Annotated in this window: 35 protein-coding genes, 2 tRNA genes and 2 pseudogenes; 22 read left to right on the top strand and 17 right to left on the bottom strand. The window is 71.6% G+C overall.

From position 1 onward, the window contains the following. Window positions 1–141 precede the first annotated feature (141 nt). The 10 genes from B0E53_RS39120 to B0E53_RS06955 form a co-directional block, all read right to left on the bottom strand. Window positions 142–765: a hypothetical protein gene (locus B0E53_RS39120; RefSeq protein WP_246835278.1), complete on the bottom strand. Its 624-nt coding sequence runs from the start codon at window positions 763–765 to the stop codon at window positions 142–144. Window positions 766–783: 18 nt separating this feature from the next. Continuing rightward, entirely contained in the window at window positions 784–1,227 is a 444-nt protein-coding gene (locus tag B0E53_RS06995) for a DUF5990 family protein (RefSeq protein WP_107075239.1), read from the bottom strand. Between the two features lie 128 nt (window positions 1,228–1,355). Beyond that, window positions 1,356–2,297, bottom strand: coding sequence for an inositol-3-phosphate synthase (locus tag B0E53_RS06990; RefSeq protein ID WP_107075238.1), 942 nt, complete (start codon window positions 2,295–2,297; stop codon window positions 1,356–1,358). A 108-nt stretch (window positions 2,298–2,405) separates the two neighbouring features. After that, window positions 2,406–3,092, bottom strand: a complete 687-nt coding sequence (locus B0E53_RS39115; protein WP_281492839.1) for an O-antigen ligase family protein — start codon at window positions 3,090–3,092, stop codon at window positions 2,406–2,408. A gap of 160 nt (window positions 3,093–3,252) precedes the next feature. Continuing rightward, entirely contained in the window at window positions 3,253–5,010 is a 1,758-nt protein-coding gene (locus B0E53_RS06980) for an oligosaccharide flippase family protein (protein ID WP_107075236.1), read from the bottom strand. 564 nt (window positions 5,011–5,574) lie between these two features. Further along, window positions 5,575–7,380, bottom strand: a complete 1,806-nt coding sequence (locus B0E53_RS06975) for a bifunctional UDP-sugar hydrolase/5'-nucleotidase (RefSeq protein ID WP_168215247.1) — start codon at window positions 7,378–7,380, stop codon at window positions 5,575–5,577. Window positions 7,381–7,818: 438 nt separating this feature from the next. Beyond that, the gene (locus B0E53_RS06970) at window positions 7,819–8,922 is read right to left on the bottom strand and encodes an adenosine deaminase (protein ID WP_107075234.1); all 1,104 of its coding nucleotides are present in this window, start codon (window positions 8,920–8,922) and stop codon (window positions 7,819–7,821) included. Between the two features lie 197 nt (window positions 8,923–9,119). Next, entirely contained in the window at window positions 9,120–10,718 is a 1,599-nt protein-coding gene (locus B0E53_RS06965; protein WP_107075233.1) for a helix-turn-helix domain-containing protein, read from the bottom strand. 509 nt (window positions 10,719–11,227) lie between these two features. Then, complete coding sequence (locus B0E53_RS06960; RefSeq protein ID WP_107075232.1) at window positions 11,228–13,948, bottom strand: molybdopterin cofactor-binding domain-containing protein; 2,721 nt, start codon at window positions 13,946–13,948, stop codon at window positions 11,228–11,230. Next, a complete protein-coding gene (locus B0E53_RS06955) occupies window positions 13,945–14,775 on the bottom strand; it encodes an FAD binding domain-containing protein (RefSeq protein WP_107075231.1) in 831 nt (276 codons plus the stop codon). The genes B0E53_RS06960 and B0E53_RS06955 overlap by 4 nt, the downstream gene beginning before the upstream one ends. Before the next feature lie 525 nt (window positions 14,776–15,300). On the opposite strand from B0E53_RS06955, the gene B0E53_RS06950 reads away from it, so the two are divergent. Together B0E53_RS06950 and B0E53_RS06945 are read left to right on the top strand one after the other, a co-directional pair. Beyond that, window positions 15,301–15,888 carry a nucleotidyltransferase family protein gene (locus B0E53_RS06950; RefSeq protein ID WP_168215246.1) on the top strand — a complete coding sequence of 196 codons (588 nt, stop codon included), beginning with the start codon at window positions 15,301–15,303 and terminating at the stop codon, window positions 15,886–15,888. Beyond that, entirely contained in the window at window positions 15,881–16,987 is a 1,107-nt protein-coding gene (locus tag B0E53_RS06945; protein WP_107075230.1) for an XdhC/CoxI family protein, read from the top strand. The genes B0E53_RS06950 and B0E53_RS06945 overlap by 8 nt, the downstream gene beginning before the upstream one ends. Window positions 16,988–17,077: 90 nt before the next feature. On the opposite strand, the gene tnpA is transcribed toward B0E53_RS06945, so the two are convergent. Next, window positions 17,078–17,494, bottom strand: coding sequence for an IS200/IS605 family transposase (gene tnpA, locus B0E53_RS06940; protein WP_107075229.1), 417 nt, complete (start codon window positions 17,492–17,494; stop codon window positions 17,078–17,080). Between the two features lie 38 nt (window positions 17,495–17,532). On the opposite strand from tnpA, the gene B0E53_RS06935 reads away from it, so the two are divergent. The 15 genes from B0E53_RS06935 (at window position 17,533) to B0E53_RS06865 (ending at window position 31,503) form a co-directional block, all read left to right on the top strand. Continuing rightward, window positions 17,533–18,519 (top strand): RNA-guided endonuclease TnpB family protein, encoded by a 987-nt coding sequence (locus B0E53_RS06935; RefSeq protein ID WP_210405963.1) that lies wholly within the window; start codon window positions 17,533–17,535, stop codon window positions 18,517–18,519. Window positions 18,520–18,674: 155 nt separating this feature from the next. Next, on the top strand, window positions 18,675–19,181 hold the full coding sequence (gene uraD, locus B0E53_RS06930) for a 2-oxo-4-hydroxy-4-carboxy-5-ureidoimidazoline decarboxylase (protein ID WP_246835277.1): 507 nt from the start codon (window positions 18,675–18,677) through the stop codon (window positions 19,179–19,181). Beyond that, entirely contained in the window at window positions 19,168–19,527 is a 360-nt protein-coding gene (gene uraH, locus B0E53_RS06925; protein WP_088984068.1) for a hydroxyisourate hydrolase, read from the top strand. Before uraD ends, uraH begins: the two co-directional genes overlap by 14 nt. Before the next feature lie 4 nt (window positions 19,528–19,531). Then, complete coding sequence (gene pucL / locus B0E53_RS06920; protein WP_107075228.1) at window positions 19,532–20,386, top strand: factor-independent urate hydroxylase; 855 nt, start codon at window positions 19,532–19,534, stop codon at window positions 20,384–20,386. 23 nt (window positions 20,387–20,409) lie between these two features. After that, window positions 20,410–21,795 carry an 8-oxoguanine deaminase gene (locus tag B0E53_RS06915; protein WP_107075227.1) on the top strand — a complete coding sequence of 462 codons (1,386 nt, stop codon included), beginning with the start codon at window positions 20,410–20,412 and terminating at the stop codon, window positions 21,793–21,795. Beyond that, complete coding sequence (aceB, locus tag B0E53_RS06910; protein ID WP_107075226.1) at window positions 21,792–23,384, top strand: malate synthase A; 1,593 nt, start codon at window positions 21,792–21,794, stop codon at window positions 23,382–23,384. The genes B0E53_RS06915 and aceB overlap by 4 nt, the downstream gene beginning before the upstream one ends. After that, complete coding sequence (locus B0E53_RS06905) at window positions 23,384–24,568, top strand: aldolase/citrate lyase family protein (RefSeq protein WP_107075225.1); 1,185 nt, start codon at window positions 23,384–23,386, stop codon at window positions 24,566–24,568. The genes aceB and B0E53_RS06905 overlap by 1 nt, the downstream gene beginning before the upstream one ends. Window positions 24,569–24,611: 43 nt before the next feature. Then, window positions 24,612–25,928: an allantoinase AllB gene (allB, locus tag B0E53_RS06900; RefSeq protein ID WP_107075224.1), complete on the top strand. Its 1,317-nt coding sequence runs from the start codon at window positions 24,612–24,614 to the stop codon at window positions 25,926–25,928. After that, window positions 25,925–27,031 (top strand): allantoicase, encoded by a 1,107-nt coding sequence (gene alc, locus B0E53_RS06895; protein WP_107075223.1) that lies wholly within the window; start codon window positions 25,925–25,927, stop codon window positions 27,029–27,031. The genes allB and alc overlap by 4 nt, the downstream gene beginning before the upstream one ends. Then, window positions 27,031–27,333 carry an urease subunit gamma gene (locus B0E53_RS06890; protein ID WP_088984062.1) on the top strand — a complete coding sequence of 101 codons (303 nt, stop codon included), beginning with the start codon at window positions 27,031–27,033 and terminating at the stop codon, window positions 27,331–27,333. The genes alc and B0E53_RS06890 overlap by 1 nt, the downstream gene beginning before the upstream one ends. 11 nt (window positions 27,334–27,344) lie before the next feature. Further along, window positions 27,345–27,662 carry an urease subunit beta gene (locus B0E53_RS06885; RefSeq protein WP_348639649.1) on the top strand — a complete coding sequence of 106 codons (318 nt, stop codon included), beginning with the start codon at window positions 27,345–27,347 and terminating at the stop codon, window positions 27,660–27,662. Beyond that, window positions 27,659–29,362, top strand: a complete 1,704-nt coding sequence (locus B0E53_RS06880) for an urease subunit alpha (protein WP_107075222.1) — start codon at window positions 27,659–27,661, stop codon at window positions 29,360–29,362. Before B0E53_RS06885 ends, B0E53_RS06880 begins: the two co-directional genes overlap by 4 nt. A 2-nt stretch (window positions 29,363–29,364) precedes the next feature. After that, window positions 29,365–30,048, top strand: a complete 684-nt coding sequence (locus B0E53_RS06875) for an urease accessory UreF family protein (RefSeq protein WP_107075221.1) — start codon at window positions 29,365–29,367, stop codon at window positions 30,046–30,048. After that, window positions 30,038–30,766 (top strand): urease accessory protein UreG, encoded by a 729-nt coding sequence (gene ureG / locus B0E53_RS06870; protein ID WP_088984058.1) that lies wholly within the window; start codon window positions 30,038–30,040, stop codon window positions 30,764–30,766. Before B0E53_RS06875 ends, ureG begins: the two co-directional genes overlap by 11 nt. Then, window positions 30,766–31,503, top strand: a complete 738-nt coding sequence (locus B0E53_RS06865) for an urease accessory protein UreD (protein ID WP_107075219.1) — start codon at window positions 30,766–30,768, stop codon at window positions 31,501–31,503. Before ureG ends, B0E53_RS06865 begins: the two co-directional genes overlap by 1 nt. Before the next feature lie 89 nt (window positions 31,504–31,592). Here B0E53_RS06865 and B0E53_RS06860 read toward each other — a convergent pair. Together B0E53_RS06860 and B0E53_RS36935 are read right to left on the bottom strand one after the other, a co-directional pair. Then, window positions 31,593–31,721 (bottom strand): annotated as a pseudogene (locus B0E53_RS06860) (IS5/IS1182 family transposase); the annotation flags it as partial. Between the two features lie 203 nt (window positions 31,722–31,924). Then, the gene (locus B0E53_RS36935) at window positions 31,925–32,194 is read right to left on the bottom strand and encodes a hypothetical protein (protein WP_146167606.1); all 270 of its coding nucleotides are present in this window, start codon (window positions 32,192–32,194) and stop codon (window positions 31,925–31,927) included. Between the two features lie 825 nt (window positions 32,195–33,019). Between B0E53_RS36935 and B0E53_RS06850 the strand changes: the two genes are divergently transcribed. Further along, window positions 33,020–33,310, top strand: a complete 291-nt coding sequence (locus B0E53_RS06850; protein WP_107075217.1) for a hypothetical protein — start codon at window positions 33,020–33,022, stop codon at window positions 33,308–33,310. An 81-nt stretch (window positions 33,311–33,391) separates the two neighbouring features. Here the strand turns inward: B0E53_RS06850 and B0E53_RS06845 are convergent. The 4 genes and pseudogenes from B0E53_RS06845 to B0E53_RS06830 all read right to left on the bottom strand — a co-directional run bounded on the left by B0E53_RS06845 (window position 33,392) and on the right by B0E53_RS06830 (window position 36,339). Beyond that, window positions 33,392–33,465 (bottom strand) — tRNA-Ile (locus B0E53_RS06845). Between the two features lie 244 nt (window positions 33,466–33,709). Then, window positions 33,710–33,982, bottom strand: a pseudogene (locus B0E53_RS06840) (FAD-dependent oxidoreductase); the annotation flags it as partial. Then, window positions 33,972–36,092, bottom strand: coding sequence for an MMPL family transporter (locus B0E53_RS06835; RefSeq protein WP_107075240.1), 2,121 nt, complete (start codon window positions 36,090–36,092; stop codon window positions 33,972–33,974). The gene B0E53_RS06835 and the pseudogene B0E53_RS06840, both read right to left, overlap by 11 nt. Before the next feature lie 174 nt (window positions 36,093–36,266). Beyond that, a tRNA-Asn gene (locus B0E53_RS06830) sits at window positions 36,267–36,339 on the bottom strand. Between the two features lie 286 nt (window positions 36,340–36,625). Here B0E53_RS06830 and B0E53_RS06825 point away from each other — a divergent pair. The 4 genes from B0E53_RS06825 to B0E53_RS06810 all read left to right on the top strand — a co-directional run. Then, window positions 36,626–37,009: a hypothetical protein gene (locus tag B0E53_RS06825; protein WP_107075216.1), complete on the top strand. Its 384-nt coding sequence runs from the start codon at window positions 36,626–36,628 to the stop codon at window positions 37,007–37,009. A gap of 263 nt (window positions 37,010–37,272) precedes the next feature. Beyond that, on the top strand, window positions 37,273–40,608 hold the full coding sequence (locus B0E53_RS06820) for a ThuA domain-containing protein (RefSeq protein WP_107075215.1): 3,336 nt from the start codon (window positions 37,273–37,275) through the stop codon (window positions 40,606–40,608). A gap of 86 nt (window positions 40,609–40,694) precedes the next feature. After that, the gene (locus B0E53_RS06815) at window positions 40,695–41,765 is read left to right on the top strand and encodes a sugar phosphate isomerase/epimerase family protein (RefSeq protein WP_168215245.1); all 1,071 of its coding nucleotides are present in this window, start codon (window positions 40,695–40,697) and stop codon (window positions 41,763–41,765) included. A 108-nt stretch (window positions 41,766–41,873) separates the two neighbouring features. Then, a partial coding sequence (locus B0E53_RS06810) for a MarR family transcriptional regulator (RefSeq protein ID WP_146167605.1) occupies window positions 41,874–42,129 on the top strand: 256 nt, incomplete at its 3' end.

Raw genomic sequence — 42,129 nt, 5'->3', positions numbered from 1 at the left:
GGGCCGGCCGTCGAGGGGGGTTCGACGGCCGGCCCGACGCGTATCAGGCGGGCGGGACGCAAATCGGCACGGCCTTCGGTCGCGGAGCAGCTCGGTCGCCGCGCCGAGCCGGCGGTGTATGCCCGCCGGACGGTCGGGTCCTCAGCGGCCCGGGGCGCCACCGCGGCGGCGCAGCCAGGCGGCCACGCCGCTGACCACGGTCGCCCCGATGGCGGTGCCGATGGCGACCAACGCCGCCCCCACCGCCCAGAGCCCGCTGTCGTCCGTCGACGCGGCCCGCGCCGCCCAGACCGCGGTGAAGGCCACCGTCATCACCGGCGCCACCAGCCACGGGCTCCAGAACCAGCCCCCCACGCCCGCGATCACGATCAGGGTGAGCACGGCGGCGGCCACCTGCCAGACCGCGTACGGGCCACTGGTCGCACCGGTCTCCGGGTCGACCGTGTAGCCCGACTCCCAGCCCAGCCACGCCCACCAGGCACCGACCGTCGCGGCCGCCAGAAGCAGGCCGCCGAGCAGGGTACGCGTCGTCTTCGTCACGGCCCGATCCTGCCCGGTCACGACGCCACGCGAATGAGCATCCGTACTCGGGTCGGAGGCGTCGCTGGTCGCTACGGCGGCAGGATCCGCACCCCGGGCCAGCGTCTGCCCGGATCGTGGCGGGCGAGGCGCGCGGGACAGCTCGACGGTCACCCGCCGCGGGTTGCGCCGCCACACCCCGTCGAGCAGGTCGTCCAGCCCGAGCGGGGCACAGACGTGCAGCATTCCGGCAGACCGGCGCGGTCATTCCAGGGTCCAGCCGATGTCGGGTGGCCGGACCCGGGCACAGACCGGCCCTCCCTCGGCGTCCGTCAACCGGAGCCGGCCGACCAGCACACCGGCCTTCTCGTGTCCGGCGCGCAGCAGCTCTGCCGGGATGTCCCCGAACAGGAGCTTGGCCCGACGGAACAACTCGAAACGGTCGTCCGTCACGGAACCCCAGCTGAGATAGAGGAACCGCGCCCCCGGGCGGCCGTGCACCCACGGTCCACCGACGTCGAGCAGGCCGTCCACCTCGCGGCTGGCGACCTCGAACTGCCAGGCCGCTTCCCGCGCGTCGGCTGGCATCCGGTCGACCACCTCGGCCTTGCGCTGCATCCCCACGTGCACGTTGCGGAGCCGCAGCAGGTCCGCCTCAGCGCCGGTACGCCGCCCCGGCAGGTCGGTGCCCTCGATCCGGATCAGCATTCCCCGACTCTAGGCTCCCGGTCCGCGACAGCGGCCCGCACGGCGGCGCCTGCGCCCATCCCGTACCCGGCGAGTCTGAGCCCGACGAACGACGCCTCGGATGTCCGGCAGCATGGGCTCATCGGTCATCAGATCGCCGTTCCGGGTGGAGACTTCAGGAACGACGCCGCCTCGGCGAGGTAGCCCCCACGGCCGGACCGGAGAGCGGTGGCGGCCATCCGGATCAGGTCGATGTTGACGCCGGCTGCCCCACTCGGGTCGTGCACCTTCAGCCGTACGTCCAGGCTCACCGCGGTCTCGCCCCAACCCTGCGCTTCGATGTTGAGGTGGGCGATCTTCTGGGACCGCAGGTGCGGAAGGTAGCCGAGGGGTGCCATCTGCACCTTGTCGGACCCGACAGCGTTCAATTTGGACTGCGCCTTGGTGTTGGAGTTCTCGACCAGGTTACGGAAGTCCTCCGTACCCCCGAGATTGACCTGGTAGGAACTGACCAGGGTGAGCCCGCGCTCCTCGATCAACCGCAGCAGTGCGTGGTGCACCACGGAGGTGCCGAACTGGCTGGCCAGGTCATCGCCGACCAGCGGCAGGCCGGCCTCCTCGAACCGCTTGAGCCACAACGGTTCCCTGGCGACCGCGTCCGACGTGGTGTTGACGAACGCCACCCCGGCCCGCAGAGCCGCCTCGGCGTACGCGTGAGCGGTTTCCAGCCTGCCGCTCGGCGCGGAATAGAGGAGCACCTCGGCGCCCTCCAGCGCGTGCGCCACCCGCTCGATTTCCGTCGAGTCCACGAGACCGGACTGCACCGTCACGCCCGCAGGCGGCAACTCCACGTCGAGCCGGGGGAAGTTGTTGGGCGGCACGAAGATCGCCTCGTGCAGGTCCTTGCCCACCTTGCCGTCGGAGAGGGCGAAGGCCGCGACGACGTCGATGTCGCCGACCCCCAGCCCTGCTATCTCCGGCCGGTGAATGCCCACCAGGCTGCCGGTGCTGCGATAGAAGGCAATCCCCTGCACCAGCGCCGAGGTGTTGTTGCCGACGCCGACGACCGCGACCTTCACGTTGTTGATCACGGCACGAAGGGTACCGGCGCGCGCCGGAGACCCCCGGTAGCCGGCCGATGCGCCAGGCCCGGCCGCGACCCCGCGAAGCCGACGGGCAGCCCGGCCAGTGGTGGGCAATCAGCGAGGGCCGGCCGTGCCGACCGGCGTCAGGCCGGCTCGAATCATCGGCCCAGCACCGTCCACCTGCCGGTGCGCTCCCGACCGCTGGGACCCGGCCGCAAGCGCCACGGCACTGAACACCCACACCATGACGTTGCCGTTGATGTCCGCGCTCGACAGTGCGTTCACCGTCGCGTACACCACGAGGGCGCCCATTCCGGCCGCCGTGGGGTCACCGCGCCGCACCCACACTGCCCGGGTCACCGCGACGGCCAGCAGCAGCAGTCCTGCCAGCGCCACCAGCCCGCCTTCCACCGCCACCTCAAGCGGCAGGTTGTGGGGGTAGACGATGTCCTCCCGGCCCGGCGCGTACGCCAGCAGGTAGCCCGGAACCACCGACCCGAAGTCACCCCAGCCCAGCCCGATCGGGTGCGCCGTGAACGTGTCGAAGGCCAACTGCGACAAGGTCACCCGGGCCTGCGACGACGCATCGAGGGGGCCACCGGACAGCACCTCGAACCGGGCCGCGGACTGCTGGGGCACCATCGACGACGCGACAGCGGCAGCGGCGGCGGTGACCGCCGCGACGCCGGGCACAACGGTCATCCACCGGCCGCCTCGGCTGCGCAGCACGGCCAGCACCCCCGCGGCGACAACAGCGGAGACGACCGGGCCTCGTGAACCGGTCAACGTCAGGGGCACCACCAGGGCGACCGCGCCGCCGGCGGCGGCGACCCGAAGTCGTAGCCGCCGGTGCGCCACGGCCAGGCAGAGCAGGGCCACGGCCCCGAAGCCGATGACCCGGGCGGTGGAGATCGTGACGTTGCCCCGTAGCACCACCGCATGCTGGATCTCGTAGGCGGGCTCAGGCACGGCCACCGCGAGCACGGCAACCAGGACGCCGAGGAACGCCAGCACCCACAGAGCGGCGGCACGGCGGGCGGGCCGGTCGACCACCGTCAGGGCGCCGACCACCAGCAGCGGCGTGACGGTGAGCATCGTCGTGACCTTCGCCGTCGAGTAGGCGTCGAAGGACGTGAGCAGCAGCGCGGGTGTGAACGACAGCAGCAGCACCACGAACGGCCCCGATCCGGCGAGAGGCCGGAACCCTCGCGCCGACCACCCCGCCAGGGTGACGACAGCCGCCGCGGCGAGCGTCGCGTACAGCAGCAGGTGCGGGTGGGTGGCCGCCGTGCCGGCTACCGGCGCGAGCGCGTCGGCGACGAGGCGGGAACCGTCGAGGAGGACCGCCGCCGGCAGCGCGACGATCGGGGCGACCGCGGCCACATCCCGGGCGGTGACCTTCGCGGCGGGCGCTGGTGTGGTGCTCACCGGTAGGCCGCCGTGGCCGTCGCCACCGCCGGTTCCGTACGCGACGTGTCGGGTAGCCCGGCCAGCGCGGCCGGGTCAACGCGACATGCGCGGCGTACGCGGCGGCCATCACCGCCGAGAACCACAGCAGGCAGGCCCGGTAGCCGATCACGCCTGCCGCGGCGGCCCCGAACACCGCCGCAGTCGCCGCCAACCGGGCCACGTCCCAGGCGAGTTGCGTCCCATTGCGTCCGGCGGCGTTGAGGCTCTGACTGACCGGAGCCACGGCGAACTGGCCGAGGAGGAACGGCGAGAGGAGCAGCAACGCCAGTCCCACCCCGTGCCACTGCTCCCCGAGGACGACAGGTATCAGCCACCATCCGGCGGCGACGACAGCGGCGACGGACACGCAACCCGCGACGGTCAGGCCACGCAGGGCGCGCATGAAGGTGGGCAACGCCATCGCCGCATCGGTGCGTACCCGGTGGGTGATTTCCCCGAGGAGCAGCGGCATCAGCGCCTGCCCGAGCAGCGCCGACGGGAGCGCCCCGATCCGCAGGGCCAACGCCACGTCGGCGGCGGCGACGTCACCGAGCGCGACACCGGACGCCGCGACCGGCAGGTTGACGGCTACGGCGGACACGATCCCGGCCGGCGCCCCGGCGAGCATGAACGCGCGGTGCCGGTAGAGGACGTCCCGCATCGACGGACCGGCGATCCCGGTGGTGGGGGTGGTGGTGAGCAGTAGCAGCGTGCCCGCGCCGTAGCCGACGGCGGCGGCGGCGAGGAGCCCCGCCGGGGTGGGCACCACCACGCTGGCCGCTACCTGGCCGGCGACCTGCACGGCTGCGGTGAGGAGCTTGCTACCGGACACCCGCATGTAGCGGCGTTCCCGTACTCGCGCGTAGGTGTAGGTGCCGGCGCCGGCGATGGCGTAGGTGGCGGCCGCCAGCGCCGCCGACTCGGCGAGCGCACGGCCGTCGAACTGCCCCCACAGGGTGTGGCAGGTCAACGCGATGATCCCGGTCGCGGCGGCGGCGATGAGGTTGGAGCGCATCGCCGCGCGGATGAGCTGCGACGCGTCCGCCTCGGAGGCGGTGGTGGCGGCCACCTCGAGTCGTAGCGGGCTGGCTCCGCCGACCATCGCGGCGACTGCGAACAGCGTCGCGAACCGACCGAAGTCGGCGGGGGCGAACAGCGCCGTGACGACGAGGACCCCGCCGAGGTTGACGGTCTGCGCGCCGACGAGGACCGCGATGTTCGCGGTCCTGCGGCTCCTGACCGCGGCTGCCAGCCGCCCTGCGGTCGTCATCCTCGTCCCGCCCTCCTACCGGCCACCCAGGCCGGTACCTGGGGGAACGACCCGGTTGGGGTGACGGTGACGAGGAGCCGACGACGCCATCTCGGGTGTTGATGGTCAGCCCGAGGCGTTCTACCTGGTCACCGGGCCTTTCCGGTTGCGGTGGGACGGTGGGGTGTCCGGAGAGGTGGGGCACGCCGTGGGGCGGGATGCCGAGGTTCCGCGCGTGGGCCTCGCCGGGGCCAAGCCACCTGCACGGCGGCGGCGAGGCCGCAGCGGAGGTGGCGGCGACCGCGTCGAGTCGGCGAAGCCGTCGCCGGGTCGGTGCGCTGGGCGTTCGATCATCGGTGTGGCGGCGTCGACCGGGCCACAACCGCAGATCCTGACACGGTGGCCCGCACCGGTACGTCGAAGGGCCGGCCGCGTAACGGCGGCTGCTCAGGCCATGGTCGAGGCGACACCGTATCGACCAACCGGGGGATGTGGTCGCGGACCAGCTGAGCGCCGACCACAATCGGTCGTCGCCCGGAAGCCGTTCGCGGATTCCGGGCGACGACCTGTTGTTCATGCTCGCGCTTATTCGACGGTTAGGCGGATCCGCCGGCGCCGGGCCGAGAGGAACGCGACGATGCCTACGATCAGCAAAATCACGCCTGCGACGACGATGGTGGCCGTGTTCGCGCCGGTTAGCGGCAGACCAGGGCCGTCGTCGCCCGCCCCACCCCCGTTGCCGGTGCCGTCATTCGACCCGCCGCCCGCGACCGGGGCACCCGGCTGGCCGACGGTGTACGCCCGTTCCACGGTGTCGGCGGTGACCGGGGACTTCGCTTGGAAGTAGTCGACCAGCACGGTGAGGTCGTTGTCGCCGGTGGCGAATGAGTCGCTGCCGTCGCCGAGTGCGGTGAAGTTGTCACCGCCGGAGGCCAGGAACGAGTTCACGGTCACCCGGTAGGTGCCGTTCAGGTCGATGACCTTGCCGTCAAGGAAGATTCGGTCGGCGATGACGCGGTTCCCGGCGGGTCCGTTCGGGTCGTAAACGTAGCTGAAGCCCTTCGAGACACCCAGGTGGAGGAAAGGCCGCGATGCGCCCGCAGGTTGCCACTGCTGCTCCAGCGCTGCCTTGATCTGTTTGCCGGTGTACGACCTCGTGATGAGGTCGTTGGCGAAGGGCTGGACCGCGGCGGCGTCGGCGAACGTCACACTGCCGTCCGGACGCTTGACGAGGTCGGCGCGTAGGCCGCCCGGGTTCATGAAGGCGATCTGCGCCCCACCCCGGTTGTTGGCCTTCGTCGCCTCCAACTGGACGTCCGCGATGAAGTTTCCGAGAACCGACTCGTTGCCGCGGTCCTCCGCACCGTCCGCAGCGACGGCACGCTTGATGTCGGCAGTGATCTCGCCGATCTTGACCTTGCCCTGGATGTCGGCCTCGGCCTTGGCGTCGGCGACGAGCTTCGCGACCGCAGGGTCCTCCGGGTACCCCTTGATCGGCAGGACGGCGCCCTCGGCGGCGGTCACCTTGCCGCCGGCGATGGTGAGCTTGACCTGGTCCAGCGCGTCCCCGTACCGACCGGTCTGCATGACCAGCCGCTTGTGTCCCAGATCCGGGACGTCGTAGGCGCAGTTGTACGAGACGTGGGTGTGCGCGGAGATGATCACGTTGATGTTGGCGCTGGCACCTGTCACGATCTTGCCGAATGGGGTGGCCGGATTCGCCACACTGGTGCAGGCCGTGGTGTCGGTGCCGCTGGTTTCGGAGCCTTCGTGCACGAGCAGCACGACGGCGTCGACCTTGTCGTCCGCCTTCAGCTTCGCCGCGACGCGGTTCGCCTCCGTGGTCGGGTCCTTGAACTGCAGTCCACGGATACCGGCGGGTGAGACCAGCGACGGCGTCTCGACGGTGACCGCCCCGACGACGCCGATCCGGACGTCGCCGACCGTCAGTACGGCCGACTCCTCCAGGCGGCCTGGAGCAGGCTCGCTGCCCCGGTAGACGTTCGCCGCGAGATACGGGAAGCCGCCGCGCGGAATGACCCGGTCGTTGAGGTCGTCGAAGCCGCGGTCGAGTTCGTGGTTGCCTATCGACGATGCGTCGAGCCCGATCATCTTGAGGAAGTCGAGCGTGGGCTCGTCCTTCTGCACGGACGAGATGAACGGGGAAGCACCGATGTTGTCCCCGGCCGAGAAGACCACCGTCTTGTCGTTGGCCGCCTTCAGTTGCTTGATCATGCCAGCCATCTGCGCGGCGCCGCCAACTCCTGCGGAGGGTGCCTCAAGACGGCCGTGGAAGTCGTTGAAGCCGAGGATCTGCACCTCGGTCGCGGCAGCCTGCGCGGGGCTGGGAGCGACGCCCAGCACGACCAGTGTCGTGGCGACCGTGGCCACGACAGTGCGGACAAGTTTGGAATGCAACTGATACTCCTAACCATGAGCACGCCGACACGGCGTACACGCACGAGAGTGCTGATCCTCGCGCTCCTGATGAATAACTCGGTATGAATGCTGAGTAAACGATTCGCGATGACAGCGCGACTGGACTCTTCTTGCCGACGCGTGAGCGGGATCCTGACCGACGCCTTGAGCGTTGAGGGCTTGCCAGACCCACGCCGCAGCGGAGTCCACCTGCCCGCCGCGGGGATACTGGCACGAACAACAGCGCCGCGACGATCGGTGTCGTGAACCGTCCTGACCGCTACCGCTTGCTTAACACATCACCTCCCCGGGTCTTCCGATGTGGTCTTCGTGACTAGATGCGACGACGGGTGCGTGGGCGATCGACGGCGACGAGGTTCGCGCCCGCCCGTTACCGGATCGTGTGAGTGCCTACTGTGACGGCTCGTCGGTTGCCGTCAGCGCGAGATACGCCGGCTTGATCACTTCGTCGATGATTCGCAGCCGCTCGTCGAACGGGATGAAGGCGCTCTTCATCGCGTTGATGGTGAACCACTGGAGTTCCTTCCAGCCGTACCCGAAGGCGTCCACCAGCAGCGCCATCTCCCGTGACATCGAGGTGCCGCTCATCAGCCGGTTGTCGGTGTTGACCGTCACCCGGAACCGCAGGTCGCGCAGGAGACCGATCGGGTGCTCGGCGATCGACGGGGCGGCCCCGGTCTGCACGTTGGACGACGGGCACAACTCCAGCGGGATCCGCTTGTCCCGCACGTACGCGGCCAGCCGGCCGAGCTGCGGACGGTCGTCGGCGAGGGTGATGTCGTCGACGATCCGCACCCCGTGCCCGAGGCGGTCCGCGCCGCACCACTGGATCGCCTGCCAGATCGACGGCAGCCCGAACGCCTCACCGGCGTGGATGGTGAAGTGGAAGTTCTCCCGCTGGAGGTACTCGAAGGCGTCCAGGTGCCGGGTGGGCGGGAACCCGGCCTCGGCGCCGGCGATGTCGAAGCCGACCACGCCGGTGTCCCGGTGCCGGACGGCCAGTTCGGCGATCTCCTGCGACCGGGCGGCGTGCCGCATCGCGGTCAGCAGGGTGCCGACCCGGATCGGGTTGCCCGCCTCGGCGGCCAGGGCGCTGCCCTCCCGGAACCCGGTGACCACCGCGTCGACCACCTCGTCCAGGGTCAGGTTCTGCTCCAGGTGCTGCTCGGGGGCGAACCGCACCTCGGCGTAGACCACCCCGTCGGCGGCCAGGTCGAGCGCGCACTCCCGGGCCACCCGACGCAGCGCGGGCCCGGTCTGCATGACCGCCACGGTGTGCGCGAAGGTCTCCAGGTAACGCTCCAACGACCCCGAGTTGGCCGCTGCCACGAACCATCGCCCCAACGCGGCTGGATCCGTGACTGGTAGGACGTGACCGACCTCCGCCGCCAACTCCACAACCGTCTCCGGCCGCAACCCGCCATCGAGGTGGTCGTGCAGCAGGGCCTTCGGGGCATGGACGATCGTGTCGTAGCTGGGCACCGGGTCTCCCATCGGCGAGCAGAAAGGGTCTTCCATGGGCGAGCAGATTTCTCTTCGATTCGGTCGGGCGGCGCGGGACGGCACACGAGCCGTCTCCGGCCGCCCGTCGAGCGGCACAACAATCGGATCAACACGGGAAAACGCGAACAATGATCGCCGGGTACGAGAATCGACGGCGCGTGGACGGGGTGTTCGTGCGAAGCGACAGGTCAGTCGGGGGCGGGTTGATGGATTCGGAGCGCGAGGTACAGGTCGACCCGGTCGTCGAACCTGCCCAGGTCCCTGCCGGTGAGCTCCTCAATGCGTTTCATGCGGTAACGCAGGGTGTTGACGTGCAGATGCAGCTGTCGCGCGCACTGGCTCCACGATCCACCGGACTCGAGGAAGACGCTCAGCGTGCGCACGAGGTTGGCCCGGTACCGTCGGTCGTACTCGAGGACTGGTCCCAGCACGCGTTCGTGGAACGAGTTGCGTGTCGCCGTGGGGACACCGGCGATGAGAAGGGCATGCGTCGTGATCTCGCCGGCGCAGCGTACGCCGGTTGGTCCCGTGCTGGCGACGGCGACGGCGTGCAGTGCCTCTTGGACGGCACCGGTCAGTGCCGCGCTACCGGTTGCCACGTTGCTCACCCCGACGGCCAGCTGTCCCCGGCCGATGCCGGGCCGGAGCGTCTCGACGCCGCGGCGCAGCCGCGCGACCACTTCGTCGGCCCGCGGGTCGGTCCCGACGGGACCGTCGCCGTCAAGCCGGAGTATTGCCAGTGCCGTGTCGGTCGACCGGGCGATGACGGTGGTCAGGCCGGTGGTGGCGGCGAAACCTGTCGTGCTCACGAGGTCGGCGAGGAGCGTGACCACGAGGTCGGCGGGGGTGAGCAGCCCGGTGAGCCGGGCCGCGACGGCGAGGAACGCCGAGCCGGGCTCCAGCCCGCCGGCCCGTAGGCGGCTCGGTAGGTCGGCCGCGTCCGCGGCCAGCGCACGTTCGATCTGGTCGGCGAGCCGTCGCTCGACGCGCGCCGCCTCGTCGACCTGGACGCGCTCCAGCGCCGCGAGCCCGACGAGTTCGGCGGTCACGTCGGGCGGCACCGGCTCGTCCGACCGCCCGGTGCAGGCGAGAATCCAGGAGGCCAAGCGGTGTTCGGGACGGCCCCGCACTGTGTGCAGCGAGTAAGTCACGTCGTCGATCCGGACTTCCGTCGGCACCCTGCTGCTGCCCAGGAACGTGGCAGCGAAGCGGTTGGCCAGGGACTGGTCGAGGGGGTCGGTTCCGCACACAAGGCGTCCGGCGGGAGAGACGAGCCAGCACCGCGCCCCGAGATCGGCGGCGACGGAGGACAGCAGGTCCGCAAGTCGTGCACCGCCGGCCATCGCGGCGACGAGACCGCGTTGCCGGCCCAGAACCGTTGCCAGCCCGGTTGCCCGCTGCGCCCAGAACGACGTGGCGACGACATCGCTGATCTCGCGAAAGGAGACTTCCACAGGGACCTCAAACAGCGGCATCTCGTACTGCTGGCACGCGATGAGCAAATCCTCCGGCACGCATCCGAAGGCTGCGGCACCGGCGCCGATAGCGGTTGCTCCCATCGCGGCACAGGCCGCGACGAAAGCTGCGGAGTCCGCCGGCGACCGTCGCCACATGAGTCCGGTCAGGACGAGCTCGCCGCCCGACATGTAGCGCTTGGGGTCGAGTAGATCGGTCACGCAGACCCGGGTGACCGGTTCGTCGAGCTGCGCGTGGCCGGTCAGCAGCCGCAGGTGCAGTCCGGGCCGATGGAGGATCTCGCGCAGTGAAGTCGGAGCGTTTACCCGCACCCTGCATTCTCCTTCCTCGTGTGCCGCTGGTCGGTGGCTACGCGGCGATCCGGTAACTCCGCCTCGTCACGGTCTGGACGAACCGGGTGCCCGACAGGCAGGTGCCGGCGAGCAAGCGGCGCAACCGGGGGACGGCGACCTCGAGCGTGGTCATCCGAGGTGTCGAAGGCGCAGCCGCTGCGACGTGTCTCCCAACGGGCGAACACGCAGCCGAGCTCCCGAGCCAGGACCCGAAAGGCGACCAACGACGCCGGCTCGCGAACGAGAAGCGCTGCCAACGGGTGGCGTCGTCGCTCCCACGCCGCGACACCGTGAAGCCGGCCATCCTCCCCACGCGCACCTCCTGTCACCTCGACGTGGCCTGTTCGTACTGACCACGGTCAGCTGGCCGGTCGCGTTCACGTCGAGTAGGTGCCAAAGAGTGTCTCGGCAGGACTGCCGTAACCACGCCGACCGCTGATACCGGATCGGTGTCGGTTCGCGCAGTGTCGGTGACGACGACCGTCCCACTACGCCCGGTCGCTCCCGTCGGTGGTCGACCCGACGTGGCGTATCCGCGCCCAGACCCGGTCTCGGCTCAGGGGCAGCGCGGTCAGTCGCACCCCGGTCGCGTCACGTACGGCGTTGCCGAGCGCGGCCGCGACGGGGTTGAACGGGCTTTCGCTCATGGACTTGGCGTCGTGTGGGCCGAGGGGATCGGCCGTGTCCGCGAAGAGGACCTCGGTGCGGGGCGTGTCGGCGAACGTCGGGATCCGGTAGTCCCGGACCACGCTGGTGGTGACCCTGCCGTTGCCGTCGATCAGCAGGTTCTCGGTCAGCGTGGTGCCGACGGCCTGTGCCACGCCGCCCTCCACCTGACCGCGGCACTGCACCGGGTTCAGCACCGTTCCGGCGTCGGCGGCGTGGACGCTCCGGAGAATCCGGATCTCGCCGGTGACGACGTCGACCGCGACGCGGAACCACTGCACGTTGAACGCGACCGACCGCTCCGCGCCGTCGGCATGTCCGCTGGCCTCCAGGCGGTCGCCCACCCTGTCCGCAGCCTCCTGAAGGGCGCGCAGCGAGATCTCCCGGTCGCCGGCCCGGACCGCGCCGAGGACCAGTTCGCACTCGTCGGGCCCGACGTCGAGGCAGGTGGCGGCGAGGGTCAGCAGGCGCTGCCGTAACCGGGTCGCCGCGCGGAACACGGCGAGCCCGCCGACGACGGTGCCGGTCGATGCGAACGCGCCGGTGTCGTGTTCCACCAGATCCGTGTCGGACTGCCGGATGCCGATGTGGTCCAGCTCCGTCGCGAGGACGTCGGCGGCGATCTGCCGATGAACCGTCGTCGATCCGTTTCCGAACTCCGCGATGCCGGTGTCCAGCTGGAATCGACCATTCGTGGTCAGCCTGATCGCGGCGCGGCCGTGGTGGCCACCGGGCGGCCCGGTGGCGATCATGCCGATGGCGAGACCTTGCCCGAGGCGCCACCCGGACGGGAGGTCGGATCCCGTGGTGTCCCCGTCGACGGCACCGTGCACGAGGTCGAGGCACTGGTCCAGGCCGTAGCTACGGATGCTCAGGTCCTCGGCGTGCCCGATGGGGGTGACCAACGGGTCTTCGGGGCCGACGACGTTGCGCCGGCGGACCGTGACCGGGTCGAGCCCGAGGCCGTGGGCTATCTCGTCGATCGCCGACTCGACGGCGAACATCACCTGACCCAGGCCGTATCCGCGGAACGCGCCGGCCGGCACCGTGTTGGTGTAGACGGTGCGGCCGGCGACTCGCTTGTTCGCGCAGCGGTAGATCGCCATCGACTCGGCGCAGCCGTGGGCGAGGACCGCCGGGCCGTGGTTGCCGTAGGCGCCGGTGTCGGTGACGACGTTCAGACACATGGCGGTGAGCGTGCCGTCCCGCTTCGCTCCGAGCCGCACCCGAACTGTGAAGGGGTGTCGGGTCGTGGTCGCGACGAACTGCTCCTCGCGGGTGAGTTCCCACCGGGCCGGCCGGCCTGTGGCCAGCACGGCGAGAAGGACGATGTCCTCGACCAGCATCTCCTGCTTACCGCCGAAGCCGCCGCCCACTCGGCCGGCCACCACGCGGAGGCGTTCCAGTGGGATGTCGAAGACGTGGGCGAGACGTCGACGGGTCAGGAAGGGCGTCTGAGTGCTGGCGCGGATGGTGACGCGCCCGTCCGGCGCGATCCACCCGAGCGCGCCATGGGTTTCCAGCGCCATGTGCTGCACGCGCTGGGTCTGGTAGGTCTCTTCGTAGACGAAGTCCGCCTCGGCGAGCCCTCGGACGACGTCGCCGACCTCGCCGCCGACCTCACCGGCCACATTGTCCGGGCGGTCGTCATGCAGGATGGGTGCGCCGGACGCGGTCGCCGCCCGCACGTCGGTGACCGCCGGCAGCGGCTCGTACGTGACCCGGACCCGCCGCACGCCTTCCTCCGCGGCCGCCTCGGTCTCGGCGACTACGACGGCGACTCGTTGGCCGACGAACCGCACCACATCGTCGAGCACGCGGGTGTCGGCCGGGTCGTCGTCGAAGTGCTCGTGCAGCGCAGTCGAGAACCGCCGGTCGGGCGCGTCGCGGTGCGTCAGCACGGCCAGCACCCCGGGAACTGCCAACGCCTGCGTGACGTCGATCCGCGTGATCCGGGCGTGCGGGAGCGGGGACCGCACCACCTTCAGATGTGTCACCCCCGGAAGGTCGACGTCGAACGTGAACCGGGCGGCGCCCGTGACGACGTCTCGGCCAGCCGGAGCTCCGACGTTGCTGCCCACTGCGTTCCCCGCCGCCGGATGCTCGACGTGCGAGTTGCCGGCCAACGCGTCCTCGATCGACCGGTAGCCGGTGCACCGGCACAGGTTGCCCTTGAACGCGCGCGGCCGATCGTCGGCCAGACCCTCCGCATGGTCGAGGGCCGCTGCCGTCATGACGAACCCGGCCGTGCAGTATCCGCATTGAAACCCCTGCGCCGCCAGAAACCGCTCCTGCGCCGGATGCAGATCGTTCCCGCGCGCCAGACCCTCGATCGTGGTGACCGTGCGGCCCGAGGCCCGGACTGCTGGGAAGACGCAGCTGTGCACGGGCACGCCGTCGACGTGGACGGTGCAGGCGCCGCAGTCTCCCGCGTCGCAACCCTTCTTGACCCCGAACCAACCGTTGTCGCGCAGATAGGTACGAAGGCACTGGCCGGGCGCCGGCAGGTGCGCACCCGGGCGTCCGTTGACCGTCGGGGTCACCGTGCCGCTCCCAGAAGGTCCGCTCGAACCTGCTCGACCAGCCGCAGCGTCATGTGCCGGCGCCACGCGGGCAGTCCGTGGACGTCGTCGTGCCAACCCTCGGCGGACACCTGTGCGTCCACCATGTCGACCAGACTCGCGGCTGCCGTCGGGGCCGGGACGCTGACGGTGACCGGTCGGGGGGTCGCCGCCGTCACCGTGAGACGCAGTCGACCGGATTCGACGTCGAGGTGACCGGTGACGAAAGCCGCCGACCGTCCGAGCGGGTGCAGGCTCGCACGCCGCACCGCGATCCGTCCGGTCAACTCCCGCTCGGGCAGGTGGATGGCGCGCAGGTATTCACCCGGCTGCAACGCCGCCACGCCGGGCTCGACCACGAATGCGTCAACGGGAACCAGGCGCCGCTCGCCGGAGAGCCGACGAACGTCGCAGCGTGCGTCGAACGCCGCCGCGAGGGAGATCATCGGACCGGCGGGCAGGGCGGCGCACAGGTTGCCGCCGACGGTCGCGACGTTCCAGATCTTCCAGGACGCGAGGAACGCGTCGCAACAGCGCCGGATGGCCTCCGCCAGATCGGGCCACCGGGCCGGCGGCCGGTAGCGGGCGAGTGTCGCCACCGTGCAGGTGGCGGCGATGTCCAGCCCGGGCCTGCCTTCGTCGTCGGCAGCCGCCAACGAGGGCCAGCCCAGGACGGTTAGGTCGCGCAGCCTCCGGACCCCTTGCTGGGGACGGGAGAACAGCACCGTGCCGCCGGCCAGCCAACAGTCACCGGGGCGCCAGTCCGTTTCGTCGCCGGGCACCACGGCCTCGACAGTCGGAAGATCCACGTGTCGATCCCATCAATCGCGGACCGGGGCCGACTATTCGTCGCTCCTACAACAAACGGGTTGGTCGAGCGGCCCCGGCTGGACGAACTGACGAGCGCGGTACCGGCCCACCGGTGCCACGCCCGGGATGAACCTCTCCGCGTCAGCTCGCGCCCGGCGTCGGCCGAAGCGACCACCTGGCGCCGGCCGACTCCGATCAGGTAGGTCGGAACCCTGCCGAGGGCTCCCTCCCCAGCGCCGATCGCGCAATGAGCGTCCTTGACAACGCCGCCCGCCTCGGTCCGTCCCGGTTGGACGAACCTCCAAGCTCCGATGTGCAGGCCCGGGAGCAGCGCGAACCAGCCTTGACAGCATGGCGGACCGCTCCGCATGGTGGTCTGATCCGCCGCCCGCCCCGGTGCGCCCGCGACGACCGGGCGCCGTGGGAGACCACGGACGCCAGGGTCGAGCGAGCCGCGGTTCCCTGTTCCCGCGCGAGGGAGACGTCGTGCAGATCAACAGCAGGTTCGGCTCCGGAATGTCCCCGTGACCGTCGCCGGTCTGGTCCTCGCCGCCGGTGCCGGTCGCCGGTACGGTCGGCCCAAGGCTCTCGTGTACCACCACGGCTCGCTGCTCGTGGAGCGGGCGGGCCGGACCCTGCGGGCGGGGGGATGCGACCCGGTCCTGGTGGTGCTCGGCGCGGCGGGCGATCAGGTTCGCGCAGTCGCTGACCTGGGTGGCGTCCGGGTGGTCGACAACCCCGGTTGGGCCAGCGGAATGGGCTCTTCACTACGGATGGGACTGACGGCGCTGACCGCCACGCGCAGCGTGGCGGTGGTGGTGCTCCTCGTGGACATGCCCGGCATCACCGCCGAGGCGGTGCGGCGAGTCGCGGCGGTGGCGGCCCCGGACGTGCTCGCCGCGGCCGGCTACGCGCCCGGCCGGCGGGGTCATCCGGTGCTGCTGGGCCGGGACCATTGGGCCGGGGTGCTCGAATCGGCCGTCGGCGATACTGGTGCGGCCGGCTACCTGCGCGCCCACCGTGACCGGTTGAGGATCGTGCCCTGCGCCGACGTGGCCGACGACCGGGATCTCGACATGCCGGTCGACGGAATCGAGGACCACCGTGGATGAGCTGCTCGCCGACCTGCTGCGCTGGTGCGACACCGGTGCCGCCGTCGGCCTCGCGACCGTCGTCGGGACCTGGCACAGCGCCCCCTATCCGATCGGCACCGCGATGCTGGTCGCGCCGGACGGCGCCATGACCGGAAGCGTCTCTGGCGGGTGTGTCGAGGCGGCGCTCCACGAAGCCTGCCAGGAGGTCCTCCGGACCGGGCGGCCATCCCTGCTCCGCTACGGGGTGACCGGGGATGACGCGCTCGAGGCGGGGCTGACCTGCGGCGGCACCATCGAGGTGTTCGTCGAACGGGTCGACCGCGCCGGTTCCCCCTGGGTGGCGGTGCTGGCCGAGGCCGTCCGGTCGGCCGCCCCGGTGGCGGTGCTCACCTGCGTGCGGGGAACACCGGAGCAGCGCGGCCGCCGGATCGTGGCCGGGCCGGACACCCACCACGGCACGTTCGGCGACACCCGGTTGGACCGCGCGGCGGTGGACGCGGGCCGCCGGTTGCTGGCCGCCGGGGAGAGCGCACGGGTGGACCTCTCGTCCGACGGCCGGGCGGAGCCGGTAAGCGTGCTGGTGCGCGCCTACGCCCCGTCGCCCCGGCTGATCGTGTTCGGCGCGGTCGACATGGCGGCCGAGCTGGCCCGCTTCGGCTCCGCCCTCGGCTACCGGGTCACCGTCTGCGACGCCCGCCCGGTCTTCGCGACCGCGCGTCGGTTCCCGCTGGCGCAGGAGGTGGTGGTCGACTGGCCGCACCGGTATCTCGCGGGCGAGGCCCGGGCCGGCCGGCTGGACGCCCGTACGGCGGTCTGCGTGCTCACGCACGACGAGAAGTTCGACGTGCCGGTACTGCGGCTGGCCCTGGAAGACCTCGACCTGTCATTCGTGGGGGCGCTGGGATCCCGGCGTACGCACCACGACCGGCTCGGCCGGCTGCGGGCGGCCGGGGTCGGCGAGTCGGCGCTGGCGCGACTGGCGTCCCCGATCGGCCTGGACGTGGGCGGCCGAACCGCCGCCGAGACGGCGCTCAGCATCGCCGCGGAACTGGTCGCGGTGCGGCACGGCCGGTCTGGCGGCCGGCTGCGCGACGGCTCCGGCAGCATCCACGGCTAACGGCCCGCGTGCCACCGCACCCGGCTACCAGAGACACGGCAGTGCTCCGTCGTTCACGGCGGAGGTGAAGCCGTGCTCCTGACCCCGCTGTCAGGCGGGACTCCGTTGACTGTCGATGTACTGGCGGACCACCGACAGGGGTGCTCCACCCACCGAGCATGCGAAATACGAACCAGACCACAGGCGGCGTGCACGCCAGTAGTGGTCGATCAGATCAGGGAACTCCTGCCGCAGCCTCCGGGAGGACACGCCCTTGAGGGAGTTGACCAGCCGAGACACCGCGACAGTGGGCGGGAAGTTGACCAGCAGGTGCACATGGTCGGATTCGCCGTTGAACTCGACCAGCTCGACGGCGAAGTCCTCACACACCGACCGCATTACCTGTTCCACGCGGGTGAGGTGCCGGTCGGTGAACACCGGATGCCGGTACTTCGTGACGAAAACCAAGTGAGCGTGCAGAGCGAAAACGCAATGCCTGCCAGTACGTACGCCTTCAATCTCAGCCATAAACCCCCGAGCGGGCGTGGCTGTCTGAGGTGTCGTCGGTGGTGCTGCAACAAGCACTGGCGGACCTGAACACCGCCTACCGGAACTTCTTCGCCTCGATCACCGGCGAACGTAAGGGCCGCACGGTGGCCCCGCCCCGGTTCCGGTCCCGCAAGGACAACCGGCAGAGCATCCGGTTCACCAAGAACTCCCGGTTCCGGGTGCTGGACAACGGTCGGCTACGCCTGCCGAAGGTCGGGGACGTGGTGGTGCGCTGGTCCCGGTCGCTGCCGTCCGGTCCATCGTCGGTGACGGTCGTGAAGGACGCGGCGGGCCGGTACTTCGCCTCGTTCGTCGTGCAGACCACCGACGAGCCGTTGCCGGCGTCGGCGTCGGCGTCCGAGGTGGGTATCGACCTGGGGCTGACGCACTTCGCTGTCCTGTCCGACGGCATGAAGGTGGCAGCGCCGAAGTTCCTGCGCCGCGCCGCCCGCACGTTGAAGCGGCTGCAACAGGACCTCTCGCGCAAGCAGAAGGGCAGCAACAACCGGAAGAAAGCCGTCGTGAAGGTCGCCAAGGCGCACGCCCGGGTGGCGGACACACGGCGGGACTGGCTGCACAAACTGTCAACCACGATCGTCCGCGACAACCAAGCGGTGTACGTGGAAGACCTCGCCGTGGCCGGTCTCGCCCGCACCCGGTTGGCCAAGTCGGTGCACGACGCCGGCTGGTCCACGTTCGTCGGCATGCTGGAGTACAAGGCTGCCCGGTACGGGCGGACGTTCGGGCGGGTGGACCGCTGGTTCCCGTCGACCCGCATGTGCTCGGACTGTGGGAGGGTCGCCGACAAGCTGGCGTTGCACGTCCGGTCGTGGACGTGCCCGTGTGGCAGCGTCCACGACCGGGATGTGAACGCCGCCCGCAACATCAGGGCCGCCGGACGGGCGGACCTCAACGACCGTGGAGCGCAGGTAAGACCGGCATCCGTGCCGGCACCGCGCGACGAAGCGGTAACCCACCGGGAGCTTGCCCCGTCGGGGGTGTAGCAGACCGGATTCCCCGTCGTTCACGGCGGGGAGGACGTCAATGGAGGAACGTACGACAGCGGCACCGCCAGCCTCGCCGGGTTTGGTCAACGCGGCGCTGTCCCCGCCCTCGCGACCGCTGCTTGACTCCTCTCGACGAGCGGGGAGGAGCAGGGGTGGGTCGGATCGAGGACTTCAACGGGCTCGCCGCCAAGCGGGCCGAGCGAGAGCTGATCGCCTGCTGTGCGGCGCCCCTCTGGGCTCGTCTGCTCGTCGCCGGTCGGCCGTACCCCGACCGGGCCGCGCTGCTGGCCGCGGCGGACGCTGCCAACGCCCAGCTCACCTGGCCGGAGGTGCGTGCGGCGGTCGACGCCCACCCGCGTATCGGCCAGCGACCGGACGGGCAGCGCCGCGAGGACCGCTGGTCGCGGGGGGAACAGTCCGGCCTCGACAGCGCGACCGAGCCGGCCCGCGCCGCCATCGCGGAGGCCACCGTGGAGTACGAGCGTCGGTTCGGTCACCGCTTCCTGGTCTGCGCCACCGGTCGCAGCGACACGCAACTGCTTGCCGCGCTACGTGACCGGCTCGGCAACGACCCGGACATCGAGCAGGCCGTGGTCCGGGAGGAACTGCGGAAGATCGCTGCGCTGCGGATCGGAAAGCTGCTCGATGAGCCGGCCTGACCGGGACGTGGTGGGCTTCGCGCCGGTGTCCACCCACGTGCTCGACACGGTCGTCGGGGCTCCCGCCGCTGGCATACCTGTGCGGCTCGACCGGCTCGACGGGACCCGCTGGCGGCAGGTCGGAGCCGGACACACGGACGCCGACGGACGGTTGCGCGACTGGGTGCCGGCGCGGCAGTGGACGGCCGGACGCTACCGGCTCGTCTTCGACCTCGGCGGGCACCTCGGGGCCGACTCCTTCTATCCGGAAGCCGTCGTGTCCTTCCGGGTCGGCGACGCCGCCACCCACCACCACCTGCCGCTGCTGCTCAGTCCGTTCGGCTACACCACCTATCGAGGGAGCTGACTATATGGGTATCGTGCTCGGGTCCAACCGGTACGGCAAGGCTGAGGTACGCGTCGTCCACGTCGCCCGCGACGGCGACCGGCACACGCTGCGCGACCTCGACGTCAGCACCGCCCTCGCCGGGGACCTGGACGCCACCCACCTCACCGGCGACAACAGCCAGGTCTTGCCCACCGACTCGCAGAAGAACACCGTCTACGCGTTCGCCCGACGGCACGGGATCGGTTCGCCTGAGGCGTTCGCGCTGCTGCTGGCCGAGCACTTCGTGCACAGCCAGGCGGCCATCCGGCAGGCCCGGGTGAGCGTGCGGGAGCAACTCTGGCAGCGGCTCGGGCCGCACTCCTTCCAGCGCCGCGGCGAGGAGATCCGCACGGCCGAGGTCAGCTACGACGGTGACCGTGCCCAGGTGGTCTCCGGGATCACCGGCCTGGTGCTGATGAACACCACCGGCTCCGAGTTCCACGGCTACGTACGCGACGAGTACACGACCCTGCCGGAGACGACCGACCGGATCCTGGCCACCGCCGTGGACGCCCGCTGGCGGCACCTCGACCCCGACGCCGACTGGGATCTCGCCTACCAGCAGGTGCGCGATGCGCTGGTCGCGGCGTTCGTCGAAAGCTACAGCTACTCGTTGCAGCAGACCCTGTACGAGATGGGCCGCCGGGTGCTCGACACCCGGCCGGAGCTGGCGGAGATCCGCCTGGTCCTGCCCAACCGGCATCACCTGCCGGTCGACCTGTCCCCGTTCGGCCTCGACAATCCGAACGCCGTGTTCGTGGCCACCGACCGCCCGTATGGGGTCATCGAGGGCACCATCCGCCGCGACGACGTCCCGGCCGCGGTCGGCGAGTGGTGACGGCGCCCCAGCCGGAGGCAATCATGATCGTCATCGAGAACTGCGCCGTCGCCACCGTCGACCGCGGGTGGACCGAATACCGTGACGGGCACGTCGTGGTCGGCGCCGACGGCCGGATCACCGCGGTCGGGCCGGGTCCGGCCCGTGCCGTCGACCCGTCGGCCCGCCGGGTCGACGGCACCGGCTGCCTGGCCACACCCGGTCTGGTCAACGCCCACCACCATCTCTACCAGTGGGTGACCCGGGGTCTCGCCCAGGAGGCCGACCTGTTCGGCTGGCTGACCACCCTGTACCCGGTCTGGGCCCATCTGGACGCCGAGATGGTGCACGCCGCGGCGGCGGCCGGCCTGGGCTGGCTCGCCCTGTCTGGTTGCACGACCAGCACCGACCACCACTACGTGTTCCCACCCGGCCGGGACGATCCGCTGGCCGCCACGATCGAGGCCGCCCGCCGGATCGGGCTGCGCTTCCAGCCCAGTCGCGGGTCGATGGACCTGGGCCGGTCCGACGGCGGCCTGCCCCCCGACTCGCTCGTCGAGGGCACCGAGGCGGCTCTGCTGGCCACCGAGGCAGCGATCGACCGCTACCACGACCCGTCCCCGGGGGCGATGCTGCGGATCTCCGTGGCACCGTGCTCGCCGTTCTCGGTCACCGCCACCTTGATGCGGGAGGCCGCAGCGCTGGCCCGGCGGCGCGGGGTCCGGCTGCACACCCACCTCGCCGAGACCGTCGAGGAGGAGGAGTACTGCCGGGCCACCCACGGCTGCACCCCCGTCGAGTACGCCGAGCGACTCGGCTGGCTCGGTGACGACGTGTGGCTGGCCCACGGCGTGCATCTCGACGACGCGGCGCTGGCCCGGCTGGCCGCCACCGGCACGGCCGTGGCGCACTGCCCCAGCTCGAACGCCCGCCTGGGCGCCGGCGTCGCCCGCGTGCCCGACCTGCTCGCCGCCGGCGTGCCGGTGGGGCTGGGCGTGGACGGCGCCGCCTCTCAGGAGGCCGGCCAGCTCGGCGCGGAGCTGCGGCAGGCCCTGTACGCCGCTCGGCTGCGCGGCGGCCCGGCGGCGATGACCGCCCGACAGGCGTTGGCCCTCGGCACGGTCGGGGGCGCCGAATGCCTGGGTCGAGCCGACGAGATCGGCTCGCTGGAGATGGGCAAACTCGCCGACGTCGCGCTGTGGCGCCTGGATGGCCTCGGCCACGTCGGCATCGACGACCCGGTGGCGGCGCTGGTGCTCGGTCCACCCGCCCCGCTGGCGCTGCTGCTGGTCGGCGGCCGGACCGTCGTCGAGGCCGGGGAGCTGCGCACGGCCGACGTGGGGACGATCACCGATCGGGCCAGCCGGGCCCACCGGAAGCTGCTGGCGCTGGCCGAGGCGGGGTCGACGAGGACAGGAGACGGTCGATGACCGAAGCTCAGGCGCCATCCGCGCGGGCAGACGCCGATGGGGGTGACATCCTCACTCCGGACGCGGTCGCTTTCGTGACCGCCCTGCACCGGCGGTTCGCGGGCCGCCGCGCCGACCTGCTCGCCCGCCGGGCGGTCCGCCGTGCCGAGGCAGCCCGCGACGGACGGCTCGAATTCCCCGCAGACACTGCGGCGATCCGCGACGCGGACTGGACGGTACCGCCCCCGCCGGCCGACCTGACCGACCGGCGGGTCGAGATCACGGGGCCGCCCGAGCGGAAGATGACCGTCAACGCGCTGAACTCGGGCGCCCACGTCTGGCTCGCCGACCTGGAGGACGCCAACACCCCGCACTGGACGAACGTCCTTGACGGGCAGCGCAATCTTCGTGACGCGGTACGCCGCACCATCTCTGTGGACAACGGCGGCCGGCGCTACGAACTGGGCCCCGGACCGTACCCGACGATCGTCGTCCGGCCCCGGGGGTGGCATCTGGACGAGCGGCACCTGCCGGTCGACGGGGTGCCGGCAGTCGCCGCGCTGGTGGACTTCGGGCTCTACCTGTTCCACAATGCCGACGAGTTGCTGGCCCGGGGCAGCGGCCCGTACTTCTATCTGCCGAAGCTGGAGAGCAGCGACGAGGCAGCGCTCTGGAACGACGTGTTCGACCACGCGCAGGAGCTGCTCGGCCTGCCCCGCGGGACGATCCGGGCCACCGTGTTGATCGAGACGATCACCGCCGCGTTCGAGATGGACGAGATCCTGTGGGTACTGCGCCCCCACGTGACCGGACTCAACGCGGGCCGGTGGGACTACCTGTTCAGCATCATCAGGACCTTCCGCGACGCCGGGGCGTCATTCCTGCTGCCCGACCGCTCGGCGGTCACCATGACCGCGCCTTTCATGCGCGCGTACACCGACCTGTTGGTCGCCACCTGTCATCGACGGGGGGCCAGCGCGATCGGCGGCATGTCCGCCTTCATCCCCAACCGGCGAGACGCCGACGCCACCGAGCGAGCCTTCGCCCAGGTCCGCGCCGACAAGCAACGCGAGGCGGCCGACGGCTTCGACGGCTCCTGGGTCGCCCACCCCGACCTGGTCCCGATCTGTCGGGAGGTCTTCGACCGGGCCCTCGGCGACCGTCCCCACCAACTGCACCGGCGCAGGACCGAGTTGGCTGTCACCGCCGAGCAGCTGCTCGACCTGCGCGGGATACCCGGACAGGCCACCGGAGCCGGCCTGCGCGCCAACGTCGCCGTGACGCTGCGCTACCTGGAGGCCTGGCTACGGGGCAACGGAGCGGTGGCGATCAACAGCATGATGGAGGACACCGCCACCGCGGAGATCTCTCGGTCACAGATCTGGCAGTGGATCCACCACGGCGTACGCCTGTCCGAAGGCACACCGGTGACCGCCGAGCTGGTCCGCGGCATCGAGGACGAAGAACTCGCCGCGATCCGGGCCGAGCTGGGCCAGTCGGCCTGGGCGAGGTCCCGCTTCGACGACGCCCGCCGGCTCTTCGAACGGATCGCCCTCGATCTCGGGTTCGTCGACTTCCTCACCATCCCGGCGTACGAGTTGGTCGACTGATGCGCCTTCGCACGGAGGTGTACACCGACCTGGACGACCGGCTGGCTGCGGTCGACCTTGAGCTGCGCGCAGCCCACCCGGGCCGGGCCGGCGGCCGGCAGCCGGTGCACACCGTCTACGTCCCCGCCGATCGGGTCACCACACGTCTCGTCCCCACCTGGGGGGCCGCCGCCCTCGCCGCCCTGCGGGGCGGCCTGCCACCGCCGTTCGCCGAGGAGTTATGCGAGGCGGTCACCGGCAAGCTGGCCTCGGAACCGATCGAAGACCTGCGGATCGACCTGGAGGACGGCTTCGGAACCCGTGACGACGCCGACGAGGACCGGGCGGTACGGACGGCGGGCCGGGCGCTGGTCAACGCTCGGGCGGAGGGAATCGCGCCGCCACTGGTCGGGATCCGAGTCAAGAGCCTGGAGGCGGCCACCCGGCGGCGGGCGGTGCGCAGCCTCGACCTGTTCCTGGACGCCTGCGGCGGGGCAACGCCCGGCTTCGTGGTGACCCTGCCTAAGGTCAGCCATCCCGCGCAGGTCGAGGCGATGGTGGTGCTCTGCGCACGCCTGGAGTCGGCCTACGGGCTGCCGGACGGGACGCTGCGGTTCGAGATCCAGGTGGAGGTGCCCCGGGCCGTGCTGGGCCCGGACGGCACCGCGACGGTGCCCCGGCTGGTCACCGCCGCCGACGGCCGCTGCGCCGGGCTGCACTTCGGCACCTACGACTACAGCGCGGCGTGCGGGATCGCCGGCCCGTACCAGAGCATGGAGCACCCCGCCGCCGACCACGCCAAGGCCGTGATGCAGGTGGCCGCTGCCGTGGCCGGTGTGCCCGTCTCCGACGGCTCCACCAACGTGCTGCCGGTGGGCGCGGCCCCGGCGGTGCGAGCCGCGTGGGCGCTGCACACGCGACTGGTCCGCCGCTCCCTCGAACGCGGCTTCTACCAGGGCTGGGACCTGCACCCGGCGCAGCTGCCGACCCGGTTCGCCGCGACCTACGCCTTCTTCCGCGACAACGCGCCCGACGCGGCCCGGCGGCTGCGCGCCCACCTCGATCAATGCTGCGACGGGGTGCTCGACGAACCGGCGACCCGGCGCGCGCTCGCCGGCTTCCTGCTGCGCGGGGTCGACTGCGGGGCGCTGGGCGCCGAGCAGGTGGGATTCGAACCGGGCGAGCTGCGGAGTCTGACGTGGTGAGCCCTGACCGCCGCGACCGGCGGTCGACGAGACAGGAGGGCAGATGACGTACGACCTGGTGCTGCGGTCCCGGCGGACGGTGTTGCCGGACGGGCAGCGGGCGGCGGCGGTCGGCGTGCGCGACGGGCGGATCGCCACGCTCGCCGGCTATGCCGACCCGCTCGACGCCGCCGCCGAGGAGGACCTGGGCGACGTGGCCCTGCTGCCCGGCCTGGTGGACACGCACGTGCACGTCAACGAGCCCGGCCGCACCGAGTGGGAGGGTTTCGCCAGCGCGACGCGGGCGGCCGCCGCGGGCGGGGTCACCACCGTCATCGACATGCCGCTCAACAGCGTCCCGCCGACCGTCACCGCCGAGGCGCTAGCGGTCAAGCGTGCCGCTGCGGCCGGCCGCTGCCACGTGGACGTGGGCTTCTGGGGCGGTGTCGTGCCGACGAACCTGGCCGACCTCGCCGAGCTGCACCGCGACGGGGTGTTCGGGTTCAAGGCGTTCCTGGTCGATTCCGGCGTGCCGGAGTTCCCGCCGGTCGACCCCGAGTTGCTGGGGCGGGCGTTGGGTATGGTCGACGCGCTCTTCGTCGTGCACGCCGAGGACCCGCGGTCGGTGCGGGAGTCGCCCCCGTCGGCCCGCTACGCCGACTTCGTCGCCTCCCGGCCACCGGCAGCGGAGCGGTCCGCCGTCGCCGCCGTCGTGGCTGCCGCCCGCCGCACGGGCGGCCGGGTCCACGTGCTGCACCTGTCATCCGCGGAGGCCCTGCCCGACCTGGTGGCCGCGCGGGCCGACGGGGTGCGGCTGAGCGTGGAGACCTGCCCCCACTACCTGGCGCTGACCGCCGAGCGGGTGCCGGACGGCGCGACCGAGTTCAAGTGCTGCCCGCCGATCCGGGACCGTGACAACCAGGACCGTCTCTGGGCCGCTCTCGCCGCCGGTGCGGTGGACTGCGTGGTGAGCGACCACTCGCCCTGCCCGCCCGCGCTGAAACACGCCGAGACCGGCGACTTCGCCGCGGCCTGGGGTGGCGTCGCGTCGGTGCAGCTCGGTCTGCCGGTGGTCTGGACCGAGGCCCGCCGCCGCGGGCACGGCCTCGCCGACGTCGTCGGCTGGATGGCCACCGGCCCGGCCGACCTGGTCGGACTGTCCGGCAAGGGTCGCATCGCGGTGGGCGGGGAGGCCGACCTGGTGGCGTTCGACGCCGACGCCGACTTCCACGTCGACCCCGGCCGGCTGCATCACCGGCATCCGGTGACCCCGTACGCGGGGCAGCGGTTGACCGGTGTCGTCCGGACCACCTGGCTGCGCGGTCAGGCCGTCACCGGTCGGACGCCGCGCGGCCGGCTGCTGCGGGCGGGTACGGCATGAGCGACCTGCCCGACCTGCCCGACCTGGCGTCGCGAACCTTCGGCGGGGGCGTCGTCGCGGCCAACGACGAGTTCTTCGCCGCCGCGGACAACCTCGTCGACCCGCGACCACCGACGTTCCAGCCGAGTACCTTCGCCGCCAAGGGCCAGGTGTACGACGGCTGGGAAACCCGCCGACGTCGGGACCCCGGCGCCGACCACGCCATCGTCCGGCTCGGGCTGCCCGGCGTCGTGCGCCTGCTCGTCATCGACACCAGCTTCTTCACCGGCAACTACCCGCCGTACGCCGCCGTCGACGGGTGCGCCGTCGACGGCCATCCGGGGCCGGACGAGCTGGCTCGGGCGCGCTGGGTGCCGCTGCTCGCGCGTACGCCGCTGGCCGGCGACAGCCGCAACGCCTTCCCGGTCGCCGTGCCCTACCACCTGACCCACGTGCGGCTCACCATCTTTCCCGACGGCGGGGTGGCCCGGCTGCGGGTGTACGGGGACGTCGTACCCGACCCGGCGCTACTGCCAGAGGTGTTCGACCTGGCGGCGGCCGAACACGGCGGGTGGATCGAGGCGTGCAGCGACCGGTTCTACGGCGCTCCGCAGAACTTGCTCGCCCCCGGCCCGGCCCGGACGATGGGGGAAGGCTGGGAGACCGCCCGACGGCGCGACGACGGCAACGACTGGGTGCTGGTCCGGCTGGGCCTGCCCGGGACGGTGCACTTCGTCGACCTCGACACCAGCCACTTCAAGGGCAATGCCCCGGGCAGCGCCACCTTGCGCGCCGCCGACGCGCGCCACGGCGACCTCGACGACCCACGGACGTGGTTCCCCCTGCTGCCGGACACCCGGCTCCGGCCGGACACCCGGCATCGTTTCCCGGTCACCGAACCCCGCACCGCCACCCACGTCCGGCTGGACGTCTTCCCCGACGGCGGCATGGCCCGGCTGCGGGTGACCGGCCGCGCCGACCCCACCGCACGGGCCGTGCTCGCCGCGCTGCGGGAACGCACCCGGCTACCGGCGGCCGGACCCGCCCCCCGCCGCACCACGAGGAGCCGGAGCCACGGATCTGGCACCGAACCGACCGCACCGCGACAGCACCAGGAGCACTGATGTTTCTGACCCCGCATGAGCAAGAGCGTCTGCTCATCCACACGGCGGCCGACGTCGCCCGGCGGCGGCGCGACCGCGGCCTACGGCTCAACTATCCGGAAGCGATGGCGACCATCACCGCGTTCCTGCTCGAAGGCGCCCGCGACGGCCGCTCGGTCGTCGACCTGATGTCGGCCGGACGGACCGTGCTGACCCGCGAGGACGTCCAGGAGGGCGTCCCGGAGTTGTTGAAGGAGGTGCAGGTGGAGGCGACGTTTCCGGACGGCACGAAGTTGGTTACGGTGCACCACCCGATCCCGTGATTCCCGGCGAGGTGCTGCCCGGCGACGGTCCGGTCCGCGTCAACGTCGGACTGCCGGTGACCAGCCTGCTGGTCGTCAACACCGCCGACCGTCCGATCCAGGTCGGCTCGCACTACCACTTCTTCGAGGCCAACCCGGGGCTGTCCTTCGACCGGGCTGCCGCGTACGGGCTGCGGCTGGCCATCCCGGCCGGCACCTCGGTGCGCTTCGGGCCCGGGGTGAGCCGCACGGTCGACCTGGTTCCGTTGGGCGGTGCCCGGATCGTGGCGGGGCTGCGCGGCGAGGTTGCCGGTTCGTTGGACAACGACGGGACGGGGACGGCACCATGATCGAACTGGACCGTCGGCGGTATGCCGAGCTGTACGGACCCACCACCGGCGACCGGATCCGGCTCGCCGACACCGACCTGCTCATCGAGGTGGAGGCCGACCACTGCGTCGGCGGGGACGAGGTGGTCTTCGGCGGCGGCAAGGTGATCCGGGAGTCGATGGGGCAGTCCCGGGCCACCCGGGCCGAGGGTGCCCTCGACACGGTGATCACCGGGGGCGTCGTGCTCGATCACTGGGGCGTGGTGAAGGCCGACGTTGGCATCCGGGACGGCCGGATCGTGGCGCTCGGCCGAGCCGGCAACCCGGACACCATGACCGGCGTGCACCCTGACCTGGTGATCGGCCCGGCCACCGAGGTCATCGCCGGCAACGGACGGATCCTCACCGCGGGCGCCATCGACACCCACGTGCACTTCATCTGCCCACAGCTCGTCCAAGAGGCGCTCGCCGGCGGGATCACCACGCTGGTCGGGGGCGGCACCGGCCCGGCCGAGGGCAGCAAGGCGACCACGGTCACCCCGAACGCCTGGCATCTGGCGCGGATGCACGAGGCCCTCGACACGTTCCCGGTCAACGTGCTGCTGCTGGGCAAGGGCAACACGGTCTCCACCGAGGCGCTCTGGGAGCAGTTACGTGCCGGGGCCGGCGGGTTCAAGCTGCACGAGGACTGGGGCACCACGCCGGCTGCGATCGACGCCTGCCTGCGGGTGGCCGACGCATCCGGGGTGCAGGTGTCCATTCACACCGACACCCTCAACGAGGCCGGCTTCGTCGCCGACACGCTGCGCGCGATCGGCGGACGGGCGATCCACACCTACCACACCGAGGGAGCTGGCGGCGGGCACGCCCCGGACATCATCACCCTGGCCGCCGAGCCGAACGTGCTGCCGTCGTCGACCAACCCGACCCGCCCGTACACCCGCAACACCCTGGCCGAGCACCTGGACATGCTGATGGTCTGCCATCACCTCAACCCGGCGGTACCGGAAGACCTCGCCTTCGCGGAGAGCCGGATCCGGCCGTCCACCATGGCCGCCGAGGATCTGCTGCACGACCTCGGCGCGATCTCCATCATCGGCTCCGACTCGCAGGCCATGGGCCGGATCGGCGAGGTGGTCACCCGCACCTGGCAGAGCGCCCACGTAATGAAGCGGCGGGTCGGTCCGCTGCCCGGGGACGGCCGGGCCGACAACCACCGGGCTCGCCGGTACGTCGCGAAGTACACCATCTGCGCGGCGATGGCCAACGGCCTGGAGCGGGAGATCGGCTCGGTCGAGCCGGGCAAGCTGGCCGACCTGGTGCTCTGGGAGCCGGCCTTCTTCGGCGTCCGGCCGCACCTGGTGATCAAGGGCGGGATGATCGCGTACGCGCAGCTGGGCGACGCGAACGCCTCGATCCCCACCCCGCAACCGGTGCTGCCGCGGCCGATGTTCGGCGCGTACGGGGCGGTGCCCGCCGCGACCAGCGTGGCGTTCGTCGCGCCGGCCGCGCTCGAGGCCGGACTGCGGTTGGATGTACGGCGACCGCTGGTGCCGGTGGGTGACGTGCGGTCGCGGGGAAAGGCCGACCTGCCGGAGAACGGCGCGATGCCGAGGATCGAGGTGGACCCGGACACCTTCACCGTCCGGATCAACCGCGTGGTGGTCGAGCCGGACCCGGTCACCGAGCTGCCCATGGCACAGCGGTACCACCTGTTCTGATCATGGACAGCGCCCTGCTCCTGCTCGCCGACGGCCGGTTCCCGGCCGGGGCGCACGCCCACTCGGCCGGCCTCGAGGCCGCGGTCGCGGCCGGACGGGTCACCGAACTGCGCGACGTCGAAGCGTTCCTGCGTGGGCGGCTGGCCACCGCCGGGCTGGTCACGGCGGCGTTCGCCGTGGCGGCCCACCGCGCCGACACGCTGCCGGCGGGGAAGCGGCCCGGCCGGCTGGCGGAACTCGACGCCGAGTTGGACGCCCGCACCGCCGCGCCCGCACTGCGGGCGGTCTCCCGCCGGCAGGGCCGGGCGCTGCTCCGGGCCGGCCGGACCGTCTGGCCGGGCGGGCGCTTCACCGACCTGCCGGCCGAGCCGGGCGGTCCGCACCAGCCACTCGTCCTCGGGTTGATCGGCGTCGCCGCCGGACTCGCCGCGTCGCAGGTCGCCCTGCTGGCCATCCACGGCACGGTGACCGGGCCGGCCAACGCCGCCGTGCGGCTGCTCGGCCTCGACCCGTACGAGGTCCAGGCGCTGCTGGTCCGTCTAGCCCCGACCGGTGACCGGATCGCCGCTGCGGCGGTCCGGGCCGCCACCGAGCCACCGGCCGCGTTGCCCTGTGCCGCCGCGCCGCTGACCGATGTCCAAGCCGAAGCTCACGCCACCTGGGAGGTGCGTCTCTTTGCGTCCTGAAACCACTCCGTCGGACCCGCACGACGAGTCCGTCCCGCATACCCACCCCGCCCCGGATGTCGATCCGCACCCGGCGCTGCCCCACTCGGCCCGGCCGCTGCGGATCGGCATCGGCGGGCCGGTCGGCTCCGGAAAGACCGCCCTGGTCGCCGCGCTGTGCCGGGCCTTCGCCAACGAGCTGCGGCTGGGTGTGGTGACCAACGACATCTACACCACCGAGGACGCCGACTTCCTCAAGCGCGCCGGGGTCCTCGACCCGGATCGGATCCGTGCGGTGGAGACCGGCTGCTGCCCGCACACCGCGATCCGGGACGACATCGGGGCGAACCTGGACGCCATCGACGAGCTGTCGGACCAGGTCGGCCCGCTTGACCTGGTCCTCGTCGAGAGCGGCGGCGACAACCTGACCGCCACGTTCAGTCGCGGCCTGGTCGACCAGCAGATCTTCGTGGTCGACGTGGCCGGCGGCGACAAGGTTCCCCGCAAGGGTGGCCCCGGGGTCACCGCCGCCGACCTGCTCGTGATCAACAAGACCGACCTGGCTTCCCTGGTCGGCGCGGACCTGGCGGTGATGGACCGGGACGCCCGGGCCCGCCGTGGGGACCTACCCACCGTCTTCCTGTCCATCGTGCGCGACGGCGGCGCCGCCGAGGTCGCCGCCTGGGTACGCCACCAGCTCGCGCACCACACCGGCGGGGCCGCCGCCGGCATTGCCTGATGTTCGCCGCGGCCCGCGTGCGGGCGAGCCCCGACCGCCACGGCAATACCGTCCTGGCGGACCTGCACGGCGAGCCGCCGCTGGTGCTACGCCAGGTCTCGGACGACCACGGCGCCGCCGTGGTCTACCTGGTCGCTGGCGCGGCCGGTCCGCTCGGTGGCGACGACCTCCGGCTGGACATCGAGGTGGAGGCGGGAGCTGCGCTCCGGGTACGCACCCTCGCGGCGTCCGTCGCCCTGCCGGGACGCTCCGGCGCGCCGTCGCGGACCCGTGTGCGGGCGCTCGTGCACCCCGGTGGGAGCTTGGACTGGTTACCGGAGCAGTTGGTCGCCGCCGCCGGGTGCGCACACATTTCGCACGCCGAGATCAGCCTGGCCGCCGGGGCCACCCTGACCTGGCGCGAGGAGCTCGTCTGTGGCCGGCACGCCGAACCGTCGGGCGACGCGACCGTCTCGATGTCGGTCGACCACGATGGCCGGGCGCTGCTACGGCAGTCGCTCGCCGTGGGACCGGCCGCCGACGGCTGGGCCGGTCCGGCGGTACTGGGCGGAGCTCGGGCCACCGGTTCGCTGCTTCAGGTCGGTCCCGCCGCAGCCGCGTTGCCTCCGGTGGTCCGGGGGACGGCGTCGCGGGTGCCGCTGGCGGGCGGTCCGGCCGTGTTGTTCACCGCCACCGCCGACGACGCGCACACCCTCCGGGAGCATCTCACGTCCGAACGTTGGGCCGGCCTGCCGTGACGCTGTCCGGTCGGCCGAGTCCGATGGCGTACCCCGGCGCTCCGCGAGCCGACCCAGCCCTCCTGTGGCCGCGCTCGCCACCGCTAGGCTCCGTCGGCCATGAGCGGCCTACCAGCGGGTTTCTGGTCGATGCCGGAGGTGCGGTAGACGATGGTGTCGTTGCGGTCGCCCGGCTGCGGGTCACCGACGGCGATGACCAGGCGGGTGCTGGCGACAAGTACCTCGACGAGATCGTCCACTTCTTCGAGACGACGAAGTTCGACGTCGTCGTCTTCGAGGACCTCGACCGGTTTGACGACCCGCACATCTTCGAGGCGTTGCGCGAGCTGAACACCCTGCTCAACACCTCGCACGCAGCGCGGGGCCGGACGATCCGGTTCGTCTTCGCGCTCAAGGACAGGCTGCACGACGCCCTCCGCGGTCAATCGATCGCCTGTACCCATGCCTCGGCTCGGGGGCCGGCGCCGACGGCACGCAGGACGGTGACGGCGTCCCGTGGGTCGTCCACGGTCACGACGTGTACGTGCTGGCGGGCGCGGTGGTGCCGGACGTCGACGTCGAGCAGCCGGCCGGCGCGGACCAGGACGTCGGACAGCAGGGCGTCGGGTACCCGCACGCGCAGCTGGGTGCGTCGCCGGTCGCTGCTGGACACCAGCAGCGAGGTCCGCCACACGGTTCGCGCCAGTGGCATCGCGTCCGGACACTGGCGGTGCAGCTTCCCGGGCAGAGACGTTCGCAGCTGCTGAAGCAGGTCGGTGGCGGCCTTCAGTTCCGACGCCGGCACGAGCACCTCGAAGCTAGCCCGGCCGGCACCGGCGCGACGGGACGGTTGGCAAGTCGTCGTGACCTCCGGAACGGCCGTGCGGATCACACGGGCCGTCCTGCTCGCGAGTTGGGCGTAGATCGTTGAGGCGACACTCGCCCAGTGGCCAGCGCAGTCCCATGGCACAGGCCGGAGAAGGCCAGTGACGAGCGCGGCGTCCGCCCAGGCGAACGGCGTGGCGGCTACGGACGCGGCCAGGGCGTCCAGCAACGTGCGATGCGTGATCGCCCCCCAGCGCCCGTGCCGTCTGACCTGTCTGGCCGCGCGAATCGGCGCCTCGGAACTGCTTTCCATATCGAGTATCGAAGCAACGGCGTCCCAATCGCGACAATGAGCGCCGGGAACGATGTTCGTCCTCTCCCGCCAACCCGCTTCGGAGGAACGCACCATAAACGACGCGTCACGCTGCTGGTGTGCTTGCCCCGGATGCGAGAGGACCAGATCAGGAGCGACCACTACGCCATGTGGTAGGTGGGATCACCCCCGCCTCACATACGTCCACGGGGAGGTGCCGACCTCAATGGAGAGGAACGACCCGACAACACACCCAGATCACTGCGATCGACCTGGGGACACCATCCGCCAAGTCGTGCCAGGTCAGCGCGCCGAAGCCGCCGAGTGGCAGCGTCGGCGCGAGTAGCTGGGCCCGGACGGGCCCACGGCACCCTCATTGCCGTATCCGCAACGCTCTCCATGGCGCTCTGGCTGGTACTCGCGTTCAGCCTGGGGCACCACGCTACCGACTATGCCACCTACGGCCACGCCGTCCTCGTCTCCTTCGCTGCCCTGCCGGCTATCGCCCGCATCCAGCTCAGCATCGCGTACGTCCGGGAGACCCGCGCCGCCCTGCGGCACGACGAGATCCTGAAGATGGCCGACGCTGTGAGCAGCCGCACGATGGAGCATTCCGAGGCGGTCAGCGATACGGTCGACCGGCTCGGCGCGGCCCTCCAGGGCGGGACCCAGGTGCGCAACATCCGCTGACCTCCCCCAAATGTCCCCACGCGATGAGTAACGGCCCCTCGGAGTCTTCCCGAGGAGCCGTTTTTACCTGGTGGACAGGGGTGGGGCGGGCGGGACTCGAACCCGCGACCGAGGGATTATGAGTCCCCTGCTCTAACCCGCTGAGCTACCGCCCCGCTACCGCGCCGGATCGTAACCCGCCCAACGGATCACCGGCCATCACCCGTCGGGCCGGGTTGGTGATCTGGCCGGCACGATGGGCAACGCGAGGATAACAGCGCGCAGCGGACGAACGGTCACGCCGGTGGTCACGTCCAGCCTGTGCCGCGCAGCTCTGCGAGCACCGCTCCGGCGGCCCGCCAGCCGCTGGCGAGGGCCCCCTGGATGGACGGGCTGTCCCGGTGGTCGCCGGCCACGCCGGTCGCCGCGGCGGACCAGCACGCCGGGGGTGAACCAGCCCAGCTTGAGGGCGCCGAGGTCGACCAGGCCGCCGAGCCGCGGGTAGGCCGTGTTGAGCACCTGGAAGCCGCGGTCCAGCAGGTAGCCGTCGACCTCGTCGGTGGCGACCCGGCCGCCGAGCCGGTCGGCGGCCTCGATCAGCCGCCAGGGCGTTCCGGCCCGGTGCAGCCGGCGCGCGGCGGCGAGGCCGGCCAGGCCGCCGCCGACGATGACCACGTCGGTGTCAGCGGGCACGGGCCACCGCCGCCCCGGCCCGGTCGCCGTCCCGGTTGGTCCGGGACAGCCGGCCGGGCCACCAGATTTTCGGCCCGATGTCGTACGCGAGCGCGGGCACCAGCAGCGAGCGGACCACGATGGTGTCGAGCAGCACCCCGACGGCGACCGCCACGCCCAGTTCGACCAGCACCACGAGCGGCAGCACGGCGAGCGCGGAGAAGGTGGCGGCGAGCACGATGCCGGCGGAGGTGATCACGCCGCCGGTGACCGCCAGGCCGGTGAGCACGCCGGCCCGGGTGCCGCGCCGGACCGACTCCTCGCGGACCCGGCTCATCAGGAAGATGTTGTAGTCGATGCCGAGGGCGACCAGGAAGACGAACGCGAACAGCGGGAACGACTGGTCCACCCCGGGGAAGTCGAGCAGGTACTTGAAGATCAGCGCGCAGAGGCCGAGCGTGGCCAGGAACGACAGCACCACGGTGGCGATCAGCAGCACCGGGGCGAGCAGGGCCCGCAGCAGCACGGCCAGGATGACCGCGATGACCAGCAGCACCACGGGGATGATGACGTTGCGGTCCCGCGTGGAGGCGTCGGCGGTGTCCACGTTGATGGCGGTGAAGCCGCCGACCACCGCGTCCGCGCCGGGCACCCGGTGGACCGCCGCGCGCAGCTCGCGGATGGTGCGTTCGGCGGCGTTGCTGTCCGGCGGGTCGGCGAGGGTGGCCTGCAACTGCACCCGCCCGTCGACCACCTCGGGCGGCCCCGCTGGTCCCTGGCGGCTGAACGGGCGGACCGAGGACACCCCCGGTACGCCCTGCGCCACCTGGGCGACCTGCCCGGCGGTGGCCTGGTCGGTGAAGATGGTGGCCGGGCTGCCGGTGCCGGCCGGGTAGTGGCGGGCGATCACCTCCTGCCCGGCGACCGAGTCGGTGCGCTGGGTGAACAGGTCGGACTGGCCGAGGGTGGTGGCGCCGAGCTGGGTCACCCCGAGGGCGAGCGCGGCCAGGAGCACCGCCGTGACGATCCAGACGGTACGGGCGCGGCGGGCCACGAAGCCGGCGATCCGCCCCCAGATGCCGTGTTCGGTCCGCGGGTCGGCGTGGTCGAACCGGGGCCGCCGGGGCCAGAACGCCCACCGCCCGCCGAGCAGCAGCAGGGCGGGGAGGAAGGTGAGCATCACCAGCAGGGTGGCGGCGATGCCGACGGCGCTCACCGGGCCGAGCGCCCGGTTGGAGTTGAGGCTGGACAGCAGCAGGCAGAGCAGGCTGACGATGACGGTGGCGCCGGAGGCGATGATCGCCGGGGCGGCGCCCTTCCAGGCGGCCCTCATGGCGTCCCGGGGCCGCTCGTGCCGGTGCAGTTCCTCCCGGTAGCGGGCGATGAGCAGCAGCGCGTAGTCGGTGCCGGCGCCGAAGACGAGAACGGTGAGGATGCCCTGGGCCTGCCCGTTGAGCTTGATGACGTCGTTCGTGGCGAGGAGGTAGACGAAGAGCGCGGCCAGCGAGTACGACATCCCGGCGGCGAGCAGCGGGAAGACCCAGAGCACCGGGCTGCGGTAGACGATCAGCAGGATGACCAGCACCACGACAAGGGTGACCAGCAGCAGCGGTCCGTCGATGGCGGTGAACACCTCGATCAGGTCGGCGAGCAGGCCCGCCGGGCCGGCCACGTCGACGGTCAGCCCGTCCCGGCCGGTGCCGGCGATCTCGCGCAGCCGGTCGACCACCGCGCCGACCTGTTCGCCCTCGGCCGCGTCGATCGGGACGACCACCTGTACGGCCTGCCGGTCCTGGCTGACGATCGGCGGTGGCAGCGGGCCGGCGACGCCCGGCAGCTCCGCGAAGCGGGCCGCGTCGGCCTGGACCCGCTGCTGGTCGGTGGGGGTGATGCCGGAGGTGCGCTCGTACACGACGAGTGCGGGGGTGGTCTCCCGGTCCACGAAACCGGCGGCGAGGTTCTGCGCCCGGGTGGCCTCGGCGTCGGCGGGGAGGAAGGAGGCGTTGTCGTTGGTGGCGACGTCGCCGAGCTTCCCGGAGTAGGGCCCGGCGAGGCCGCCGACGACCAGCCAGCCGAGCACCACGACCACCGCGGTCAGCGTCGCGGTCCAGCGGCTCCGCCCTCCGGCCATCTCCATCCACCCTTGAAATCGACGCATTAATCGACACAGCGGGAGTCCAGGTCGACATCGACCATCCTGCCGGGCGGAGCTGCGTGCGCGGGTGGAAACCGGCTGCGGACGGGCGCGACCGCGCAACGCGAAACGCCCGTCGGCCAGGGCCGACGGGCGTCGTGTGGAGCGGAGCTCCCCCGTTTGGACTCGAACCAAAAACCTGCCGGTTAACAGCCGGCTGCTCTGCCAATTGAGCTACGGGGGACCGTAGATCACCCGGCTGCGGATCTCTCCGCGCCGTGCGACGGGGACAAGAGTACAGGACATCGGGGGGTGGCGCGCCAGGGGGTTACCCACTTCCCCCACCCGGCGGCGGCCCACCGAACGCACCGAGAATACCGGACAAATCGCCATCTCGGCACAGGGAGGTATGAGCGGAGAGCAGGATGGGTAGTTAGCCGACGACAGAGGACGCAGGCGCGAGAAAGGTCGTTCCCGCCCGGGGCCACCGGGCCGGGATCGGCGGCGCGTCAGGTACGAAAGGAGCCGCCATGCGCGGAAAGATCATGTTCCTTGGCGGGCTGGCTGCGGGATTCGTCCTGGGCGCCCGTGCCGGCCGGGAGAAGTACGAGGAGCTGGTGGTCCGGGGCCGCAAGGTGCTCGACCACCCGACCGTCCAGGAGGCGGCGGGAGTCGCGCAGGCCCAGGCGACCCGGCTCTACTCGGAGGGCAAGGACAAGCTGGGGCAGACCAAGCTCGGCGAGAAGCTGGGCACCGCCACCGGCAACGGCAGCAAGCAGGGGCTGACCGACGCCGACAAGCCGTTCGCCGGCACGCCGGCCGCTGTCGGCGCCAAGTCCGGCTCGACCGGCACGGGCTCGACCAGCTCCGGCTCGTCGACCACCAGGTCGTCCGGCACGAGCACCAACATCTGACACCAGCCGGGCAGCGGGCCGGTCGCCATCGGGCGACCGGCCCGCTCTCGTCTGTCCGAACGAGACCCCCGCTCGTACTTTTGCTCATCATGAACAAAAGTCGGAGCGGTTCATCGAAAACTTTTGGCTTCAACCTCTTCTCTTTGGTCGCGGGCGCAAATATCGTCTCGCGTAGAACCTGGCCAGGCTCTCGTCACCTCCCAGCGACCTCCTCAGCCTCGTCCCGGCGCTGAGGCGGACCCGCCCGACCAGAGCGAGGTTCGATGCGCAGACCGTTCGGCCGCAGGGCCGCCACATATCTCAGCCTGCTCACTCTCGTCGCCGCGACGCTCGTCGCGACGGCGGAGCGGGCCCCGACCCCGGCGCAGGCCGCGCCGGTGCTCACCGCCCCCGCCCCCGTCAGCAACGGGATCCAGTACAAGGTGCTCGTCTTCACCAGGTCGGCCAGTGGCAACAACGCCGCCACCGCGGCCGGCGTGCAGGCCGTCCAGCAACTCGGACGGGACCGCCGCTTCACCGTCGAGGTCACCAACGACCCCCGCAAGTTCGACCAGGCCCACCTGAAGCAGTTCCGCGCCGTGGTGTTCCTGAACACCGCCGGCGACGTGCTCAACGACGCGCAGCAGGCCGCCTTCGAGGCGTACTACCGCGACGGCGGCGGCTTCGTCGGCGTGCACTCCGCCATCGAGGCCGAGCCGGACTGGACGTTCCTCACCAACGTGCTCGGCACGCGGGCCACCGGCGCGCCGACGGCCGCGAGCCGGGCGACCGTCACCGTCGCCGACCGGGTCCACCCGGCGTCGGAGACGCTGCCGCAGCGCTGGTCCACCACCGACCGGTGGTACAACTTCGCGGCCAACGTCCGGGGCGTCTCGCACGTGCTGGCCACGGTGGACGAGAAGACGTACACCGGCGGCAGCATGGGCTTCGACCACCCGGTCACCTGGTGCAAGGACTACCAGGGTGGCCGCTCGTTCTACACCGGACTCGGCGCCACCCCGGAGAGCTACGGCAGCGCCGACCTGCGGGCCCACCTCGGCGGGGCCATCCAGTGGGCGGCCGGCGTCACCGACGGCGACTGCGGGGCGACCGTGCTGGCCAACTACCAGATGACGGTGGTGGGAGCGCAGCCCAACGTCAACGAGCCGATCGGCTTCGACGTGCTCCCCGACGGCCGGGTGCTCCAGACCGACCGGCGTGGCGGCGTGCGGCTGCACAACCCGGAAACCAACCAGACGACCGTGCTGGCCCAGATCCCCGTCTACACCAACAGCGAGGACGGGATGTACGGCCCGGCGGTGGACCACGACTTCGCCACCAACAAGTGGGTCTACCTCTACTACGCGCCCCCGCTGGACACCCCGACGGGCAGCGCGCCGACCACCAGCACCGATCCGGCCGCATGGGACCAGTGGAAGGGCTACTTCCAGCTCTCCCGGTTCAAGTTCGTCGACGGGGAGACCCCGTCGCTGGACGTGAGCACGGAGCAGAAGATCCTCCAGGTGCCGGTGGACCGGGGCGCCTGCTGCCACGTCGCCGGTGACATCGCGTTCGACTCGAAGAACAACCTCTGGCTGGTCACCGGGGACGACACCCCGGCCGGCGGCGGCGGGTCCGGCGGCTTCTCGCCGCACAACGACTCGGTCAGCGCCACCGGTGTCTACCAGGCGCCGTTCGTCGACGCCCGCCGCAGCTCGGCCAACACCAACGACCTGCGCGGCAAGATCCTGCGGATCACCGTCGGCGCGGACGGGTCGTACACCGTCCCGGCGGGGAACATGTTCCCGGCCGGCACCGACAAGACCCGGCCGGAGATCTACGCCATGGGCTTCCGGAACCCGTTCCGGATCACCCTCGACAAGAACGACGTCGCCTACATCACCGACTACTCGCCGGACTCCTCGGTCGCCCAGGTGGGCCGCGGTCCCGCCGGCACCGGCCGGATGATGGTGGTCGACAAGCCGGCGAACTACGGCTGGCCGATGTGCGTGCAGCCGAACCTGCCGTACATCGAGATGAACTGGACCACCAACCCGATCTCGCCGGTGGCCCCGTTCGACTGCGCGGCCCCGAAGAACACCTCGCGGCACAACACCGGCCTGACCGACCTGCCGCGGGTGGAGAAGTCGGAGCTGTGGTACTCGTTCCAGGCCCCGACGCCCTGCCCGGAGTCCTACCTGTCGACTCCGACGCAGACCTGCCCGGTGCTCTTCCCGGAGCTGGGCACGGGCGGCGTCGGCCCGCACGGAGCGGCGAAGTACGACTTCGACCCGGAGCTGAGGTCGGAGACGAAGTTCCCCGAGTACTACGACGGCGCGATCTTCTTCGGTGAGTTCACCCGGGACACCCTCAAGGAGATCCGGCTGGACGACCAGGGCGACATCCTGAAGATCAACAATGTGCTGAACTGCGGGCAGGCGCCCACCACGCCCACGAAGCCGTTCCTCTGCGACAACCCGATGGACATGCGCTGGGGCGCGGACGGCAACTTCTACCTGCTGACGTACGGCGACGGCTTCTTCAACGTCAACCCGGACGCGGCGATGCTCAAGTTCAGCTACGTCAAGGGCCTGCGGGCGCCGACCGCCGTGCTGAACGCGACCCCGACCAACGGGCGGGCGCCGCTGACCGTCGCCTTCTCCAGTGACGGCTCGAAGGACCCGGACCCGGCGGACTCCATCTCGTTCGCCTGGGACTTCGACGGCAACGGCACCACCGACTCGATCGACCCGAACCCGTCGTTCACCTACACCACCAACGGCGTCTACACCGCCCGGCTGACGGTGACCGACTCCAGCGGCAAGACCGCGTCGGCCAACACCACGATCACCGTCGGCAACACCGCGCCGACCGTCACGGTCACCACCCCGCTCGAAGGCGGCTTCTTCAACTGGGGCGACGACATCCCGTGGACGGTCACCGTCACCGACCCGGAGGACGGGCCGGTCGACTGCGCCAAGGTGGAGGTGACCTTCGTGCTCGGCCACGACACCCACGGGCACGGTGAGGCCAACCAGTTCGGCTGCTCGGGCGTGCTGCCCACGGACGCCGACGACGCCTCGCACGGCGGCTACATCTACGGCGTGGTCAGCGCGTCGTACACCGACCAGGGCGCCAACGGCCAGCCGGCGCTGACCACGGTGGACCAGCAGATCGTCCAGGCCAAGCGGCAGGAGGTCGAGTTCGCCACCGAGGAGTCCGGCACCACCGTCGGCACCAGCGCGGACACCGGGGGCGGGCAGCAGCGCGGCAGCCTCGACCCCGGCGACTGGATCGCGATCAACAACACCGTGAACCTGAAGAACATGCAGTCGGTGACGCTGCGCACCTCCGGGGGCAGCGCCGCCACCGCCGGGCAGCCCCGGTTCGGCGTCCAGTTCCGGCTGGACTCCCCCACCGGCCCGCTGCTGGCCACGGCCACGGTCAACGCGACCTCCGGCAACAACGCCTTCACCAGCACCACCGTGCCGGTCACCGACCCCGGCGGGACGCACAAGCTCTACCTGGTCCTGACCACCGTCCCGGGCGGCCCGGCCAGCGGCTTCGGCAACCTCAACTGGGTCGAGTTCACCGGCCAGGGCATCGGCGTCACCCCGTGACGCCCGGGTGGGGTCGCCACCCCGGCGACCCCACCCGGCCTCCGTTCCTCCCACACCACCGGCACCGTCAGAAAGGCAGTCAGGACATGAACGAAACAGCGCACGGGATGAGCCGCCGCCGGATGCTCGGCACCATCGCCGGGGCGGCGGGCGCCGTCGCCGTCGGCGCCGCCGGGCTCCCGTCGGCCGCCTTCGCCGGCAACGGGCTGCTCGTCCCGACCGGCAAGCGGGGCATCATCCTCTACAGCGTCCGCGACCGGATCGGCGCCGCCCCGGACGCCACCGGCGTGCCGTACGGGTTCGAGCGGGTGCTCGGCCGGCTCGCCGAGATCGGCTACAAGGAGGTCGAGTTCGCCGGGTACACCCAGCACACCTCGATCCTCGGCCGGCAGATCACCCCGGCCGAGATCCGCAAGATCCTCGACGACAACGGGCTGCGCGCCAACGGCTCGCACGCCTCGGTCCCGAGCACGGTCACCCCGGACACCATCGCCGCGTTCGAGCAGACGCTGGACACCGCCGAGATCCTCGGCATGACCCACATCGGCACCGGCAACGACCCGACCGGCAGCAACGTCAAGGCCGACTGGGACGCCGCCGTGGACCGGTGGAACACCTTCGGCGAGATGGCCGCCGCCCGGGGCCTGAAGCTGTACACCCACAACCACGACGCCGCGTACAACTTCCTGCTGGACAGCGGGCCGCTGGACGCGCTGGGCCGGCCGACCCGGTCCTCCGGCGTCCGGAAGCTGGAGTACTTCATCGCGCGGACCAACCCCGAGTGGGTCTGGTTCGAGATGGACATCTACTGGGCGCACGTGGCCCAGCACCGGTTCCGCAGCTACACCGACCCGGACGGGGTGACCCAGACCAACGTCTTCGACCCGCTGGCCGTGGTCGCGGCCCAGCCCATCCGGTTCCCGCTGTTCCACGCCAAGGACGGCACGTACGACCCGGCCAGCGCGGCCGGGTACGCCATGGTGCCGCTCGGCGAGGGCGACATCGACTACGGGAACTTCTTCGCCAACATGGGCGCGAAGGGTTACCACAACCCGATGTGGGAGCAGGACAACGCACCGGGTGGCGCCGCCGACCCGGGCCGGTCGCTGCGCTACGCGGAGATCAGCTACCGGCACATGTCGGGTCTGCGGGGCTGACCGACCCGACCGGAGGATCGCAGGGGGCCGCACCGGGAAACCGGGGCGGCCCCCTCGCGTCACGCGGTCGTGACGCCGGTGTGGCACATTCGGGGGGAGGTGATCGTGATGACGATGGTCGGACCGGAGAACGCGGACCAGGCGCGGCTGCTGCGCCTGCTGCGCGACGACGGCCCGCGCTCGCGGGTCGAACTGGCCGACGTCCTGGGCCTGCCCCGGGCCCGGTTCACCGCCGAGGCGGACCGGCTGACCGCGCAGGGCCTGGTGGAGACCGCCGGGCCGGCCGCGTCCCGGGGTGGGCGCCGCTCCTCGCTGCTGCGGGTCGGGCGGCAGGTGCGCTTCGGCGCGGTGCGGGTCGGCGGCG

The sequence above is a fragment of the Micromonospora sp. MH33 genome (assembly GCF_003013775.1).
GTDB lineage: Bacteria > Actinomycetota > Actinomycetes > Mycobacteriales > Micromonosporaceae > Micromonospora > Micromonospora fulviviridis.
Note: the sequence above shows the minus strand (reverse complement) of the source record. Positions and strands in the feature narration are given on the sequence as shown.

Excerpts from the sequence above, each read along its gene's own strand:
- B0E53_RS39120 (WP_246835278.1), bottom strand. The coding sequence starts at position 765 with ATGCTGCACGTCTGTGCCCCGCTCGGGCTGGACGACCTGCTCGACGGG.
- B0E53_RS06995 (WP_107075239.1), bottom strand. The coding sequence starts at position 1,227 with ATGCTGATCCGGATCGAGGGCACCGACCTGCCGGGGCGGCGTACCGGC.
- B0E53_RS06980 (WP_107075236.1), bottom strand. The coding sequence starts at position 5,010 with ATGACGACCGCAGGGCGGCTGGCAGCCGCGGTCAGGAGCCGCAGGACC.
- B0E53_RS06970 (WP_107075234.1), bottom strand. The coding sequence starts at position 8,922 with ATGGGAGACCCGGTGCCCAGCTACGACACGATCGTCCATGCCCCGAAG.
- tnpA (WP_107075229.1), bottom strand. The coding sequence starts at position 17,494 with ATGGCTGAGATTGAAGGCGTACGTACTGGCAGGCATTGCGTTTTCGCT.
- uraH (WP_088984068.1), top strand. The coding sequence starts at position 19,168 with ATGAGCCGGCCTGACCGGGACGTGGTGGGCTTCGCGCCGGTGTCCACC.
- pucL (WP_107075228.1), top strand. The coding sequence starts at position 19,532 with ATGGGTATCGTGCTCGGGTCCAACCGGTACGGCAAGGCTGAGGTACGC.
- B0E53_RS06915 (WP_107075227.1), top strand. The coding sequence starts at position 20,410 with ATGATCGTCATCGAGAACTGCGCCGTCGCCACCGTCGACCGCGGGTGG.
- aceB (WP_107075226.1), top strand. The coding sequence starts at position 21,792 with ATGACCGAAGCTCAGGCGCCATCCGCGCGGGCAGACGCCGATGGGGGT.
- B0E53_RS06905 (WP_107075225.1), top strand. The coding sequence starts at position 23,384 with ATGCGCCTTCGCACGGAGGTGTACACCGACCTGGACGACCGGCTGGCT.
- allB (WP_107075224.1), top strand. The coding sequence starts at position 24,612 with ATGACGTACGACCTGGTGCTGCGGTCCCGGCGGACGGTGTTGCCGGAC.
- alc (WP_107075223.1), top strand. The coding sequence starts at position 25,925 with ATGAGCGACCTGCCCGACCTGCCCGACCTGGCGTCGCGAACCTTCGGC.
- B0E53_RS06890 (WP_088984062.1), top strand. The coding sequence starts at position 27,031 with ATGTTTCTGACCCCGCATGAGCAAGAGCGTCTGCTCATCCACACGGCG.
- B0E53_RS06880 (WP_107075222.1), top strand. The coding sequence starts at position 27,659 with ATGATCGAACTGGACCGTCGGCGGTATGCCGAGCTGTACGGACCCACC.
- B0E53_RS06875 (WP_107075221.1), top strand. The coding sequence starts at position 29,365 with ATGGACAGCGCCCTGCTCCTGCTCGCCGACGGCCGGTTCCCGGCCGGG.
- B0E53_RS06865 (WP_107075219.1), top strand. The coding sequence starts at position 30,766 with ATGTTCGCCGCGGCCCGCGTGCGGGCGAGCCCCGACCGCCACGGCAAT.
- B0E53_RS36935 (WP_146167606.1), bottom strand. The coding sequence starts at position 32,194 with ATGCCACTGGCGCGAACCGTGTGGCGGACCTCGCTGCTGGTGTCCAGC.
- B0E53_RS06850 (WP_107075217.1), top strand. The coding sequence starts at position 33,020 with ATGGCGCTCTGGCTGGTACTCGCGTTCAGCCTGGGGCACCACGCTACC.
- B0E53_RS06835 (WP_107075240.1), bottom strand. The coding sequence starts at position 36,092 with ATGGCCGGAGGGCGGAGCCGCTGGACCGCGACGCTGACCGCGGTGGTC.
- B0E53_RS06825 (WP_107075216.1), top strand. The coding sequence starts at position 36,626 with ATGCGCGGAAAGATCATGTTCCTTGGCGGGCTGGCTGCGGGATTCGTC.
- B0E53_RS06820 (WP_107075215.1), top strand. The coding sequence starts at position 37,273 with ATGCGCAGACCGTTCGGCCGCAGGGCCGCCACATATCTCAGCCTGCTC.
- B0E53_RS06815 (WP_168215245.1), top strand. The coding sequence starts at position 40,695 with ATGAACGAAACAGCGCACGGGATGAGCCGCCGCCGGATGCTCGGCACC.